This window comes from Streptomyces sp. NPDC043738 (assembly GCF_056436545.1).
In genome coordinates this window covers 9,881-67,551 of sequence record NZ_JBWKCJ010000032.1, presented here as the reverse complement: position 1 = coordinate 67,551, position 57,671 = coordinate 9,881, and the positions used below count along the sequence as shown (strand labels likewise).

The window sequence follows — 57,671 nt, the reverse complement described above, 5'->3', positions numbered from 1 at the left end:
AGGCGACGTTGACCATGGCGTTGAGCAGCGGCCAGTCGGCGATCGCGTCCGAGCCGTCCTTCATGGCCTCGGTCTCGCGGTACGGCGAGGCGACGGAGCCGCAGTCGAGGTGGTCGCGGCCGATGGCCAGCGGCGCCCGCAGCGTGCCGTCGGCGACCATCTCGTTGAACCGCTCGCCGGCCTTGTCCCGCTCGCCGTAGCCGAGCCAGCAGATCCGTGCGGGCAGGCCCTGGAAGTGGACCCGTTCCCCAGCCATCTTGATCCACCGGGCCAGTGACTCGTTCTCCGGGAACAGGTCGAGGATCGCCTTGTCGGTGGCCGCGATGTCCCGCGCGTCGCCGGACAGCGCCGCCCAGCGGAACGGCCCCTTGCCCTCGGCGAACAGCGGCCGGATGTAGGCGGGCACGAAGCCGGGGAAGGCGAAGGCGCGCTGGTATCCCGCGAGTTGGGCCTCGCCGCGGATGGAGTTGCCGTAGTCGAAGACCTCGGCACCGGCGTCCATGAAGCCGACCATCGCCTCGACGTGCTTGGCCATGGACTCGCGGGCGCGGATGGTGAAGCCGGCCGGGTCCTTGGCGGCGTAGTCGGCCATGTCGGCGAAGTCGATGCCGGTCGGCAGGTAGGACAGCGGGTCGTGGGCGCTGGTCTGGTCGGTGACGATGTCGATCGGCGCGCCCTCGGCGAGCATCTGCGGCAGCAGGTCCGCGGCGTTGCCGAGCAGTCCGATGGACAGCGGCTTGCGCTGGTCGCGGGCCTCGACGGCGAGCTGGAGCGCGTGCTGGAGGTTGTCCGCCCGCACGTCCAGGTAGCGGTGCTCGATCCGGCGCTCGATGGCGCGCGGGTCGCAGTCGATGCAGATCGCGACGCCGTCGTTCATGGTGACGGCGAGCGGCTGGGCGCCGCCCATGCCGCCGAGGCCGGCGGTGAGGGTGATCGTCCCGGCCAGCGTGTCGCCGAACTTCTTCGCCGCGACGGCGGCGAACGTCTCGTACGTGCCCTGCAGGATGCCCTGCGTCCCGATGTAGATCCAGGATCCGGCCGTCATCTGCCCGTACATGGTCAGGCCGAGGGCCTCCAGACGGCGGAACTCCTCCCAGTTGGCCCAGTCGCCCACGAGGTTGGAGTTGGCGATCAGTACGCGCGGCGCCCATTCGTGGGTCTGCATCACGCCGACCGGCCTGCCGGACTGGACGAGCATCGTCTCGTCCTGCTTGAGCGTGGTGAGGGTGCGCACCATCGCGTCGAAGGAGCGCCAGTCACGGGCGGCCTTGCCGGTGCCGCCGTAGACGACGAGCTGGTCCGGGTGTTCGGCCACCTCCGGATCGAGGTTGTTCTGCAGCATGCGCAGCGCGGCTTCCTGCTGCCATCCCCGAGCACTCAGCTCCGTACCGCGCGGCGCCCGCACGGGTCGCGGTCCCGACATGGGCCGTGCCTCCCTGACATCGAATGGATTGAGCTATTCACATAGTGGCCTTGCTGAATAGCGCTAGTCAACAGGGCGCGGCGAACCTCCCGCCGGGGGCGTCACGAACCGGCCGGCACTCCGCGGAGGCCCATCGCCCCGACGCGACCCAGGGCGGCCCGACACCGAAGTTTCGACTTGCCTGCTGGGAAAGTCTGCGATAACTTTCCTGCCAGGCAAGTAAAAGATCCAGGGCCCTGCCCGATGACTCAGGGCCTGGCAACGGGGGGACCGTCCGGCAACGGTCCGGAGCGCCTTGGGGAGGCGATGACCATGAGCACACAGGTCGATGCGGAACGGGCCTGGCAGGATCTGCAGCGCATCCGGGTACCACAGGAGCGGGTGTACGACGAGGTCGAAAGATGCGCGCAGGGCGACGCCAGATCGACGTACACCATCGCCGCGATCATGTGGATCTTCATCGCGAGCTGGGGACTCGACCTCCCCGACTGGGCCTTCTGGCTGGTGCTCGGCGCGTACGTCGCCCTGGTCAGCAGCCTCGGCGTGCTCCACAACCGCCGCAGCAGGCTGCAGCTGCACCGCTCGCGCCACAGCTGGCGCTCGCTCGCCACCTTCCTCGCGGGCGGGGCGGTGACCCTCGCGACGATCCTGCTCTCGGGCTTCGTCGTCGAGTCGCTGTCGCTGCCGCTCGGCAATGTCATCCAGGCCACCGTCTCGGCCGCCGCGTTCGTCCTGCTCGTCGGACCGGCCAACCGCTGGGCGGTCGGCGCGCTGCGCGACCACGGCGCGAGAGCCACCCATGAGGAAGTGAGCCGATGAGCACCCCGAGCGGCTTCGACGAACTGATCCACCCCTCCACCCGGCTGTCGGTGGTCGCGCTGCTCGCCGCCACGGAATGGGCCGACTTCCCCTTCATCCGCGACAGCCTCTCGCTCAGCGACTCCGCGCTCTCCAAGCAGCTGCACACGCTGGAGGAGGCCGGATATCTGGAGATCCGCAAGGAGGGCGGCGGCCGCAAACGCCGCACCAAGGTGCGGCTGACGAGCCGCGGCCGCAGCGCCTTCGAGGGCCATGTGGCCGCGCTCCGCGCGATCGTCGAGGGCGCGGGCCCCGCGACGGCACCCACACCTTCGACACCATCCGCCGCGGGCGAGGCCTCGGCCCCGCGGCGCCATCAGCACCACGTGGAGGCGGGCCGATGACGACGACCGAGCACCTGCCGGCAGGACCGGCACCGAGCGCTCCGCCGCCGACCGCCCAACCCGTCATCCAGGTGAGCGACTTGAGGATGTCGTACGGCGGCACCGACGTGCTGCACGGCGTCGATCTGGAGATCCACCGCGGCGAGATCTTCGCGCTGCTCGGCCCCAACGGCGCCGGCAAGACCACCACCGTGGAGATCCTGGAGGGCTTCCGGCAGCGCTCCGGCGGGCAGGTCGGCGTCCTGGGCACGGACCCGGCGCACGGCGACGACGCATGGCGGGGCCGGATCGGCCTCGTCCTGCAGTCCTGGCGCGATCACCGCCGCTGGCAGGTCGCCGAGCTGCTGACGCACTTCGCCTCGTACTACCCGCACCCGCGCGACCCGGCCGAACTGCTGGCCTCGGTGGGCCTCACGGAACAGGCCGGTCAGCAGGTCGAGCGGCTGTCCGGTGGCCAGCGCCGCCGGCTGGACGTGGCACTGGCCGTCGTCGGCCGTCCCGAACTCCTCTTCCTGGACGAGCCGACCACCGGCTTCGACCCGGAGGCGCGTCGCGACTTCCACGACCTGGTGGAGCGGCTCGCCCGCGACGAGGGCGTCACGATCCTGCTCACCACCCACGATCTGGCGGAGGCCGAGCGGCTGGCCGACCGGATAGCCATGCTGGTCAACGGCCGGATACGGGCCTGCGGCACCCCGCCGGAGCTGGCCCGGGGGGCCGCCGCCCAGGCCGAGGTCCGCTGGACGGCGCCCGACGGCACGGCCCGCCGCGAGCGCACCGAGGACCCGTCCCGGCTGGTGTGGGAGCTCCACCGCGACACCGGCGGACCGATCGCCGATCTGGAGGTCCGCCGCCCCACGCTGGAGGACACCTATCTGCACATGGTGCACCGCGACGATACGGCCGACGCCGGCGCCGCGGACGGGACTGCGGACGGGACCGCGGGCAGGACCGCGGGCAGGACCGCGGACGGGGAACCGCGGGCCGCATGAGCGGCTCGCGATCGACAGGGGGAGAGAAGAAGTGACAGCAGGACCGCACACGGCCGCCACCATCGAGCCGGCGGGCAGTGCCGACGGGACCGCCGGCAGGACCGCCACAGCCGGCGCCGGCCCGTCCGCCGCGAGCAACGGGCCAGGTGCCGGAACGCCCACCGGGGGAAGGCCCTCCGCTCGCCGCCGCTACTGGCGGGCCGGCCTCCTGCGCGGCGGGATCGAGCTGCGCCATCTCCTGCGCAACCCCAAGGAGATGACCGGCCATCTGGTCAACGTCGTCGTCGCGCTGGCGCTCGCCGGCTTCATCAGCGACGACGTGCCCGGTACGCGCATCCCGATGGCGCATCTGGCGCTCGCCGGCTTCGCCGCGTATCTGCTGTTCCAGATCGGGCTGGTCCAACTCCCGCAGATCCTGGTCACCGAGCGGGAGGAGGGCGCCCTGCTGCGGCTGCGCGCCACACCCGGCGGCATACCGGCCTACCTCGTCGCCAAGTCGCTGCTGGTGGTCGCCATGGCCCTCGGCACGCTGGTGGTCCTCCTGACGGCCGCCGCGCTGCTGGTGGACGGGCCGCTGCCGCACAGCGCCGGCGGCTGGCTGACGCTGCTGTGGGTCACCGCGCTGGGGCTGCTCGCCGTCGCACCGCTCGGCGCCGCCATAGGCGCCGTGCTGCCCAACCCTCGCGAGGCGCTCGCACTGATCATGCTGCCCGCGATGGGGCTGCTGGTCACCTCGGGCGCGATGTTCCCGATCACCTCGATGCCGGTGCTGGTCCAGAAGATCGCTTCGGTCTTCCCGCTCAAGTGGATGGCGCAGGGCCTGCGCTCGGCGCTCCTGCCGGACGCCGCACGCGCCGCGGAGCCGGCCGGCTCCTGGGAGCTGTCCACGGTCGCCCTCGTCCTGGCCGCCTGGGCGGTGCTGGGCTTCCTCCTCGCCGTACCGCTCCTGCGCCGTGCCGCCCGCCGCGAATCGGGCTCCCGCCTCAGCGAGCGCCACCGCAAGGCGAGCCTGAGCGGCGCCCGCCCCGCCTGACGGCGCGTCGCCCGCCGGCCGGGCACGGCGGGCGGGCACGGCGGGCGGGCACTGCGGGCGGGCACGGCGGGCGGGTACGTGGCCGTAAGTGTGGCCGCGCACCCCGCCGCAGGCTGGTATGTGATGGCATGCGGGCCCGGCCGATGATGGACTTGGGGTATGAGCTTCACTGACCGAGACCACGCCGTAGCGGCAGCCGTTGCGCGGGGCCTGGTGGGGGCGGACGAGCCCGTGGCCGGGCTCCTGGACGTGGGCGGGATTCGCCGGTCGGCGGCGGAACTCCGCGCCGCTTTCGCGGAGTTCACCGCGCCCGGCACTCCGGTCCTGCACGCGTTCGCGGTGAAGGCCGCCTCGCTCGTGCCCGTGCTGCGGCTGCTCGCGCAGGAAGGGCTCGGCTGCGAGGTGGCCAGCCCCGGTGAGCTGGCGCTGGCCCGCGCCGCGGGGGTACCGGCCGCGCGCACGGTCCTGGACTCGCCCGCCAAGACCCCCGCCGAGCTGCGCGAGGCGCTGGCCCTGGGGATCGCCGTCAACGCCGACAACCCCGAGGAACTGGCCCGTATCGACGGGCTGATGGCCGCGGCGCCGGGTACCGCCCCCATCGGCCTGCGGGTCAATCCCCAGATCGGCGGCGGCAGCATCGGGGCGATGAGCACCGCCACCGACACCTCGAAGTTCGGTGTCGCGCTGCGCGACGAGGGCGCCCGCGACTGGGTCGTCCGCGCCTTCCTCGCCCGCCCGTGGCTGACCCGGCTGCACGCCCACGTCGGCTCCCAGGGCATGCCGCTGGAGCTGATGGCGGCGGGCGTGCGGAGCCTGTACAAGCTCGCCGAGGAGATCAACGACCGGGCCGGCCGGCGCCAGGTCGACACCCTCGACATCGGTGGCGGCCTGCCGGTCAACTTCTCCTCGGACACCACCACCCCGACCTACCGCGAGTACGTCGCGCTGTTGCACTCGGCCGTCCCCGGGCTGCTGTCCGGCCGCTACGGCCTGGTCACCGAGTTCGGCCGGTCGCTGCTGGCCAAGCACGGCACGGTGCTCGCCCGTGTCGAGTACGCCAAGTCGGCGGGCGGCCGCCCCATCGCGGTCACCCACGCCGGCGCCCAGGTCGCCACCCGCACGGTCTTCGTGCCCGAGGCCTGGCCGCTCAGGGTCGCGGCGTACGACGGCGCGGGCCGCCCGAAGACGGGCGAGCCGGTCGCGCAGGACATCGCGGGGCCGTGCTGCTTCGCGGGCGACCTGGTCGCCGAGAACCGCCCGCTACCCCTGCTGGAGTCCGGCGACCACGCCGCCCTCCTGGACACCGGCGCGTACTACTTCTCCACCCACTTCGCCTACAACTCCCTGCCCCGCCCGGGGATCTACGGCTATGCGGCCGCCCCGGGCGGCACCGTACGGTTCGCGACCATCCGCGCCCCGCAGACGCTGGCGGAGCTCACGGCGGAGAGCGGCGGCGGGCACACGGAGGCGCTGCGCGACCTCGGGAGGCAGTAGGCGGCATCGGGGGAGCGAGCCACCTGGGGCCGCCCTTCCTCAGCGGCCGGCCCGCGCCGCCCCTGCCGCCCCGCCCCGTGCGCCTGCCGCCCGCGCGCCCCCGGCTCGGGCGTCGCCGGCCGCCGGCCCGGTCAGCGCGTACCCGCCGACCTCCTTGCCCGCGGCGCCGCCCCGCCGGGCGGATTCCGTCCGCACCCACAGCAGCGCGTCGTGCTCCCGCTCCCAGTGGCCCAGCCACGCCGCCTTGGCCCACAGCCCGAGCGCCGCCCCGGCCATCAGCAGACCGCCGGCCCCCGGCAGGGCGAACGACGAGCCGACCGCCACCAGGAAGGCCAGCAGCACCCACCAGCGGTGCGCCCGCCGCCAGACCCGGATGGTGACGGACCGGTCCTGCAGGATGACGGCCTTCTCCGCGCGCGACGCCCCGCGCGCCAGCGCCGCATACCGTCCGCGGCGCACCGCGAACACCCCGAACGCCGCGACCACGAACAGCCCCGCCCCCGCCAGCAGCCCGATCGTCCGCCCGGTCGGCCCCGGCACCAGCACGCCGATCCCCGCGGCCAGCAGCCCCGGCCACCACAACCAGCCGGCCGGCGCCCGCACCACCACCGCGACCCGCGCCAGCGCATACGCCCCGCGCCCCACGACAGACCTCCTCACCCAGAAGACCATCCGGCCGCCCCGCCGTGCCCGTACGCCGGCGAACGCTCCTCGCGTCGGCGCCGTGCCCGTAGCCCGGCACGCCCGGCGGCACACCGTTACCGGCGCGGGAGCGTAGCCGGGGCGGATGAGGATTTCCTGAGACGCAGCGCGGTGACCCGCGGCCCTGCGCCCGCCCCGGCCCTCACTCCACGAACAGCCCCCGCGCCGCCGCCTTCGCGTCGAACTCCTCCAGGCGGGCCTGGGCGTCCGGCAGGGCGTCGCACATCGCCTCCAGCAGGACCCGGCCCAGGAGCATGGGGGCACAGGCGGTGTCGAAGGCCAGGCCGGTGCCGACGGGGGCCGGCAGCAGCAGGTCGGTGTGGTGGGCGACCGGGGCGAAGGCGCTGTCGGCGACGGTGACGACGGTCAGACCGGCCTCGCGGGCGTAGGCGAGGGCGTCGAGGACCTCGCGGGGGTGACGGGGCAGGGCGAAGCAGAGCAGGGCGCTCGCGCCGGCGCGTACGGCGGCGTCGACGCGGTCGGTGAGCATGGTGCCGCCCTCGTCCAGCAGGCGGACGTCGGGGTGGACCTTGCGGGCGAAGTAGCTGAAGCCGGCGGCCTGGGCGGTGGCGGCACGCAGGCCGAGGACGGGCAGCGGGCGGGAGGCGGCGAACAGCCGGCCGGCCTCGATCACCGGCGACGGGTCGGCGAGCGCGGCGGCCAGCTGACGGAGGTTGTCGATCTCCGCCTCGACGGCCTGCTGGTACTCGTTGGCGGAGCCGTTGCCGCCGGGCTTGCCGGTGGGGGCGACCTCGCGCAGATGGCGGCGGAGCGCGGGATAGCCGTCGAAGCCGAGGGCGACGGCGAAGCGGGTGACCGACGGCTGGCTGACTCCGGCCAGCTCGGCCAGCTCGACGCTGGAGAGGAAGGGCGCGTCGGCGGCCCGGCGCACCATGCAGTGGGCGATCCGGCGCTGGGTGGGTGTCAGCCGGTGGCCCTCGAAGAGCTTCTGGAGGCGGGCGGCGGTGCCGGTGTCCGCGCCCTCGGCGGCGCCGGCCTCGCCGGGCCCCGCCTGCCCGGCCGGTGCCGCCCCGGCCGGTGCCCGCTCGGTCCTCGTGCCGGCCGGCCGGCTCCCGGCCACGCCGCCGGCGCCGCCGGCGTTGTCCCCGTCCCCGCTCATCGCCTCTTCTTCCCGGCCCGGTCGGGGGCCTTGTCCTGTGTCGACCGACTGTACGGAATTTCTTGCGCACACCGGGCCGCGGTACGCGTCGGGATCCGGCCGTGGTCGACCGCCGTCCCGGCGCACGGAGGCCCGGAGGGGCACTCCCCCGCGCCCGGATCGGCCCGACCCGCCCGGGGCCGCGCCCGGGTGCCTTTCACACCTGTGCCGGCGCGTCCGGCAGCCCCGTCACCACCGCCACGTCGTCCGTCAGCGGGCGGTCCTCCGTCCGGGGGTCGAGGGCGTCCGCCGCGAGAGCGTAGGCCGTGGCCAGGGGCAGTGCGGGGTCGGGTTCGGGGGAGCGCATGCGCACGGCGCGCAGGGCGGCCACCAGTTCACAGGCCAGGACCTGGCGGTCGTAGGTGCAGGCGCGCCGCGTCTGGCGGACGCCCAGGGAGGCGAAGCCGGCTCGTTCCTCGACGCCGCGGGCGGGTCGCCGATGGCGCCGGCGTGGCTGCGCAGCAGCCGGAGTCCGTGTGCGGCGAGGCGGCGGGCGGTGTCCCAGGATTCCCCGGCGCGGGCGAGGGCCTCGGGGGCGGGCGGGGCGGGGCGCGAGAGCGGCGATATCGGCGGTGCGCAGACCGGTGCCGTCGAGTGCGATACGCGTCCCGGCTCGTCGGCCGTTGTCCGGCATGCGGGAAGGCAAGGGCTCAACTCCCTCCTTACAGCGGCGCGGGCCCGGCGCGGGGACCGGCGGGGCCCTACGAGTCCGCCGCGGCCGGTGTCCGGTCCCCCGCGGGCGGGCCGGCGTAGCGCGGCGGCAGCCCGAACAGCGGGAAGAGCCGCTCGGTGTCGAGGAAGGACTGCAGGGCGGTGACCCGCCCGCCCTCCGTCTCGATGACCTGGATCGCCCAGGGCGAGCCGTCCGCGCGGTACTGGCCGAACGCCGGCCGGCCGTTCGCCTCGACCGGCACCAGGTGCGAGCCCTCGCAGCCGCACCCCGGGCCGAGCAGCCACTTCAGGATGTCCGCGCGGCCGCGCAGCCACAGCTCGTACGGCGGCATGGAGAGCGTGGAGTCCTCGTGCAGCAGGGCCGTCAGGGCGTCCATGTCGAAGCGTTCGAAGGCGTCGACGTAGCGCGTGAGCAGCGATCGCTGGGCGTCGTCCAGGGGGCGCGGCGGTGCATCGGCGGTCTCACCGGTGGCGGCGAGGGTGGCCCGGGCCCGCTGCAGCGCGCTGTTGACCGACGCGACCGAACTGCCCAGCAGCTCCGCGACCTCGGCCGCCGACCAGCTGAGCACCTCGCGCAGGATCAGCACCGCCCGCTGCCGGGGCGCCAGGCGCTGCAGCGCGGAGACGAACGCCAGCCGGATCGACTCCCGGGCGACGGCGGTATCGGCCGGGTCCCCGGCGGACGCCAGGACCCGCTGGTCCGGAACCGGACCGATCCAGGTGGCCTCGGGCAGCCCCGTCCCGATGGGGGTGTCCACGCTCGACGGGGAGGAGAGGTCCATCGGCCGGGCCCGGCGCTGACTGCCCTTGAGCAGGTCCAGGCAGACGTTGGTGGCGATCCGGTAGAGCCAGGACCGCAGCGACGACCGCCCCTCGAACCGGTCGTGGCCGCGCCAGGCCCGCACCATGGTCTCCTGCACGGCGTCCTCGGCCTCGAAGGCCGAGCCGAGCATCCGGTAGCAGTACCCGGTCAGCTCGGTACGGTGCGCCTCCAGGCGGTCCGCCAACTCCCCTTGCGGCACGACTCGTTCGCTGCGTCCACCGTCCGTCGGCGCCGCCGCCGATCCGTCCGCCGCCGTCGTGCCGCTCGCCGAGGACCGCTTCATCGAGGACCTGCCCATCCGCCCGCCGGCCGACCGCCGGCCGCCGCGCCCCGACGGTACCGGAGCGCCCGGCACCAGTCTGCTCCCCCGGCATGCCCCCCGCGAGCCGTGGGCGCTCCAGCGCTCCAGGGTGCCGCCATGGCCGATACCGCCGCCTCCACCCGCGAGACCTACGACGCCATCGCCGCCGACTACGCCCGGCGCTGGCGCGGTGCGCCGCCGCCGGTGGTGGCCGCCGCCGACCGCCTCGCGGGGCTGCTGCCGCCGGGCGCCCGGATCGCGGACGTCGGCTGCGGGCCCGGGCACCAGACGCGGCTGCTGCGCGACCGCGGCTTCCGGGTCGCCGGCTTCGACCTCTCCCGCGAGATGGTCGCCGCCGACGCGGTCCCCGGCCTCGTCCAGGCCGATATGCGCGCCCTCCCGCTCGCCGCGTCCGCCGTCGACGCGGTCTGGTGCGTGGCCGCCCTGCTGCACGTCCCGCGGCCCGAAGTCCCCGTGGCGCTGGGTGAGTTCGCCCGCGTCGTGCGGCCCGGCGGCCTGCTCGCCCTGAGTCTGGCCGAGGGCGACGACGAGGGCTGGGAGCCGGTGTCGTACGCGCCGGAGCTGCGGCGCTGGTACGTCGGGCACCGCCTCGCCCCGTTCACCGCGCTGCTGGCCGACGCGGGCTTCGAGGTGACCGGCCACACCCGTTGGAGCACCCACCGCGACTGGCTGATGCTGTACGCGCGACGGCGGTGAGGACCCGCGGCGGCCCGGCGGCGGGTCAGCCCCATCCGGCCACCGCCGTCGGCGCGGGCGCCTCCTTCTGCTTGGGACCGGAGCGCATCCCCCGCCGCACCGGCGCGACCGACGACGCGGTGTCGGTGCACGCCTACGCCGCCACTGTGGCGCCCGGGCCGGTACGACACCACCCAGGGCGGGCCGATGCGGCGGGTGCCGGTCTCGTACGCGGACGAGCCGCGGCGCCTGGACGGTCCGCCGGCCGCCGCCTGAGCGACGGCCGCCACCGCGCGTCAACCGACGTTCCGGTCCCGACTATTGACCTTCCATTCACAGCCACCGATCCTGCATGAACTCATACATGCGACAAGGCGAGGCGGCACTCATGGCAGGTGTGGTCGAACGGCGCTCGATCGACGTCGTCCCCGACGACGAACGGCACGGCAGCGCGGTCAGCCAGTTCACGCTCTGGCTGGGCGCCAATCTCCAGATCACCGCCGTCATCACCGGTGCGCTGGCCGTCGTCTTCGGGGCGAACGCCTTCTGGTCGCTGATCGGGCTGCTGCTCGGCAACCTCCTGGGCGGTGCGGTGATGGCGCTGCACTCGGCGCAGGGGCCACGGCTCGGACTGCCGCAGATGATCACCTCGCGGGCGCAGTTCGGCGTCCGCGGCGCGGTGGTGCCGCTCGCCCTGGTCATCGTGATGTACATCGGGTTCTTCGCCAGCGGCAGCGTGCTGGCCGGGCAGGCGGTCGGCGAGCTGACACACCTGGGCGAGACGCCCGGGATCGTGCTCTTCGCCGCGGTCACCGCCGTCGCCGCGGCCGTCGGCTACCGCCTCATCCACACCCTGGGCAAGATCGCCGGCCTGGTCTGCGCACTGACCTTCGTCTACCTCGGCGTCCGCCTGGCACAGCACGCCGACCTCGGCGCGCTCCTCGCCGACCACCGCTTCGAGCTGCCGGTCTTCCTGCTCGCGGTCTCCCTCTCGGCCTCCTGGCAGCTGGCGTTCGGCCCGTACGTCGCGGACTACTCGCGCTACCTGCCGCGGCACACCTCGGCGCGCGCCACGTTCTGGTGGACGCTGTCCGGCTCGGTGCTCGGCTCGCAGTGGTCGATGACGTTCGGCGCGCTGGCGGCCGCCGCGGCGCCGGCCGCGTTCGTCGGCCACGAGGTCGGCTACGTCGTCGGCCTGGGCGGCACCGGACTGGTCGCCTCGTTCCTCTTCTTCGTCATCGCCCTCGGCAAACTCACCATCAACATCCTCAACACCTACGGCGGCTTCATGTCGCTGGTCACCAGCGTCAGCGGCTTCCGCGGGCAGCGCACGCTGACGCCGCGCGGACGCTCCGCTTACATCGCCGGGATCATGGTGGCCGGCACCGCCGTCGCCCTCCTGGGCAAGGACTCCTTCCTGACGTCCTTCAAGGACTTCCTGCTCTTCCTGCTGGCCTTCTTCACCCCCTGGTCGGCGATCAACCTCGTCGACTACTACCTGATCTCCAAGGAGCGCTACGACATCCCGGCGCTCAGCGACCCCACCGGCCGCTACGGCGCCTGGAACGTCCGGGCACTCGCCGTCTACGCCCTCGGCGTGCTGGTCCAACTCCCGTTCCTGGCCACGCACTTCTACACCGGGCCCCTGGTGGCCCGGCTCGGCGGCGCCGACGTCTCCTGGCTGGTCGGACTCGCCGTACCAGCCGTCGCCTACTGGCTGGCCGCCCGCCGCGACATCGCGCGCATCCCGGACGCGGCAGCGGACCACGGGCGCAAGGCCCCGGCCGGATCGGGGGGTTAGCCCTACCGCCCCGCGCGCCCGAGGTCCGTAACCTCACCGGTATGGCGACACACGACCCCGATCTGCGCAAGGAACTCGACGCGACCCTCCAGACCCGCAAGGAGCTGGGGCCGGGGTACGAGTCGGAGCTGGTGGAGTCCTTCCTGGAGAAGCTGGACGAGAGCGTGGAGCGACGGGTGCGGCGGCAGCTCGCCGAGCGGCAGCTGCACGTGGCGCGCGGCGCCCGGCCGCCGCATGCCGCGCAGAGCCGGCACAGCGACTTCTGGGAGCGCTTCGGGGTCGCCGCCCTCTCGCTGGTGCTGGCCGTCCCGCTCTCCGCGATAGCCGTCAGCGGCGCGGAACTGCCGGGCCTGCTGGTGTGCTGGGCCGGTATCGCCGCCGTCAACGCCGTGCACAGCGTGGGCATCCGCCGGCTGCTGCGACGGCGCGACGAGCGCCGGGACGGGGAGTGGGGCTGACCCTCGCTCAGGAGCCCTCCCGCCGGCCGTTGCGGAAGGAGTGGTGGAGTGTGTACCGCTTGAAGTCCGGGCCGTCGCCGGCGGCCGCCTCATGCGCGGCGGCGTCGGTCCACTCGGTGACGACGATCGCGCGCTCGCCGTCCGCCGTCAGGTGAAGGTGCCCGGCGAGCAGGCCCGGTGCCGCCCTGACGACGCCCTCCGCCTCACCCGCCGCCGTCGCGGTGACCACGAAGACACCGGGCCGGCGCTCCGCGTCGTGCACCACGCTGCGGTCCAGGCGGGTCCGGTGGAGCCCCGGCCGCTCGATACCGGGCACCAGCGCGTCCACCCGGCCGACCACCGCGGAGCGGCGGGCGCGGGCCCACGCCAGGTGTTCCTCGTCGCTGGCCCACTGGGCGTAGTGGAGCAGACCGGTGCCGTCCGTGGAGAGGAACACGTGCTGGGCGAGGAGCGCGGAGGGCGGCTCGGCTGCCGCCCACTCGTCGATCATGGCGTCGGTGGCCGCGCGCGCACGCTCGGCGGTGCCCGTGAGCCACTCGCTGATCAGCGCCGTACCGGCGCGGGGGTGGACGAGATCCAGAAAGTGCGTCATGAGCGCCGACCCTCGTACGTCAACCGCACTTGAGGTCAAGCGGGGAAGTGTTGCGGGGACCGCCGCACCCCGGCCGGAGCCGGGGGCGGGACGACGGCGGTCCCCGCAAGGGACGCGATCCGGGTCAGGGCCGGTCGTCGCATCCGGGCGGCGATCGTGGAGGTCCGGGAGCCGCTCCGGAGGTCCGTATCGCCGTGCACATCAATGTGCCTGACGAGTGTTAAGCCCGTGCTGCCAGCACATGACGCATACGTACACCTTGCGGCGTCGGCCCGTTTCCTGACGGCAACTTGACGCCGCGACGGCCGCGCGGACCGGCGGCGGCCGCCCCGAAGAGCGACCGCACCGGCCGCCGCTACTTACCGGCCTCGCGCGCCAGGTAGGCCAGCAGGTCCTGCCGGCTCACCACGCCCTTCGGCTTGCCCTCGACCAGGACGATCGCCGCATCCGCGCTCTCGAGGACCGCCATCAGGTCGGAGACCGACTCGCCGGAGCCGACCTGCGGCAGCGGCGGGCACATGTGCTTCTCCAACGGGTCGGTCAGCGAGGCCCGTTGGGTGAACAGGGCGTCCAGCAGCTCGCGCTCGACGACGGAGCCGACGACCTCGGCGGCCATGACGTCGGGGTGCCCGGCGCCCGGCTTGACGATCGGCATCTGCGAGACGCCGTACTCGCGCAGCACCTCGATCGCCTCGCCGACGGTCTCCTCGGGGTGCATGTGCACCAGCGAGGGCAGCGCGCCCTCCTTGTGCTGGAGCACCTCGCCGACCCGGGCCGCGGTGCCGCCCTCCTCCAGGAAGCCGTAGTCGGCCATCCACTCATCGTTGAAGATCTTGGACAGATAGCCCCGGCCGCTGTCCGGCAGCAGCACGACCACCACGTCGTCCGGACCGAGCTTCGAGGCGACCTCCAGCGCGGCCACCACGGCCATCCCGCAGGAGCCGCCGACCAGCAGGCCCTCCTCCTTGGCCAGCCGCCGGGTCATCTGGAAGGCGTCCTTGTCCGAGACCGCCACGATCTCGTCGGCGACCGTACGGTCGTAGGCGGTCGGCCAGAAGTCCTCGCCGACCCCCTCGATCAGGTACGGGCGCCCGGAGCCGCCGCTGTAGACCGAGCCCTCCGGGTCGGCGCCGACGACCCTGACCCGGCCCTCGCTGGCGTCCTTCAGATAGCGGCCGGTGCCGCTGATCGTGCCGCCGGTGCCCACACCCGCCACGAAGTGGGTGATCCGCCCGTCCGTCTGCTCCCACAGCTCCGGACCGGTGGTCTCGTAGTGCGAGCGCGGGTTGTTCGGGTTGCTGTACTGGTCGGGCTTCCAGGCCCCGGGCGTCTCGCGCACCAGGCGGTCCGAGACGTTGTAGTACGAGTCCGGGTGCTCGGGGTCGACGGCCGTGGGGCAGACGACCACCTCGGCGCCGTAGGCCCGCAGCACGTTGATCTTGTCCGTGGACACCTTGTCCGGGCAGACGAAGATGCACTTGTAGCCCTTTTGCTGGGCCACGATCGCCAGGCCCACGCCGGTGTTGCCGGAGGTCGGCTCCACGATGGTGCCGCCCGGCTGCAGCTCACCCGACTGCTCGGCGGCCTCGATCATCCGCACGGCGATCCGGTCCTTGACCGATCCTCCGGGGTTGAAGTACTCGACCTTGGCCAGGACGGTGGCCTGGATGCCCTTGGTCACGCTGTTGAGCCGCACGAGCGGGGTGTTGCCGACGAGCTCAATCATCGAATCGTAAAACTGCACGGTGGTCTCCGCGGTCGGGGGCACGCTCTCCTGCGCCCGTCCCGCCAGCCTATTGCCCGGGTGGGTTGGCCGGCGGATGCGTTGCGTTCCGTACAGGAACGGGCAACACCCTGTTGTAGGAGTTCTTGACGGTTCAAGAGCGCGTCCGGCCCTGGCGCCGTGGCGCGCCCGCGCTGCACGGGGAGGTGCCCGGCCGATGCCGATGACGATGTCCAGGGCGAGGGTGGCCCGGCGGATCGCGACCGCCGCCGCATTCGGCGGGGGCGGGATCGGCCTGCTCGGCGTCGCCGCCGTCGGGGTGCTGCTGACCGAGGTGCGGCTGGCCCGCCGTACGGTCGGCGGCTCCAGCGACATCCCGCCCTGCGCCGACGGCCGCTACGGCGCCGCCTTCGGCCACCGCACCGATGCCCCGCCGCTGCGGCTCGGCTTCCTCGGCGACTCCACCGCCGCCGGCCAGGGCGTGCACCGCGCCTCCCAGACGCCCGGCGCGCTGCTCGCCTCGGGCCTGGCCGCCGTCGCCGAACTGCCCGTCGAATTCCGCAATGTGGCGCTGCCCGGCGCGCAGTCGGACGATCTGCCGCGCCAAGTGGAGCTGATGCTGGCGGACGGCACCGAGGCCCCGGACGTCTGCGTCATCATGATCGGCGCCAACGACGTCACCCACCGGATGCCGCCCGCGCAGTCCGTACGCCACCTGTCCGAGGCGGTGCGCGGGCTCCACGCGGCGGGCTGCGAGGTGGTGGTGGGCACCTGCCCTGATCTGGGCACCATCGAGCCGGTCTACCAGCCGCTGCGCTGGGTGGCCCGGCGGCTCTCCCGGCAGCTCGCGGCCGCCCAGACCATCGGTGTGATCGAGAGCGGTGGGCGGACGGTCTCGCTGGGCGATCTGCTCGGGCCCGAGTTCGAGGCGCACCCCCGGGAGCTGTTCGGGCCGGACAACTACCACCCGTCGGCGGAGGGCTACGCCACCGCCGCGATGGCGGTCCTGCCGACGCTGTGCGCCGCGCTGGGCCTGTGGCCGGAGGAGGAGCGGCCGGAGCCCGCCCGCGGCGAGGGCCTGCTGCCGGTCGAGCAGGCGGCCGCCGAGGCGGCTTCCGAGGGCGGTACGGAGGTCACCGCCTCCCGTGCGCCGTGGGCGCTGCTCAAGCACCGGCGGCGCCGCCAGCTGCCGGAACCCGAGCCCACCGACCCCTCGTCGATCACGGGCTGACGCTCCCCGCTGCGGGCGGCGGGGAGGGAGCCGTACGGGAATACCCGGGGCTCCCTCCCCGTTCCCATAAGCGCTCGCTTAGAAAAGAGGCCCGCATCACAGCGCCCACCCCGTGACCTCAGCAGTACGCACAGGTAACTTCCCTCACAGTCCAGCACTCTTCCCGCCCGTCGCCCGACCACCGCCCCTCAACGAGGCTCCCCCAGACTTCGTCCGGGGGACCCCAGCGCGCCGGGCCTTTCCTTTGGAGCCGTGTGATGCCCGAAGCCGTGATCGTCTCAGCCGCCCGCTCCCCGATCGGCCGCGCCTTCAAGGGCTCGCTCAAGGACCTGCGCCCGGACGACCTGACCGCGAAGATCATCGAGGCCGCCCTGGCCAAGGTCCCCGAGCTCGACCCCACCGACATCGACGACCTGATGCTCGGCTGCGGCCTCCCCGGTGGCGAGCAGGGCCACAACCTCGGCCGCATCGTGGCCGTCCAGATGGGGATGGACCACCTCCCGGGCTGCACCGTCACCCGTTACTGTTCCTCCTCGCTGCAGACGACCCGGATGGCGCTGCACGCCATCAAGGCCGGCGAGGGCGACGTCTTCATCTCGGCCGGCGTCGAGACGGTCTCGCGCAGCGTCAAGGGCAGCTCCGACGGCCTGCCCGACACCCACAACCCGCTCTTCGCCGACGCCGAGGCCCGCACCGCGGCGCGCGCCGAGCAGGAGGGCGCCGACTGGCACGACCCGCGCGAGGACGGCCTGATCCCGGACGCGTACATCGCGATGGGCCAGACCGCGGAGAACCTCGCCCGCCTCAAGGGCGTCACCCGCCAGGACATGGACGAGTTCGGCGTACGGTCCCAGAACCTCGCCGAGCAGGCGATCAAGAACGGCTTCTGGGAGCGGGAGATCACCCCGGTCACGCTGCCCGACGGCACGGTCGTCTCCAAGGACGACGGCCCGCGCGCCGGCGTCACCGTCGAGGGCGTCTCCGGTCTGAAGCCGGTGTTCCGCCCCGACGGCCTGGTGACCGCCGGCAACTGCTGCCCGCTCAACGACGGCGCCGCGGCGCTGGTCATCATGTCCGACACCAAGGCGCGGGAGCTGGGCCTGACCCCGCTGGCCCGGGTCGTGTCCACCGGCGTCTCCGGCCTCTCCCCCGAGATCATGGGCTACGGCCCGGTGGAAGCCAGCAAGCAGGCCCTCCAGCGCGCCGGCCTGTCGATCTCCGACATCGACCTGGTCGAGATCAACGAGGCGTTCGCCGCCCAGGTGATCCCGTCCTACCGGGACTTGGGCATCGACCTGGACCGGCTGAACGTCAACGGCGGCGCGATCGCCGTCGGCCACCCCTTCGGCATGACCGGCGCCCGCATCACCACCACCCTCATCAACTCCCTCCAGTGGCACGACAAGCAGTTCGGCCTGGAGACGATGTGCGTGGGCGGCGGCCAGGGCATGGCGATGGTGATCGAGCGGCTGAGCTGAGCTGCGGCGGAGGGTGGAGCGGCTGAGCCGACGGCTCGGCCGCCCGCCCACGGGGTGTGCGCGGACGAACGGACCAACTCCCGCCCCGCGCACACCCTTCGCTGCCGCACGGACACGGGCGGCGACGCGGCGTGAGCCGTGTCACGTGTTAACAAGATCGCGACCCAATCTCCCCCAGGATTGTGACCAACGCCCTGGGGGATCGGCGTTCTTGCAGGTCAGCATGGGGTGACCGGTGCCCATGAGGCCCACCGCCCCCAGCATTTCCGGACATAGTGCACCGGGTGCGGTCGCCGACCCCCGGCAGGCTGATGTAGGAAGTCGGAGAACATTCTGTTAACGGGAGTACGCCGGTGATCTCGCGGTCACCAGGAGTCGTCCCGTGAGCGAGCGCGTCAAGGGGGGCACCCCGGCCGAGGGCCGGGGGAAGTCCGTGTACCGAGGCGCGGCCCGTGCCGAGCGGGTCGCCGAGCGAAGTGGGGAGGACGCATGAGCGAGCGCCGCGGGCGAATCACCGAACGCTGCGCGTCTCGCGCATGCGGGACCGAGCGAAGAGAGGTTTCGGCATGAGCGTCACCACCCTCGTCCTGCTAGTGGCCGCGGCCGTCGCCGTGGCACTGGGCGCCGCCGCCCTGCGCACGGCCCGTGCGCTGCGCGGCCAGATCGCCGAGCTGCACGCCGAGCTCGTCACCGCCCGGCAGGACGCCGTCGCCTGTGCCCGGGCCGCGGATGCGGCACCGGCGGCCACCGCGACGGTCCCGGCCGCCCGTGCCACCCCGGCCGCCGAGACCCCGCTCGCGGACATACGCGCCGCCGTCGCCGACGCGCTGGCCGAGGAGCGGGAGCGCGAGCTGGCCGAGGCGCGCGCCTTCTGGGCCGCGCAGGAGGCCAGGGACGCCGCCGACGCCCCGTCGCTGCTGGGCGGTCTGTCCGGCCTCGGCGACGAGGGCCCGCTGGACGCCCGCGCCGATCAGCGCGAGCTGCCCGAGCGGCCGGAGTTCGACCGGCTCGACACCCAGCCGTTCCTGCCCCGCCAGGCGGACTTCGCCGGCATCGAGCCGCTGCTGGGTCCGGACGCCCTGGAGTCCGTGGAGGCGCTCGAAGCCCTCGACGCGCCGGAGTTGGAGCCCGTCGAGGAGGCCGAGTCCGCCGAGCTGGCCGCCGCCCGCCGGCGCCACCCCTCGCACCCCGACTTCTCGCCGCACCCGGTGATCAGCGATCACGAGCGCACCGTCGCGCGCCTGGAGGAGCTGGCCCAGCAGGGCACCCCGGTCGCCGACGTCCGCCCCGGCCCGCTGGGCACCCTGGACGTCTATGTCTTCGCCGACGGCACCACGCTCTGCCTGACCCCCGGGCAGCGCGAGGCCGCCGAGCGCGTCGCCGGCGCGCTGCACTCCGGGCGCGCGCCGGTGCTGCTGGGCGGCTCGGGGATCTCCGGCGCGTACGCACTGACCTTCTCCTGGGGCGAGAGCCGCGAGGAGAGCGTCTACATCCTCGCCGACCGCGTCATCGCCTCGCTCTGACCGGGCGCGGCGGCGCCGCCGGGGCGCCCCCGGGGCCTGCCCTCAGGGGAGACGCCGGCTCGGACCCGCCCTAGCAGCGTTCCGCCACCGCCCGGACGCATCGCACGGCCTCCGCCAGCTCCTCGGCGGGGGCCACTTTCGCGTCAGAGTGTCCGGCGTCGCCGGCCGGGCGGGCGGCCGCGGCCCGCAGCGCCTCGACCAGATCGTGTCCGGCCACCGCCAGCTGGTCGCCGGCCGCGAACATCCCGGCGTCCGGCAGCTCCCGCGGGGGCTCCCCGGGCCGCTCGATCAGCTGCGCACGGGTCGCCAACCGCCGTGCCAGCTCAAGCCCTTCGGCCGCGGCGCCGCGGCTGAGTCTGCTCTGCGGCAGCGATCTGAGGCGGTCGGCCAGGGCGTCCACGGCGGTCTGCAAAGGGGTCACGTCAAGCACGCCGTGAGCCTATGCGCCACTCCCGGGTGGTTGCCAACGGCAGAACGCTCAGGCACGGTGTGCTGAAGAACCAGCATCGACCGCGTCCGGAGGCGCCGATGTCTCAGCTCTTCTCCGAAGAGACCCACCGGAATCTGCTCTCCCGTATCCCGGACTGCACCGGCCGGGAAATCTCCGAATGGCTCCGCACCGTTGACGAAGGCCCCGCCTTCTTCCGTTTCGACGAAAAGGTCAGCTGGCTCCGTGGCGAGCACAACCTCGCGTACGGGCACGCCAAGGCGATCGTCCATGAACACGACCTCAGGCGCGCTGCGCGGAAGTTCTGACCCGATGACGGGCTTAGGCCTGTCCGGCTCGGGACACGCGACACACCACTCGCGCACGACGAAGGGCGAAGGGCCCGCAGGCGAACGCCTGCGGGCCCTTCGTGTGTCGTGCGCCGTGGCGGCCGACCGTGTCAGTCGCCCCGGAGGATCGAGATCAGCCGCAGCATCTCCATGTAGATCCACACCAGCGTCATGGTCAGGCCGAACGCCGCGAGCCAGGACTCCTCACGCGGGGCGCCGTAGGCGATGCCGTCCTCGACCTGCTTGAAGTCCAGGGCCAGGAACAGCGCGCCGAGGACCACGCCCACGATGCCGAAGACGATGCCCAGGCCGCCGCTGCGGAAGCCGAGGCCTTCGCCGCCGCCGAACACCATGAACATCAAGTTGACCAGCGACAGCAGGACGAAGCCCATCGCCGCGATCATCACGAAGCGGGTGAAGCGGGCGGTGACCCGCACGATCCGCGTCTTGTAGGCGACCAGCATGGCGACGAACACCGCCATCGTGCCCAGCACCGCCTGCATGGGGGCGCCGTTCAGCTTCGGCACGTCGTTGATGAAGCCGCTGAGCGCGCCGAGGAAGACGCCCTCCAGGGCCGCGTACGCCAGGATCAGCGCGGGCGACGGCTTGCGCTTGAACGACTGCACCAGCGCCAGCACCATCGCCACCAGGCCGGCGCCGATGGCGAAGCCGAGGTTCTCGGTCAGGAACAGCCAGCCGACGGTGGCACCGGCGACGACCGTGCCGAGCGTCATGCCCGTCCGTGCGACGACGTCGTCCATCGTCATCGGGCGGGACTGCGGCGCGTACTGCGGCGGTGCCTGGGTTACGGACTGCTGGTCCTGGGCGTAGGGGTTGCCGCCCTGCGCGTAGGGGTTCGTGCCGGCGTACGGGTTCGCGGTGGGGCCCCCGGCCTGCTGCGGTGCGTTGAAGCCCGCGTAGCCGGTGTCGCGGCTGAACCCCCGACGCGAGAAGACCGGGTTGCTGCTCCTCATCTCACTCCTCCATGGCCGCCCTGCGCGGCCTTGACGGCAAGCGTAATGGCTTGGCAAAGGCGCGTCGCTAGTTCTTGAGCAGGATCTTTCCCCGAACCGGGTGCGACACGTCCTCCAGGAGGAGGACGTCCGGGACGCCGCGAAGGTGCCCGGCAGGCGGCGGACGTGGCCGGGCCGCGGGCCGCTCCGCCGCATGCGCACACCCGCCGCCTCCGACATTCCGGGTATTCGATCTCGGGCCGCCGCTGCCGACCGGCCATTTCCCTCCGTACCGGCGCCGCATGGAATCCGATAAATGTCTGATCGCAAGGGCACCGCACCCCGTCGGGCAACGCACGTCACATGCCCGCAGGCAACCGATTCAGCGGAGCGGCCGTCTTCCCTTCCGGCCGGAACCTGCCCGGTGGATGGATCTCCTGAGATGACGCATGGTCAAGATCCGAACACCGAAGTGCCCCTTCACGCTGCACCGATGGCTTACTGTATGTAGCGGTGCGGGCGCGATCGGTTGTAATCCAAGGGTGCAAACGGGTCTATTCTGGCGGAAAACAGTTGCGAAAGAGGGTTGAGGTGCCTGTGCCTGACGTCTCAGTAGTCGTCATCGTCTACAACGACGCCGACCGGTTGCCGACCGCAGTCCAGTCCGTACTGGACCAAACGCTCCGGGACGTCGAGGTGGTGATCGTCGACGACTGCAGCACCGACCGCTCTTTCGAAGTGGCGCAACACCTCGCGGCCACCCGTCCCGGCCGCGTCAGAGCCTTCCAGCTGCCGGAGAACAGCGGCGCGGGAGGCGAGCCGCGCAACGCCGGCATCCAGCACGCCACGGGCCGCTACGTCATGTTCCTGGACAGCGACGACGTCCTGGAACCCAACGCGTGCCGGAATATGCTGGAGGCCGCCGAGGAAACCGGATCGGACATCGTCTCCGGTCTGTGCGTCCGGCTGCACAAGGACACCCGCAACCAGAAGCGGGACGAGTGGTACGCCTGGCTCTATTCCACGACCCGTACGCTCGAATCCGTAACGGAATTGCCGGACCTGTTCGTGTGGGACACCCTTTCCACGAACAAGTGCTATCGGCGCGAGTTCCTCCTCGAGAACGACCTCCGTTTCCCCAAGGGAATGTTCTACGAGGACCTGATGTTTATCGCCGACGCCTATCTCGCGGCGCGGCGCATCACCCTGATTCCCAATCAGGTCTACTTCTGGCATGTGTTCGAGCGGGCCGCCGTGAAATCGGTGACGAACCGCCGGCACGAAATGACGAACTATGCGCACCGGCTGGAAATCCACCGGCGTATCGACGCATTGCTGGCCGAACGCGGGCTGACCGAGATGCGGCTCGCCAAGGACGTGAAGTTCCTGAAGCACGACCTGGTGCTGCATCTGCGGGATCTGCCGTTCCGGGACGAGTCCTACCGCCGGGAATTCGCCGAACTCTCCCGTGAATACCTCGCGGGCATCGCCCCCGAGGCGTACGAGCGCGTACAGCCGATTCAGGCCATCTGCGCCTACCTGCTCCAGCAGGGTGACTGGGACAATCTGATCCCGGCGGTCGACACGCTCATCAACCGCGACAAGCTCTCCTCGCCGCTCGCCGAGAACGACGGCCGGATCTACTGGTGCGACGGCCACCTCGACGACGCATTCGGCCGCGAGGTGCTGGACGTCACCGACATCGGCTACCACGAGAAGTCGGTCGACAAGCTGTTCCTGCGCAATCAGCTGACCCGTTACCGCCAGTCGGGCGGGTCCGTCTCCCTGACCGGCCGGATCACCAATCCGCTCGGCGTCATCCCGCCGGGAGCCCGGCTCACGGGCGAGCTGGAGTTCAGCGCCCGGCGACGCAGTCTGCAGTCCTTCCGCTTCCCGGTGCGCGCGGTGCGCCACGACGGCGACGGCATCCACTGGGAGGCCGCGGCGGACCTCACCGCCAAGCTGCGCCCGCTGGGCATCGTCGACAGCATCTGGGACGTCCGGCTGCGCCTGGACGTGGACGGGGTGCGCACCACCACCCGGCTCACCGTTGCCGACACCGAACTGTCGGGCGGGCTGCCGATCCGCCCGCGGCTGACGCGGATGGTCGCCGACCACCTGGAGCCGCATGCCTCCGCCAAGGGGCATCTGGCGTTCCGCCTGGTCAGCGAGGGCCGCAACGCCGAGCGCGTACAGGAGCTGATCACCCGCGGGGTGCGCGGCACGCCGGGAACGCTGGCCAAGACCGGCTACCGCAAGGCCAAGGCGCTGCGCAAGAAGGTCACCTCCGGTGACGCCAAGCTCCGCGCCTACCACGAGGTCTTCAGCCGGCTGCCCGTCAAGAAGCGCACGGTGGTCTTCGAAAGCCATCTGGGCAAGCAGTACAGCGACAGCCCGCGCGCCATCTACGAGGAGATGCGCCGGCAGGGCCTGGACTTCGAGGCGATCTGGTCGTACGCCGGCTCCCCGAAGGACTTCCCCAAGGACGTCACCCTCGTACGGCGCTGGTCGCTGCCGTACCTCAAGGCGCTGGCCCAGGCCGAGTTCTGGGTGGACAACCAGAGCTACCCGCTCAAGCTCACCAAGCGCCCGGAGACCACCTACATCCAGACCTGGCACGGTTCGGCGCTGAAGAACATGGGCTTCGACCAGCCGGCGCTGAAGGCGCAGACCCGGCAGCAGCAGGCCGAGCAGCAGCTCTCCCTGGACCGCTTCGACCGCTTCCTGATCCGCTCCGAACACGATGTCCACACCCTGGCCAAGGCGTTCCGGCTCAAGGAGAAGACCCTGCTGCGCGTGGGGTACCCGCGCAATGACGCGCTGGTGCGCGCCCGGCAGCGGGAGGCGGAGCTGGGACGGCGTGAACGCGGCCCGCTGGCCGCGGAGTTGGGCATTTCCGAGGACAAGACCGTGCTCCTTTACGCACCGACCTTCCGCAAGGCGGGGGGCCGGCACGGGCGCTTCGCATTGCCCTTCGACGTGGAGCGTTTCGCCGACCAGTTCGGCGACCGCTATGTCCTGCTGGTGCGTTCGCACTACCTCAATCACGTGGTGCTGCCGCCGACCGTGCAGGGCCGGGTCATCGACGTATCGGCGCGCCATGACGTGACGCCGATCCTGGAGCTGGCCGACGGTTTGATCACGGACTATTCGTCGGTGATGTTCGATTATGCGCTGCTCGACCGGCCGCTGATGTTCTTCACCTACGACTACGACGAATACGTCCACGAGGGCCGGGGTACGTACTTCGATCTGCTGGAGCACGCGCCGGGCCCGGTGGTCCGCACCGAGGACGAATTCCACGAGACGCTCAAGTCGTTCGAGACGCAGGCGCTGGAATACGCGAAGCGCCGCCAGGAATTCGTCGCCAAGTTCGGGGAATACGACCGGGGCGACGCCGCCAAGAGCATCGTCGACCAGTTCTTTGCGCAGTGGAGCCGTTGATGACCAAGTCGTACGCAGCCGGACCGCGGGACATCTTCTTCGTCTCCAACAGCGTCAACGAGATGGGCGGCATCACCAGCTGGTCGCACCAGATGGCGCGCCTGTTCAGCGAGCGGGGCCACCGGGTGCACATCGTCGGCATCGTGCCGCCGCCCGAGGGGCGGGTCCACGAACTCGCCGACGACCTGCCGTTCCGGACCACCACGCTCTACACCGACCACCCGCCGACCGTGCGCCCCGTACGCGGCCTCAAGGACCGGCTCAACATCGCCGAGCAGCGCCGCCGGGCCGCCCGGGAGGCCGGCATGCACGAGCAGGCGGCCAAGATGAGCGCGCTGTTCCGGGCGGCCGAGCCGGGCGGAGTGGTGATCGTCACCCAGGTCTGGGCGATGGAGTGGGTCGCACTGGCCGACACCGCGGGGCTGACGGTGATCGGTATGAGCCATGAATCGTTCGAGACCTGCCGCAAGTCGTCCCGATTCGGTCGCGTCAAGCGGTTTTACGCGGACGTCGACCGGATGCTGACGCTCACCCGCGAGGACGCCGACCGCTGGATCCGGCAGCGGATGGACAATGTCGGCTTCATGCCGAACCCGCTGCCGTTCTTCCCCGACGTCCCCTCGGACCGGTCCCGCAAGTGCGTGGTCAGCATCGGCCGGCTCCACGAGGAGAAGGGCGTGGACCTGCTGCTGGAGGCCTGGGCGAAGGTCGCTCCCCAGCACCCGGACTGGACGCTGCGGATCTACGGCTCCGGCGAGGAGGCCGAGCCGCTGCGCAAGCTGGCGGCGGAGCTGGGAGTGACCGCGTCGGTCGAGTGGATGGGGCGCACCGCCGACGTCCCCGGGGCCCTGCGGGAGAGCGCGGTGTTCGCGCTGAGTTCGCGCGGTGAGGGCTTCCCGCTGGCTCCGATGGAGGCGATGGCGACCGCCGTGCCCTGTGTGGCCTTCGATGTGGCGCCCGGCGTCCACGAGATCATCACGGACGGCGAGGACGGACTCCTGGCCCCTCCGGGCAATATCACCGAATTCGCCCGGCATCTCGACACCCTGATGTCCGACAAGGAGCTTCGGGACGCGATGGGCGAAGCCGCGCGGGAGAACATCCAGCGGTTCTCCACGGAGGAGATTGTCGGCCGCTGGGAGAGCCTGTTCGCGCTTGTGGAGCGCTGAGCCGACCACACACAAAGCGATGAGGGCCGCCGGCATTCACCGGCGGCCCTCATCGTTGAATTTTCAGCCAGTCGCCCGCCTTTGGCCCGCCGCTCGCGGGAGTGCCCGGAGCCGGACTTGAACCGGCACGGCCCGTAGGCCAGCGAGGTTTAAGCTCGCCGTGTCTGCATTCCACCATCCGGGCCTGGGATCCCCCATGCCACCTCAAAGAGGGCAGCACGAGCGTAGCCCGCAGTGCACGACGCGGATCGGCCACTCATCCCGAGGTTGTCTTATTTTATTGGCAACTGAGGGCGCATCAGCGCTGGTACAGGCCTTAGGCACATGCCTGAGGCCTGCCTTTGCCAGGACCCGCCGCGGCGCAAATTCGTGCTCGAATTGACGTAAACTCGACGCCCCGTCAGCGCCGCTCTCACCCCTGCGGGTGGCCCCCTCGGACGGCCCGCGACGCCGGGCCGGCGTCAGGGTTCCGTCTCCTCCCCAGGGATGACCACACGGCCCACGGATACGCCCCAGGGCTGGCCGAGGACGGTCACAGGGGTTGACGTCCACCCCCCTTCTCCTGACCCACGATGGAAACCGTCCGCTTGATGTCCGCGGTGTGCGCCCACCGGCCGCCCGCGGAGCAGATGGCCCCTCGTCCCGACAGGAGCTCCTTCCCGTGACCACCACCCACTCCGGCGTCTCCACCGCCAGCCGCGCCACCGCGGTGGCCGCCCGCGCCACGGATCTCACCAAGGTCTACGGACAGGGCGAGACCCAGGTGGTCGCCCTGGACGCGGTCTCCGTCGACTTCCGGCAGGCCCAGTTCACCGCGATCATGGGCCCCTCCGGGTCCGGCAAGTCGACCCTGATGCACTGCATGGCCGGGCTGGACGCGATCTCCCGCGGCTCGGCCAGGATCGGCGACATCGAACTGACCGGCCTGAAGGACAAGAAGCTCACCCAGCTGCGGCGCGACAAGATCGGCTTCATCTTCCAGGCGTTCAACCTGCTGCCGACCCTGAGCGCCCTGGAGAACATCACCCTGCCCATGGACATCGCCGGCCGTAAGCCCGACCGCGCCTGGCTGGACCGCGTGGTGGAGACCGTCGGGCTGAGCGGCCGCCTCAAGCACCGCCCCAGCCAGCTCTCCGGCGGACAGCAGCAGCGCGTCGCGGTCGCCCGTGCGCTCGCGTCCCGGCCCGAGATCATCTTCGCCGACGAGCCCACCGGAAACCTCGACTCCCGCTCCGGCGCCGAGGTGCTGGGCTTCCTGCGCAACTCCGTGCGCGAACTGGGCCAGACCGTGGTGATGGTGACCCACGACCCGGTCGCCGCCTCCTACGCGGACCGCGTGATATTCCTCGCCGACGGCCGGATCGTCGACGACATGCCCGACCCGACCGCCGACATGGTGCTCGAACGCATGAAGGGCTTCGACGCCAAGGGGCGTACGAGCTGACCGGCAGCAGCCACCCGCAACCCGGACCTCTCCTCCAGGACTGACCCACCCATGTTCCGTACCGCCTTGCGCAATGTGCTTGCGCACAAGGCCCGGCTGCTGATGACCGTCCTCGCCGTGATGCTCGGCGTGGCCTTCGTCTCCGGCACCCTGGTCTTCACCTCGACCATCTCCGACGCGTTCCAGGCCAGCTCCCAAAAGGGCTACGACAACGTCGACGTCGCCATCCAGCCGAAGTCACCGGACAACGGCGGCGGCGCGCCCGGCGCGGTCCCCCGCCTCGACCACAAGCTGCTCGAGGCGGCCGGCCGGGTTCCCGGCGCCGCCTCCGTGACCGGCACCGTCTCCGGCTTCACCGCCATCGCCGACAAGCAGGGCGAGCTGATCGGCGACGGCTTCTCGACCCGCGGCGGCAACTACTTCCCCGGCGACGACGGCAAGGACGCCCGCTACCCGATGCGCAGCGGCGCCGCCCCCACGGGCGCGCACGAGTTCGCGCTGGACGCGCATACCGCCGCCAAGGCCGGCTACAAGGTCGGCGACACCGTCCGGATCTCCGTCGACGGACCGGTCCGCGAGCAGAAGCTGACCGGCGTCTTCACCACCGACGACGGCACCGTCGCAGCCGGTGGCAGCCTCGCGCTGTTCGACACCCGCACCGCCCAGCAGCTGTTCGCGACGCCGGGCACCTTCAGCGAGATCGACGTCAAGGCCGCGCCGGGCACCTCCCAGACGGCCCTGAAGGACGCGATCGACAAGGTGCTGCCCAAGGACGGCGCCGAGGCCACCACCGGCAAGCAGCTCGCCGACGAGCAGGCCAAGATGATCGCCGAGAGCATGGACGGCATGAAGACCGGCCTGCTCGTCTTCGCCGGTATCGCGCTCTTCGTCGGCGTCTTCATCATCGCCAACACCTTCACCATGCTGGTCGCCCAGCGCACCAAGGAGCTGGCGCTGCTGCGCGCGGTCGGCGCGAGCCGCCGGCAGGTGACCCGGTCGGTGCTCATCGAGGCGTTCGTCGTCGGCGCGGTCGCCGCGGTCACCGGCCTGGCCGCCGGCATCGGCATCGGCGCCGGCATGCGCGCCCTGATGAGCTCCACCGGCGCCACGGTCCCCGACGGCCCGCTGGTCGTCTCGCTCTCCACGGTCCTGATCTCGCTGCTGGTCGGCATCGTCGTCACGGTCCTGGCCGCCTGGCTGCCGGGCCGGCGCGCCGCGAAGATCCCGCCGGTCGCCGCGATGAACAGCGTGCACGCCACCGCCACCACCAAGTCGCTGGTGGTCCGCAACACCATCGGTGCCCTGTTCGCGGGCGCCGGTGCGGCCGGCGTCCTGGTGGCCACCGGCATGGACGACGGCAAGGCCGTGATGTCCGGCGGCGCGGGGCTGCTGCTGATCGGTGTGTTCATCCTGACGCCGCTGCTGTCCCGCCCGCTGATCGCGCTGGCCGCTCCCGTACTGCGCGCCTTCGGGATCTCCGGCTCGCTCGCCCGGCAGAACGCGGTCCGCAACCCGCGCCGTACGGCCGCCACGGCATCCGCGCTGATGGTCGGGCTGACGCTGATCACCGGCATGACGGTGATCGCGGGCAGCGTGCAGAAGGGCATCGACAAGATGGCCACCGAGGCGCTCAAGGCCGACTACGTCGTCTCCATGGCCAGCCGGACGCCCCTCTCCTCCGACGTGGCGAAGAAGATCGCCGCCCTGGACGAGGTCACCGCGTCCAGCCCGCTGCGCAACTCCCCGTCCCGCGTCGGCACCGACACCCAGTACCTGACCGGCGTCGACGGCAAGGACTTCGGCAAGCTCACCCGGCTCGACTTCGTCAAGGGCTCGCTGGGCGACCTGCGCGGCGACCGGACCGTGGTGGACGAGGCCACCGCCAAGGAGAAGGGCTGGCAGCCCGGCTCCCGCTTCCCGGTGACGTTCGAGGACGGCAAGAAGGGCACGCTGACGGTCTCCGGTGTCTACCAGGGCAACGAGATGATCAGGGGCATCATCCTGGACAACGCCACGCTGGCCCCGCACCAGAAGCAGATCACCGATATGCAGGTGATGGTCAAGACCAAGGACGGCGCCACCGACGCCGCCAAGGACTCGCTGGTCAAGGCGCTCGGCAAGAACCCGGCGATCTCCGTCGCGGACAAGAAGGACGTCTCCGACGGCATAGCCCAGATGTTCAACCTGATGCTGAACATGCTCTACGGGCTGCTGGCGATGGCCGTGATCGTCGCGGTGCTCGGGGTCATCAACACCCTGGCGATGTCGGTCTTCGAACGCTCACAGGAGATCGGCATGCTGCGCGCCATCGGCCTGGACCGGCGCGGCATCAAGCGCATGGTCCGCCTGGAGTCGCTGGTGATCTCCCTGTTCGGCGGAGTGCTCGGCATCGGCCTGGGCGTGTTCTTCGGCTGGGCGGCCGGCGAACTGATCGGCGGCTCGCTGCCGACGTACGAGCTGGTCCTGCCCTGGGCGCGGATCGGCGTCTTCCTCGCCCTGGCCGCACTCGTCGGCGTACTGGCCGCACTGTGGCCGGCCCGCCGGGCGGCGAGGCTCAACATGCTGGCGGCGATCAAGGCGGAGTAGTGCGGTGTCGTGGGGGGGGGGGGGGGGGGGGGGGGGGGGGGGGGGGGGGGGCCCCCCCCCCCCCCCCCCCCCCCCCCCCCCCCCCCCCCCCCCCCCACCGGCGCGTCAGCCCTTCCACACCCGCGTCCGCAACGGCACCCCGGAGGCCCCGCTCTCCGGTGTCCGGATGGCCAGGACCTGGTTGACTCCTATCCGGTTCCGCTCGAAGGACAGGGCCGACGCGGCCATGTACAGCCGCCAGACCCGGGCCCGCCCCGCGGACGTCAGGCGCACCGCCTCGTCCCAGCGCGCCTCCAGGTTGGCGACCCAGCTGCGCAGCGTCAGCGCGTAGTGCTCCCGGATCGCCTCCACGTCCCGTACCTCGAACCCGGCCTCCTCCAGCTGGCCGGCCGTCCGGCCGACCGGCGCCAGCTCCCCGTCCGGGAAGACATAGCGGTCGATGAACTCGTCGACCCGGTAGGTCTCCTCGTCCGCCAGCGGACGCCGGGCGATCTGGTGGTTCAGCAGCCGCCCGCCGGGCCTGAGCAGGTCGTACAGCGCGCTCGCGTACTCCGCGTACTGGGCCCGCCCGACGTGCTCGGCCATCCCGATCGAGGAGATCGCGTCGAACGGCTCGTCCTTGATCTCGCGGTAGTCCTGCACCCGGATCTCGATCCGGTCGGCGAGCCCGGCGTCGGCGATCCGCTTGCGGGCGAAGGTGGCCTGCTCCTCGGAGAGGGTGATGCCGACCGCCCGTACGCCGTACTCGCGGGCCGCGTGCAGCACCATCGAGCCCCAGCCGCAGCCCACGTCCAGCAGCCGCTGGCCCTCCTTGAGGCCGAGCTTGCGGCAGATCAGGTCGAGCTTGTCGCGCTGGGCGTCCTCCAGGGTGGCGTCCGGCCCCTCCCAGTAGGCGCAGGAGTAGACCATGGACGGGCCGAGCACCAGCGCGTAGAAGTCGTTTCCGACGTCGTAGTGGTGGCTGATGGCTTCCTTGTCGCGCCGCAGGGTGTGCAGCGGTCCGCGGCGGCGCCGGACCTCCTCGGCGGGCGGCGTGGGCGGCACCGGGGCGCCGGCCAGGGTGAGCAGCTCCCGGGCGGCGGCGCGGATCTCCGGCCGGGCCAGCGCGCGCAGTACGGCGGCGCGCTGCGGCTTGGGGGCGTCGTCGCGCTCCCAGATCATCCCGGCGAGCAGGTCGAGCGCCGCGTAGAGGTCCCCGTCGACGTCGATGTCGCCGGCGACCCAGGCGCGGGCCAGGCCCAGTTCGCCGGGCTTGAACAGCAGCCGGCGCAGCGCACGGCGGTTGCGGATGACGAGTACGGGTGCCCCCGGCGGGCCGGCCTCGCTACGGTCCCAGGCGCGGATGCGCACCGGGAGCGGGCTTCCCAGCACCTCCTCGGCGAGCTTGGTGAGCCGTCCAGCGGCGTCGGCCATGTCGCACACCTCCGTGTTGACGAGTCGGGCAAAGAAGTTTCACCCACCACGTAAACGCCAATGGGGCGCCCGGATAGTCCCGTTCACACGCAAGAGAACCGCAAACAGCCCGCTTTTCGCCAGAGCGGACACGCCGAAGGGCGCCCGCCCCACGGATGGCGGACGCCCTTCGGGCTGGTCGGAGTAGCCGACCGGGGTTTCAGGAAGCCTTGGCCTTCGGCTTGTCGCCGGCGCCGGCCGCGGCCGGCGCGGGGGCCGGCTTGGCCGCCTCGTAGAACTCCTCGCGGGGGTTCTCCATGGCGCCGAGCGAGACGACCTCGCGCTTGAGGAACATGGCGAGCGTCCAGTCGGCGAAGACCCGGATCTTGCGGTTGAACGTCGGCATCGCCATGCCGTGGTACGCGCGGTGCATGTACCAGGCGAGACGGCCCTTGAGCTTGATCTTCATCTTGCCCATGACGATCATCGCGACGCCCTTGTGCAGGCCCAGACCGGCAACCGCACCCTTGTTGGCGTGGCTGTACTCCTTCTGCGGGAAGCCCCGCATGCCGGAGACCACGTTGTCGCCGAGGACCTTGGCCTGCCGCAGCGCGTGCTGCGCGTTCGGCGGGCACCAGGCGTTCTCGTTGCCGCTCTTGCGGCCGACCAGGTCCGGGACCTGGGCGTTGTCGCCCGCGGCCCAGATGTAGTCGGTGCCCTGCACCTGGAGGGTGGCGGCGGTGTCGACGTGACCGCGCGGGCCGAGCGGCAGACCGAAGCGGGACAGCGCCGGGTTGGGCTTGACGCCAGCGGTCCACACGATGGTGTTGGAGTCGACCTCGAGGCCGTTGTTGAGCTTCACATGACCGTCGACGCAGGAGTCCATGCCGGTCTTGAGGTAGATCTCGACGCCGCGGCTCTCCAGGTGCTCCTTGCCGTAGGCACCGAGCTTGGGGCCGACCTCGGGGAGGATCTTGTCGGCGACGTCGACCAGCAGGAAGCGCATGTCCTCGCGCTTGACGTTGCTGTAGTACTTCGCGGCGTCGCGGGCCATGTCCTCGACCTCGCCGACGGTCTCCGCGCCCGCGAAGCCACCGCCGATGAAGACGAAGGTCAGGGCCTTGCGGCGGACCTCTTCGTCGGTCGTGGAGTCGGCCTTGTCCAGCTGCTCCAGGACGTGGTTGCGCAGGCCGATGGCCTCTTCCACGCCCTTCATGCCGATGCCGTTCTCGGCCAGGCCGGGAATGGGGAAGGTGCGGGAGACCGCGCCCATCGCGATGACCAGATAGTCGAAGGGCAGCTCGTACGCCTCGCCCACCAGCGGGGCGATCATGGCGACCTTGCGGTCCTGGTCGATGGTGGTGACCCGGCCGGTGAGGACCTCCGCCTTGGGAAGCACGCGTCGCAGCGGGACGACGACATGCCGCGGGGAGATGCTGCCGGCGGCGGCTTCGGGCAGGAAGGGCTGATAGGTCATGTACGACCGCGGGTCGACGACCGTGACGGTCGCCTCGCCGTAGCGCATCTTCTTGAGGATGCGCCGAGCTGCGTACAGGCCTACGTACCCACCGCCTACTACGAGGATCCTGGGACGCTCCGTGGTGCTCATGCATCGAGTATCCACCCCCACATGGGGGGTCGCTCGTGAGCCCCTTCACAAGCACTGAGGGGGCATCTGCTACACTCCGCCGGCTTCGTGACCGACGCCATAGTGCGCAGTGGAACCACCGTAGGGCCCGAGGCGTTGGAGACCCCCGTTGATCAGGGCATGTCGGGCCCCGGGCGACTGAACCACTCCTTCCGGGAGTGGACCGCTCACGCTCCGACACCCACGCATCCTCCGGGTCGAAGGGTCTTAGGACCTTCGAATGAGGGTCGGACGAGCAGATTGTTCGCCCAACAGGAGGCTTTTTCATGTGAAGGATTTCACGAACTTTCTTCGCGGACCCCTCCGCGGAACCCTCGAAAGCCCCCCGGAACGCGCTCGGACGGGCATCCCGCCCGCTCAAGACGCCGGTCGGCAGAGGCCGTTGCCGACCCCTGCCGCACCCGTGCGCACCCCCGCCGGCGACTCAGCCGGCGATGCTCCAGGCGATGCCGTCGAGGATGTCGTGCTCGCTGACGACGACCTCCTCGGCCCCCGTCCGCTCCATGATCGACAGCAGTACGAGCGCGCCCGCGCCGATCACATCGACCCGGCCCGGGTGCATGACGGGGATGGCCGCCCGCTCGGCGTGGGTGGCCGACAGCAGCTGCTCGGTGATCTCGCGGACCTTCGCCACCGAGATCCGCGCGTGGTGGATGGCCTCGGAGTCGTAGTGGTCCAGGCCCAGCGCGATACCGGCGACGGTGGTGACCGAACCGGCCAGGCCCACCAGCGTGGCGGCCTCGCTCAGCGGGACGGTCCGCTCCGCCCGGTCCAGCGCCGCGGCGATGTCCGCCTTCATGGCGGTGATCTGCGCCGGGGCCGGCGGGTCGCTGATCTCTCCCCCGTGCAGCAGGTGCCGCTCGGTCATCCGCACGCAGCCGACGTCGACGGAGCACGCGGCGCGGTAGGAAGTGCGCGGCGAGGCGTCCTGGGAGTCGCCGAGGACGAACTCGGTCGAGCCGCCGCCGATGTCCACCACCAGGAAGGGCTTGGCCAGGTCCGGGCGGCCCGCCAGTTCCTTGGTGGCGCCGTTGAAGGAGAACTCCGCCTCCTGGTCACCGGTGATCACCTCGGGCTCCACGCCCAGGATGTCCACGACGCCGCGGACGAAGTCCTCGCGGTTCTCCGCGTCCCGGGAAGCGGAGGTGGCCACGAAACGGACCTGCTGCGCGCCCAGGCCGGCGATCACCGCGGCGTACTCCCGGCAGGCCGCGAAGGTCCGCTCCAGCGCCTCCGGCGACAGCCGCCCCGTACGGTCCACGCCCTGGCCCAGGCGGACGATCTGCATCCGGCGGTCGAGGTCCTTCAGTTCCCCCGTCACCGGGTCCGCGTCCGCGACGAGCAGGCGGATGGAGTTCGTACCGCAGTCGATGGCGGCGACCCGCTTCACTGGGAACCTCCCTTGTCGTCCTCGGCGCAGGGGCTCACACACGGCCCCTTCTTCCACCACTCCGGCAGCATCGCGATGGCCTCGTCCCCGAGCGGGTTGACGCCGGGGCCGGCCGCCAGCGAGTGGCCGACGAGGACGTGCAGGCACTTGACCCGGTCGGGCATGCCGCCCGCGCTCGGGAAGCCCTGGAGCACCTCGATGGCGTCCCGCCGCCGGATGTAGTCCTCGTGGGCCGCGCGGTAGGCGGCGGCCAGCTCCGGGTCGGTCGCCAGCCGCTCGGACATCTCCTTCATCACGCCGTTGGCCTCCAGCGTGCCGATCGCGGAGGCCGCGCGCGGGCAGGTGAGGTAGTAGAGCGTGGGGAAGGGCGTGCCGTCCTCCAGGCGCGGCGCCGTCTCGACGACGTCCGGCTGGCCGCACGGGCAGCGGTGCGCGATGGCGCGCAGCCCGCGGGGCGGGCGGCCGAGCTGCTCCTTGAAGGCCGCGATGTCCGCGGCGGTGGGCTCGGTGGGCTCGGTCTGGGGCGGAGGGGTTTCCATGTGCGCTTTCGGTGAGGTGGGTGGTGAGGCGGCGGTGCGGACCGCCTGGTGTCGACAGTACGGGCTGCCCCGCGCCGGCGGTACGGCCCGCGGCGCACCGGCGTACGGGGCTCGGCACTACCGCTTGTCGGCCGCGTCGACGGCGCTCCACAGATTCTCGTACCAGGGGCGCCGCGCCGCCTGCGGTCCCTTCGGGGCGGCGGCGGAACCGGAGCCGTCCTGGACGAGGTAGCCGGTCTCCCCCGGCATGACGTAGTGCAGCTGCCGACGGGCCTGCTGGCGTACGTACTCCGGGTCCTGCCACCGGGCCCGCTGCTCACGCAGCCGGTCCAGCTCGGCACCGGCGTCCTGGGCCTTGCGGCGCTGTTCGGCGATGTCGGAGCGCTGGGAGATGTACTGCCTTATGGGGTACGCGAGGGCGACCACCAGGGAGCACATCACCAGCGCCAGCAGGGCGGCGCGGCCGGTGAGGCGGTTGCGTCGGGGCGGGCGGGCTCGGTAGACGCGGGCGGCGGCCTGCTCGCCGAGCGCCTTGAGTCGGGTCGCGGTCGAGAACCGGTCCGCGGGCACGTCGTCTCCCCTTCACTGACTGACGCCGGACTGCAAAAGCGGGTACGTCCCCGGCAACGGTACGGGACCGTCGCCGGGGACGTACGAGGCGTTCGGCCGTGACGTCAGCCGATCAGCCGTTACGCGGGGCGCTGCGCCGAATCAGTTCGCGGAGCGCTGTACCGATTCAGTTCGCGGAGCGCTGTGCCGATTCAGTTCGCGGAGCGCTGTACCGATTCAGTTCGCAGAGCGCTGTACCGATTCAGTTCGCGGAGCGAAACCGCGGGAAGGCGGAGCGGCCGGCGTAGACCGCGGCGTCGTCGAGGATCTCCTCGATGCGCAGCAGCTGGTTGTACTTGGCGACGCGCTCGGAGCGGGCCGGGGCACCGGTCTTGATCTGGCCGCAGTTGGTGGCGACGGCCAGGTCGGCGATGGTGACGTCCTCGGTCTCACCGGAGCGGTGCGACATCATGCACTTGAAGCCGTTGCGCTGGGCCAGCTCGACGGCGTCCAGGGTCTCGGTCAGCGAGCCGATCTGGTTGACCTTCACCAGCAGCGCGTTGGCGGAGCCCTCCTCGATGCCGCGGGCCAGGCGCTCGGGGTTGGTGACGAACAGGTCGTCGCCGACCAGCTGGACCTTGGCGCCGAGCTTGTCGGTGATGACCTTCCAGCCGGCCCAGTCGTCCTCGAACAGCGGGTCCTCGATGGAGACCAGCGGGTAGGCCGCCACCAGCTCCGCGTAGTACTCGGTCATCTCGGCGGCCGAGCGGGTCTGGCCCTCGAACTGGTACGAGCCGTCCTTGTAGAACTCGGAGGCGGCGACGTCCAGCGCGAGCGCGATGTCCTGGCCGGGGGTGTAACCGGCCTGCTTGATGGCCTCGAGGATGAGGTCGAGGGCCTCGCGGTTGGAGCCCAGGTTCGGGGCGAAGCCGCCCTCGTCGCCGAGGCCGGTGGACAGGCCGCGCTCCTTGAGGACCTTCTTGAGGGTGTGGTAGACCTCCGCGCCCCAGCGCAGCGCCTCGGAGAAGGACTCCGCGCCGATCGGCGCGATCATGAACTCCTGGATGTCCACGTTGGAGTCGGCGTGCGAGCCGCCGTTGAGGATGTTCATCATCGGCACGGGCAGCACGTGCGCGTTCGGACCGCCGAGGTAGCGGAACAGCGGCAGGTCGCTGGCCTCGGAGGCGGCGTGCGCGACGGCCAGGGAGACACCGAGGATGGCGTTGGCGCCGAGCGAGCCCTTGTTGTCGGTGGCGTCCAGGTCGAACATCGCCTGGTCGATCAGCCGCTGCTCGGTCGCGTCGTAGCCGACGAGCTCCGGGCCGATCTGCTCGATGACGGCCAGGACGGCCTTCTCGACGCCCTTGCCGAGGTAGCGGTTCGGGTCGCCGTCGCGGAGCTCGATGGCCTCGAAGGCGCCGGTCGAGGCGCCGGACGGCACGGCGGCACGGCCCGTGCTGCCGTCGTCGAGGCCGACCTCGACCTCGACCGTGGGATTACCTCGCGAGTCGAGAATTTCGCGGGCTACGACGACGTCGATGGACGGCACGTTGTCTCCTTCATGGGTGTCTGGAGTTCTGCAGCATGAGCCTAACGGCCCCTGGCTCGTCCGCTTGCCCTCGGCCCGCTCCGTGGGACGAAAAGATACTCAAAGGCGCAGTTCACGGGAGGTTTCGGCACATTGTTCGCTGAGCGGGGAAAATACTCGACGCCGCTGGTCACCGGCGCTGCGCGCCCCGGCGAACGGAGAAGCCCCGCCACGGCGCACTGGGGGGGCGTGTGCGCCGGGCGGGGCAGTCTCACGAAGCGGCGGGGACCGCCGCCGGGGTCATACGGGACCCGGTGAGCGGACGGCTCAGATGCTGAGCTGCTGACCCGGGAAGATCAGGTTCGGGTTGCCGCCGATGACCGACTTGTTGGCCGCGTAGAGCGACTTCCAGTTGGTGCCGTGGGCCTTGGCGATCTTGGCGAGGGTGTCGCCCGCCTTGACGGTGTAGTCGCCGCCGCGCTCGGACTTCTTCGGAGTAGGCTGGGCCTTCTCGGCCTTGGGGGCGGCCGGGGCCTTCTTCACCTCGGGCTTGGCCGCTTCCTGCTTGGGGGCGGACTTGGCGGAGGTGTCGAGCTCGGGGGCCGGACCACCGGAGGTCAGGCCGCCGGCACCGGCGCAGGACCAGGCGCCCGGGCCCTGGATGGCGAGGAGCTTCTCGGCGGCGGCGATCTGCTGGGCCTTGGTGGCCAGGTCGGCGCGGGCCGCGTACTGGGTGCCACCGGCGGCGGCCCAGCTGGAGTTGGAGAACTGCAGGCCACCGTAGTAGCCGTTACCGGTGTTGATCGACCAGTTGCCACCGGACTCGCACTGGGCGACCTTGTCCCAGGTGGCGACCGAGGCGGCGGAGGCGGACGTGGCGCCCATCAGCGGGACGGCGACGGCGGCACCGGCGACACCGGCGAGGGTGGCGACGCGGACGGCCTTGGAGGGACGACGGTGCTTGCCCTTGTTGATCAGCATGGTTCGTTCGTTTCCTCACCGACGCCTACGAGGTGAGCTGTCGGGTTCGGGCTGTGAGTCGCCCGGCCGGGCGCGCGTGGCGCACCTGGCTTCACCCCAAGCCGGCTGACCCGCTTTCACGGGCCTGACCGGCGCCTACCTTGGTTCCCCCGCTCCTGCCTTCGGCGCTTGCGCGTCAACTGCCTCCGACCACCGGCAGGATTCGGCGTGTGATCGAAGGGGCTCGCTTTGGCGAGCGGTCCTGACCGTAAGCAGTAATCCCCTTGGTGTTCAAACCCCACCTTCTGAACCAAGTTGACCGTTTTTGATCACGGGTTGGTCACATATCTGCAGGTGAGGCCCGGTATGACGGCGGCGGGCGGATCTGTGCGCCCGCCGCCCAACGAGAGCCTTGTCTCACTTTCCCAAAGGGGACGAAGGCGGCGAACTAGCCTTCCTTGTGCCCGAGATCGAGCCGCTGACCCGGCTGGATCAGGTTCTCGTCGGTCCCGATGACGCCCTCGTTGCGCTCGTAGAGCGCGGGCCAGCCGCCCGGCAGCCGATGGGCCGCGGCGATGGCTGACAGGCTGTCACCCGGGCGCACGGTGTAGTCGCCGCCCGCCGGGCCCGTGCGGCGCCCGTCGTCGCCGCGCGAGGCGTGCCGGCCGCCGGGCGACCGGTCGCCGCCGTCGCTCTCGTCCGGGTCCGCGTCGCCGCGGTGCTTGCCCTTGCCGGGCGTCTGCCCGGGCGTACCGCTCGGGTCCGGGCGGTCGGCGTCGCCGGAGGGGTCGGTGGGGCGGGAGGCGTCGTCGCCCTGGTCACCGGGCGTGGTGGAGTCGGACGGCTCCGGGGTCTTGGAGGTGTCGCGGCCGTCGGACTCGGACGGCGCCGGCGTCTCCTGGGACGGCTCGTCGCCCGCATCGCCGCGCGAGTCGTCGGACGAGCCGTCGCGGGACCCGTCACGGGATCCGTCCGGGGACTTCTCGCCGTCGCCCTCGCGGTCGCCGTCGTGGGCCCCGGAGTCGTCCGGGCCGTCGGGCACATCGGACGAGCCGGTCGAGGGGGACTGGTCCCAGGGGGCCGGGTCGCCGTCGTCGTCGGAGGGGTCGGGCAGCGGCGTGCTGGTGCTGCCCGGGTCGACCTTCGGCGCGCGGCCGTCCTTGGTGAGGCCGGCGTTGACGGCGCAGCTCGGCCAGGCGTCCGGGCCGCGGTCGTCGAGGATCGATTCGGCCACGGCTATCTGCTGGGCGCGGCTGGCGAGATCGGGACGCGAGGCGTAGGCCCCGCCGCCGTAGTCGTCCCACATCTCCTGGGTCAGCTGCAGCCCGCCGTAGAAGCCGTTGCCCGAGGCGGCGCTCCACACCCCGCCGCTCTCGCACTGGGCGACCCGGTCCCAGGTCGCGGTGTCGGCGGCATGTGCCCCACTGGCGGAGAGCAGCGGCAGTGCGAGGCCCGCGCCGGTCACTCCCGCCGTGACAAAGATGGCCGGTGCTTGACGGGGGCGACGGTGTCGGCCGTTCCCGGAACGCATGCGGATGCCTTTCGCGCGGCGGTTGAGTTGTTCGACGACCGTTCGATTCCCCACCCCTTCGGACGTCCGCTGATGCGGGCGCCCGTGTGAACGAATCGTGAATCCTGTCGACCGTCGGGTCGAAAGGTAGCCGGGGTCACGGGTAGTCACAAGCCGGTGTAGCGCAGATCACGCTTAGGTCACGCGACTGACGATCCGTCACCTTTGCCGGTACCCCCGGTCAGGACCGCTCGGGCGTGAACTCCACCGGGAGGGACCGCAGTCCGCGCATGATGAGCCCGCCCCGCCAGCGCAGATCATCAGGATCCGTGGCAAACCGGATGTCCGGGAGCCGGGTCAGCAGCGTGGCGAGCGCGGTCTGCCCCTCGAGCCGGGCGAGCGGTGCGCCCAGGCAGTAGTGGATGCCGTGCCCGTATCCCAGATGCTGATTGTCACGTCGGGTCAGATCGAGAACGTCCGGTTCGACAAAGCGTGACGGATCACGGTCCGCGGCGGCCAGCACCACCAGTACGGGGTCGCCCTCGGCGATCCGCTGCCCGCCGAGCATCAGCTCCCGCGTCGCGAACCGCCAGGTCGCCAGCTCCACGGGGCCGTCGTAGCGGAGCAGCTCCTCGATGCCGGTGGCCAGCAGCTCGGTGTCGCCCGCCGCCATCGACTTCTGCAGCAGTTCGCGCTGGGCGGGGTGGCGCAGCAGCGCGTAGGTGCCGTTGCCGATGAGGTTGACGGTGGTCTCGAAGCCGGCGAAGAGCAGGATGAACGCCATCGCGGCGGCCTCGTTCTCGGTGAGGTGCTCGCCGTGGTCGGAGGCCCGGATCAGACCGGATATCAGGTCCTCGTCGGCCTCCGCCGTCTCCCCCAGGGACGCGCGCTTGCGGTGGATCAGCTCGGCGAGGTAGCCGCGCATCTTCTTCACGGAACGGGCGACCCCGCCGCGCGGCCCCCCGCCGTGGCGGATCATCATGCCCGCCCAGTCGCGGAAGTCGTCCTGGTCCTCGCGCGGCACCCCGAGCAGGTCGCAGATCGCGTAGATGGGCAGCGGAAAGGCGAACTCATGGATCAGGTCGGCCTCGCCGCGCCCGGCGAAGCCGTCGATGAGGTGGTCGGCCAGCTCCTGGACGCGGGGGGCGAAGGCCGCGACCCGGCGCGGGGTGAACGCCTTCGACACCAGCCGGCGCAGCCGGGTGTGGTCGGGCGGGTCGATGTTGAGCAGATGCGTCATCAGGTTGGCGCTGCGCTCGCCCGGGATGCCGACCTTGCCCTTGCCGTGCGCGGACTCGCTGTGGTGCACCGGGTTCTTCGACAGCCGGGCATCGGCGAGCGCCTGCCGCGCCTCGGTGTAGCGGGTCACCAACCAGGCCTCCACGCCGCTGGGCAGCGCGGTCCGGTGGACCGGCGCATGCCGGCGCAGCCAGGCGTAAGCGGGGTACGGGTTCGCCGCGAACTCCCAGGTGAACAGCTCGGGGGCCGGGGCGGCGGCCGCGGCGGAGGACGCCACGGGGCAGCCCGCGGGCGCCCCGGCCCCGGCGTCGGCGGGGCCGCCCGCGCGGGCGTCGGCCGCCGCTTCGGCGGAGGCGGTGGGATCAGGAGTGGCGTCCGGCTCGTCGTGCACCTTCCGACCGTAACCGGTGGGCGCACCACCACGCGTCCACCCGCCCTACCCCGCCTGGACCCCCAGCCCCGCGAGGAACGCCACGGCCGCCGGCGACGGGCCGAGGCAGCTCCACACCACCCGCTCGGTGCGCTCCGGCGCCGGCCGCGCGCGCACGATGTGCAGCCCCGGCAGATCGGCGGCGATGGCCTCCGGGACCATGCCGATGCCCAGCCCGGCCCGCACCAGCTTCGCCAGGAACTCCACCGTGGTGACCTCGAACGCCACCTCCGAGGCCAGCCCCGCGGCCCGGAACGCCTCATCGCGCTGCCGCCGGGCCGCCGAACCCGCCGTGAAGTCCACGAAGGTCTCCCGCGCCAGCCGCGTCAGCGTCGTCCACTCCCGCCCGGCCAGCGCATGCCCCGGCGGCACCACCGCCACCAGCTCACCGCGCGCCAGCTCCCGCTCCCGTACCCCGTCGGTGCGCGCGCTGGGCGCCAGCCCGACGAAGGCGACATCCAGCGCCCCCTCCCGCACCTTCTCGATGAGCGGATCGCTCATCTCCATCTGCAGACTGATCCGCACCCGCGGATAGCGGCTGCGGAAGGCGCCCAGCTCACGGGCGAGATCGACGGCCGCGACGGTCGAGATGGCGCCCACCGCCAGCCGGCCGCGCACCTCGCCGGTCGCCGCCGCCACCTCGGCGCGAGCCCGCTCGGCCGCCTCAAGCGCCTGCCGGGCGACCGGAACGAACGCCTCGCCGGCGGCCGTCAGCCGGACGCTGCGGCTGGTGCGGTCGAAGAGCCGGGCACCGAGCTCCTTCTCCAGCCGGGCGATCTGATGGCTGAGCGCGGACTGCACCACATGGCAGCGCTCGGCGGCCCGGGTGAAACCGCCGGTCTCGGCCACCGCGACCACGTACCTCATCTGCTGCAGCTCCATGCCCACCGATCCTAGACACCATCGATCTCGATCCACGATGGATGAGATGAAAACTATGTGTTGGACTCATCAATGATGGGAGACCAGGCTGGGAACCGCCCGCCGCCACAGTGGCCGCGGGCGCATCACGGGGAGGTCATGCATGGAACCCGAACACGGACCCCAGCCGCGCCGACTGGGCCGCGGCACCCTGCTGCTGATGTCGGTCGCCACCGGCCTGTCCGTCGCCGGCAACTACTTCGCCCAGCCCCTCCTGGGCACCATCGGCCACGATCTGCACCTCTCCGCCTCCACCGCCGCGCTGGTGGTCACCGTCGCCCAGGTCGGCTACGGCCTCGGCCTGCTGCTGCTCGTCCCCCTCGGCGACCTCCTGGAGCGCCGCCGCCTCGCGGTGACGCTCTGCGCGGCCACGGCCGTGTTCCTGACCGTCACGGCCAGCGCGCCGAACGCCGCCCTGCTGCTGACCGGTACCGCCCTGACCGGCCTGACCTCGGTCGCCGCGCAGGTCGTCGTGCCCTACGCGGCGACCCTCGCGGCCCCCGCCGAGCGCGGCCGGACCGTCGGCACCGTCATGACCGGACTGCTGCTGGGCATCCTGCTGGCCCGCACCGCCGCCGGGCTGCTCTCCGAGCTGGGCGGCTGGCGCACCGTCTACTGGGTCAACGCCGCACTGATGCTGCTGATGGCCCTCCTGCTGCGGCTCCGGCTGCCCGCCCTGCGCACCACGGCCGGACTGCGCTACCCGGCGCTGCTGCGCTCGACGCTGGCGCTGTTCGCCCAGGAGCCGGTGCTCCGGTGGCGGGCCGTACTGGGCGCGCTGACCTTCGCGGGCTTCTCCGTGCTGTGGACCGCGGTGGCGTTCTTGCTGTCCGGTCCGGCGTACGGCTGGCAGGAGTCGGCGATCGGACTGCTGGGGCTGGTCGGGGCGGCCGGTTCGCTCTCCGCGTCGGCGGCCGGGCGGCTGGCGGACCGCGGCCTGGCGCACCGCGTCACCGGCGCCGCGGCGTTCCTGCTGCTGGGGTCGTGGGGCCTGCTGGCGGCCGGCGGCGGGGGCGGCGCCTGGTCGCTGGTGGCGCTGCTCGCCGGGGTGGTCGTGCTGGACCTCGCTGCCCAGGCGGTCCACGTCAGCAACCAGAACCTGGTCTACGGGGTCCGCCCCGAGGCCCGCAACCGCCTCAACTCGGCGTATATGACCAGCTACTTCGTCGGCGGGGCGGCGGGCTCGGCGCTGACCTCGGTGGTCTGGAGCGCCGGCGGCTGGGGCGGGGTGTGCGTCCTGGGGGCGGGGCTGGCGGTGGCGGCTGCGGGGGTGTGGGTCGCGGATCTGCTGCTGCGGCGCGGGCGGCCGGGCGGTACACCGGTGGAGCGCACGCACACCGCGGCCTCGGTACCGGTCACTCGCTGACCGCGTCCGGCTTCTGCGCCAGCGCATGCTCGGCGCCCAGGTGGCCCAGGTCGGCGGCCTTGCGGTACCAGGCCTGGGCCTGGTCGGTCTCTCCGGCCTTCTTGTGGAGCTCGGCGAGACGGAAGGCACCGTGGGGGTCGCCCGTCTCGTACGCCTCCCGGTACCAACGCTGAGCCTCCTTCGAACGGCCCCGCAGCTCCAGGAAGACGCCCAGGTTGCCGGCCGCGAACTCCCTTCCCCGATCGACGTCGTCCCGGAATTCCTCCTCGAGCGATCCCTCGTCCCCCGGGCTGTCGTAGGCATCGCGCAGCAATTCGGCACTCCGCTTGTCGCCCGCGTCCGCGGCGCGCCGGAGCCAGACTTCGGTGTACTCACGTGAGCCCCACAGGTACATCGTGGTGGCGTAGCCCGGCACTGCCTGCGGGTACCCCGCGTCGACGGCATGTGTGTAGCAGTCGGAGGCGCCCTCGATATCGCCGGCACCCAGCAGCAGATCGCCCAGCAGATGCGCGGCCTCCGCGCTCCCGCCCTTCCGCCCCGCCGACAGCCACTTCTTCGCCCGCTCCCGCAGCACCCTGCCCAGCAGCGTCGCCGCCTCGGCGTCCCCCGCCCCGGCGGCCTGCTCCAGATACGGCTCGGCGAGCCTGCCCTCGCCCCGCTCGGCCAGCATCCGCCCCAGCCGGCCGGCCGACCGCGACTGCCCCGCCTCCGCCGCACGCCGGAACCATTCCTCGGCCTCCTCCCGCTCACCGAGGGACTCCGCGAGGACGCCCAGGTTGTGCAGCGCGTGGCTGTCGCCCCCGTCGGCGGCCCGCCGGAAGGCCTCGCGCGCCCCCGCCGCGATCTTCGCGAAGTCCCGTGCCTCGTCCTCGCGGGCCGCTTCCAGGGCGCAGCCCCAGACCTGGCCGTCCACGGCCGGGAAGGTCTCGTGCCGGGCCGCGGTCTCGACGAGGAAGGGCGCGACCTGCCAGGTGTCGCCGGTGACCCGGACGAGCAGGCGCAGCCCGTGCCGCGGCTCGGCCGCCCAGGCGCGGGCGTCCGCCACCGACTCGCGGTCCATCCCGGTCACGTCCGCGTAGCCCTCATGCACCTTCAACAGCAGGTCCATGGGCAGCGGCCCGTCGAGCCCGCAGCGGGCCAGATCGAGGGCGGCCCGTACCAGGGCGTGCCCGCGCGGGTGCCGGTCGGCCCGGCGGGCGCGCCACCACTCCTCCCAGAGCAGCGGGCCCAGGCCGAGGTACGCCGCGACGCCTTCCGGGCCGCTCGAAGCCACCGCGGCGGTCAGCCGGAAGTCCCCCGTGCGCCCGGCGCTCTGTGCCAGCAGCGCCCGCTCGGCCGGGCTCCACTCCCGTGCCAGCTCCACCGTCTGCGCGAGGTCGAGCACCCGACCGTGGGGCTCATGGCGGTGCTCGTCGTACGCCTCGTCCCGCATGGTGGCGAGGACGACCACCCGCAGGGCGCTCAACTGCGCCAGCAGCCGCGGCTCCAGCCCGCCCTCGCCGAGGTGCCCGTCCAGGTCGTCCAGCCATACCGCGTACCGTCCGGGGCGCCCCTGCAGGAGCCCGGGCAGCCCCCGCAGATCCGCACCCCGCGCCGGCGCGTACACCCGGAAGCCGCCGAGCTGGTCGGCCAGCGCCGCCAGCGCCGTGCGGGACTTGCCGGCGAACGGCTCCCCGAGCACCAGCACCAGCCCGCCCCGCGTACGGGCCTGCGCCACCGCCGCGGTCAGCTCGCGGTCACGGTCGCGGCCGACGTAGGGCGGAAGCGGGGGCAGGCCGGTCTCCCGGTGGGTCGGCCGCACCCCCAGCGCCATGGGGTCCACGTCCCCGGCCGCGGGCCAGCTCTCGGGGTCGATGACGGTGCCCTGGTGGTAAACGGGCGCCTGCACGGTGATCGTGCCGACCGAGCCCGCCTGGATGACGCTGCCCTGGGTGCCGCCGGCGAGGGTGTTGTGCACGCCGGGGCCGGCATGGGGGCCGCTCGGGGATGCGCCGGGCGGCTCCACGGGCAACTCCGCCAGGATGGCGCGCAGTTCTCCGGCGGCCTCGGGATCAAGGTTCAACAGGGTGTACAGGCCCAGCTCCAAGCGCTGGGCGGACACCCCGCCCTCCTCGCGCCGTACCGGTGAGGGGAGGTCATACCTCGCGAACAGCTCGCGGAGGCGTGGCCGCACAGCCGCCCAGGCGTCCGTACCCACGGCCCGGGCCAGCGCTTCCGCCCCCCAGGCCGCCAGCTTCCGTAACTCCCGTTCCACCGCGCCCCCTCAAGCCCGTCCCTCCCCCAACGGTACTAATCCGCACCGCCCTCGGCCGCCACTACGGCGTCCCGGTAGGCCCGCGCCGCCGCCCGCAGCGCCGCCTCGGGGTCCACTCCCTCCTCCTCGGCCCGCACCGCCATCGCCAGCAGCTCGTAGCCGATGCCCGCACCGGCCGGCAGGGCGACGTCGAGGCCCGCCGTGCGCACCCGCGACGCCAGCTTCGCCGCCAGCGCGAGCCCGGGCTGCCCCAGCGGAACGCCCTCGGTCACCGACTCGCGCTGCTTCTCCTCGGCCTTCGTCCGCAGCCAGTGCGCCTTGACGTCCTCCGGGGTCCGCGCCGTCTCCTCCCCGAAGACATGGGGGTGGCGGTGGATCAGCTTCTCCACGATCGTGCCCGCCACATCGTCGATGGAGAACGGCTCGTCCGGGTCGTCCTGGGCGATCCGGGCGTGGAAGACGACCTGGAGGAGCACGTCCCCCAGCTCCTCGCGCAGCTCGACCCGGTCGCCCGCCTCGATGGCCTCGACCATCTCGTACGCCTCCTCCAGGCCGTACTTGGCGAGGTCCTGGTGTGTACGAATGCTGCTCCACGGACACTCGGCACGGATCTGGTCCATGACCTGGACGAGGTCGAGCAGGCGGGCCCCGGGCAGGTCGTAGGAGCCGGGCAGCAGCTCCAGGTCGGGCATGGCCTCCCGGCCCGATCCGGCCAGCCGGGCCAGGCCGTCGGTCAGCGCGCTCTCCCCCTCCGCCGAGGTCAGGACCACGGCCGTACGGCCCTCGGGCACGCAGTAGTCCACCAGCTCCCGGGCACTGGGGGCGGCGATCTCGACGTCGATGCCGGTCTCGCGCAGATAGGGCAGCTGCGGATGGCCGGCATCGGCGCACAGCACCCGCTCGGCCGTACGCAGCACCTGCCAGGCGGGCCAGGACAGCAGCCCGGGGGCGACCCGGTGGCTGGTGGTGAGCAGGACCAGGCGTCCGGTGCCGGCGGCCTGGGAGCGGTCGTCGGCGCCGGAGTCGGCGGCAGAGGCGTCAGCGTTCACGCATCGAACGTAACGCACGCCACCGACACCGCCCGGCGCCGGTCGGCGCTCCCCGCCCGGCGACGGCGGGGAGCGCGGCGGGACGCGGGTCCCGCGCGCGGCGACGCTCAGGCCTGCTGCCGCACCGGCTCCGTCGTGATCCACGGGTCCTTGGTCTCCCCCAGGATGACCTGCTGGTCGTCCCACTTCCCGTACCGCGGATTGACGTCGATGCCCAGCGAGCGGGACGTCGCGGACAGCGCCTGGGCCAGCTTCCGCTGCCCCTCCGGCGTGCCCCGGTCCGCGCCCAGATGCTTGGCGACACCGTCCAGCAGCAACTGGTTGCGCACCATTCCCTCGGCCTCCTGCGGCGCGATGCCCTGCTGGAGCCACATCGCCTTCAGCCGCTCCGCGCCACCGGCCTGCTTCTCGGCCTTGTCCCGCCACTTCTGGATGTCGCCGCGGGTGACCGTCACCTTGGCGTCCTCGGCGCTGCGCGCCAGCACCTCGTCGAAGATCATGCCGTTGAGGGTGGCCAGGCTCAGCCGCCCGGTGTTCATGATCAGCTGGGCGCCCTGCGGGGACTTCGCCTGCGCGGCCCGTACGTTCTTCACCTTCGCCTGCAGCTGCGCGACGGTGATCCGCTTCCCGTCCACGATGGCCGCGGCACCGGGGTGCGCCTCGCTCCCGCAGGCGGCGAGCAGCGGGGCCGCCACCAGCAGGGCGGCGGTGGCGGATACGGAGAGCGCTGTCCTACGGCGGAACACATGGCCTCCCGGCAGATCGTGCGACGGAGTCTCGACCTTGAGTGATCGATGCTAAGGAGTCGTCGTGGCCCAGGCCACTGCTTCGGCCAACGATCTGGGGGGAGGTCGGTTTCTCGGTCCCGCTCAGTTCACAGAGGTAGCTCCCCGCGCTTGACGGCGGAGACGAACGCCGACCAGCTCTTCGCCGGGAAGAGCAGTGCCGGGCCGGTGGGGCGCTTGCTGTCGCGTACGGGCACGCGGGCCTGGCCGGGGGCGACCTCAAGGCATTCACCCTGATCGCCGCCGCTGTAGCTGGACTTGTACCACCCGGTGAGGGAAGACGAGTCGGAGACCGTGTGCTCACTGCTGGCCATGCGCGTGTTCCTCTGCTGCCGCCCTGACGAGGGCAAGTGACTCCTGTTGCGACAACGCGTCGCTCAGGGCGAGAGCGTAGGCCGTCTGGCTGGCGCTCACCAGAGCCGGATCGTCCATCAGATTCCCGGTCAGGAAGCCTTCGACGTACGCCACTGGGGCGGAGTCCTCGAAGCTCATGAGCGTGAGCAGGCTCTGCATGAGCGCATGTGCCCCCACGCCGTACGGAAGGACATGCAGGCGCAGCCGCCCCGTCTCGGCCATATCCGCGATCCTGCGCAACTGCTCGGTCATGACTTGCGGGCCACCGACGCAGCGCCGGAGGACGGCCTCGTCGAGCAGCGTCCAGACGACTGGGGACATCGGTCCGTCGAGGATTCGCCGGCGCTTTGTTCGGATGACGACGAACTCGTCAAGGTCCTTGGCCGTGTAGTTCGGCCAGTAGGCGCGGAAAAGAGCGCTCGCGTAATCGTCGGTCTGGAGCACACCGGGTACCAACGACAGTGCGAACTGCTGGATCAGCGTCGCCTGCTGCTCCAGATCTGCCACTGCTGCGAAGTGGTCGGTGTACTTCGACTCCAGATCCTCCAGCCACCGCGCGAAGAACCCGTCCGTGCCCAACGCCCGGTCGATCCGCGCCGCATCATCCGGCTTGGGCAACCGGCGCCCGGCCTCGAAGTGGGAAATCAACGTGGGCGAGCACACCACGAGCTCGCTCAGCGCTTCCTGCGTCATGCCGGCGGCTACACGGCGGAGCCTCATCTCCTCCCCGTACTTCTCCCTGGGGGTACGTGGCCTGCGATCGATCTCCATGGGCTAACTCCCCGAGTTGAAAGGTGCGTTGTCAGGCTCGCCCTACTAGCAGCGTAGCCAGAACGCCCTCGACTCTGTGAGGGAAGCGCCACACAGCGTGACGAAACGCAGGACCCTCGCGACCGGCGTGCACCGGCCCGAGGGCGTGGCCACCAACCCCCTGGAGGTTGACGACATGACCGAGCCTATCCAAAGGCTCATCGCACTGTTGTTGCGATGGCTGCTGCCCTCGTCGGGCCGACACCGCTCCACCGCCCCGCCCGCATCAGCACAGACCGGAGGGGCACCGACATCGGCGCCCCTCACCTCCTCCAGCCGCCCGGTGCTGCTGTCGGCGCGCGACCACGGCGCACCCCTGGTCCGCCCTTACGTTCTGACTGCCGAGGAGTGGCAGGAACGGCGGGAGCGGCGCTTGCAGCGCGGACGACGGCGGGCGCTGTGGCTGGCCGTGCACGGGTACGACGTCGGGCCGCGCTGGATTCACGGTGTGGAGGTGGCGGGCTGATGCCCCGTATCTGCCGCCCCGTTCACCTGGGGGAACCGGCCCCGGACCCCTTACCGGTTGGCGGGTGCGATGTGTGCGGGGCCCTGGCCGAGCAGCGCGCGAAGGCCTACGCCGTCGGAGACAGGTCGAAGGTGACCGACTGCAACGTCGAGATCGGCCGCCATCCGCACCCGAAGGCGCGGCGCTGATGGCAACCGAAGCGCGCCTCCCGGGTCGGCCCGCCGGGCCGTAGCCAGACAACGCGACGGGCGACAGGTCGGAGGTCCCGCACCTGTCGCCCGTCGAGTCTGTTGCTCCGTCAGCCGAGTGTCATCGACCGCGTCAGTCGAGGACCTTCCACACGATCGGCTTCACGTCCTCGCCGGTTCCGCCGATGCCCCACCGCACGTACAGCGGCTTGTCCTTGGGCACCATGTACACCTTGCAGGCGTTCTCGGTCATGCCCTTCTTGAACTGACCGGGCTTGTGGCCCGGGTCGACGTTCGGGCACTTCTCGAAGTCGTCGAGCATCGTCAGCCGCCCGACCTCCTGGTCCGGGGAGACCAGCGCGTCGCGCTTGGCGTCCCAGGTGGTGATCCAGGGCTCGGCGCCGCCCTTCGAGGTGTACGACATGACGAGGTAGTAGGGCACCAGGTTCTTGGTGTCGGTGTCCTTGAGGTCGAAGCCCTTGAAGTCGTCCCAGGAGCCCTTTTCGACCTTCGTGGGCTTGATCTCCAGCTGGGTGGCGCCGTCGTCATCCTTGTAGGTCGCGTCGGCGGGCTCGTTCATGGCGAGCGTCTTCCCGAAACCCTCGGCCGCCGGGGCACCGTCCTTGCTGCCGGTGTCGCCGGCGCCGCCACTCGCACCTGCCGAGCTGCCCATGCCCTGTTGAGTGCTGGGCGCCGAAGGCTTGGCGGGCGGCACGGGCGCGCCCGCCGGGTCGTTGCAAGCGGTGAGCGCGAGCGCCAGGACGGCGGCCGAGGCGGCAGCCCGAGCCGTGAACTTCGTACGCATGATGTGTCGTCCCCCGTGATGTGGAATCGCCCGCTCCAGCGAGCGCCGACGACTATAACTCGCTGGTCAACCCAGTGATGTGGGTGGGGGTTCGGTCGACCGGACGGATCCCCGCTCAGCCCTGCACCTGGCTCAGCCAGTACAGCGTCCGGCGGAGTTCCTCCGGGAAGGCGTGGTGGGGGCCGTGGAGGCGTTCGGCGTCGTAGAGGAGGCGGGAGAGGGTCTCCTGGGCGGCGCCGCGTTCGCCCTGGGCCAGCAGCAGGTGGCCTATGGAGCGGCGGATTTCGAGGGGGCGGATGGGGTCGTCGGCGTAGTGCTCGAAGTACGGCAGGAGGGCGCGGTACTCCTCCAGGGCCTGGGCGACCTCGCCGAGTTGTTCGAGGCACAGGGCGGCCTCGTAGTGGAACTGGAGGGCCTGGCGGGTCGCGCCCGCCCCGGATTCCTGACCGAACTCCTCGGCGAGGATGCGGAGTTCGGGCAGGGCGCGGCGGTACTGGCCGTCGTCCATGAGGGTGGCGGCGTACTGCTTGCGCAGGGTGCGGACGACCGGGGAGTGCGCGCCGTGGCGTTCGGCGGCGGCGGGCAGGATGCCGCCGAGGATGTCCACGGCGCGGGTGATCCGGCCCTGGTCGAGCAGGCTCTTGACCTCGTCGACGGCGGATGCGACGTCCGGCCCCGGCGAGGGGGAGGAAGGGGAGGAAGCAGAGGAGGGGGCGGGGCTGGGGAAGGGAGTTGCGGCGGAGGTCCAGGCGCCGGGGTGGGGGGCGGAGGACAGGGCGACGGAGGTGCGGGGGTCGGGGGCCGGGCGGGCGGGGCCGGTGCCGCCGGTGGCCACGGGGGCGCCGGGCTCGGGGGCCGGGACCAGCGGCGTGGACAGCGCCGTCGGCGTCGGTGCCGGGGCGGGGCCTCCCGAGGAGCGTACGGGCCAGGGGGCGTGGGGCTGGCGGAAGGGACGGGTGGGGTCCATCGGGGCGAGGGGGGTGGAGGGGGCCTGGGCGGCGTGCGGGCCCGTGGCGGCGGCGGGCAGCAGGGGGGCCAGTGCCCGGTAGACCTCCTGGGCGTCCGCGGGGCGGGCCTGGGGGTCCTTGCGCAGGAGGTGCAGGACGAGGGCTTCGAGGGCCTCGGGGACGTCGGGGCGGAGCTTGCGTACCGGGACGGGCTCCTCGTGGAGGTGGCGGTGCAGGACGCCGAGGGCCGTGGAGCCGGCGAAGGGGACCTCGCCGCTGAGGAGTTCGTGGAGCAGGATCCCCAGGGCGTAGAGGTCGGTGTGCGGGCCCACGGCGCCACCCATCGCCTGCTCGGGCGCCATGTACGCGGGGCTGCCGATGGGCGAGCCGGTGTGGGTGAGGCGGGTGGTGTCGGTGTCCAGCGCGGAGGCGATGCCGAGGTCGAGGATGACCAGCGAACCGTCCGGCCGGATCATGACGTTGCGGGGCTTGAGGTCGCGGTGGACGATCGGGACGGCGTGGACGGAGGCGAGTACGGCGCACAGCTGCGCGGCGACCGAGACCGCCCAGGGCCACGGATAGGGGTCGTGCTCGGCGAGGTGGTCGGACAGGTCGGCGCCCTCGACGTACTGCATGACCAGGTAGAGGTCCTCGTCGTCGCTGCCGGCGTCGTGGACGGTGACCAGGCCGGGGTGGTCGACCTGCGCGGTGACCCGGCACTCGCGGACGAAGCGGCGGCGCATCTCCTCGCCGTCCGGGGTCCCCGCCACCCGGTCGGGGCGCAGCAGCTTCACACCGACCCGGCGGTCCAGGCGGCGGTCGTAGCCGATCCAGACCTGTCCCATACCGCCCTGCCCGAGCAGCGCGGAGAGTTCGTAACGCTCGCCGATGACCCGGCCGTTCACCGCCCCTCCTCCTTGCGGAGGTAGTCGCTGAGTTCGTCCAGCTCGGCCCGGACGCGGTCGATGCGCTGCGGCTGCGGGCGCTCCTGGGGCGCGGGGTAGGGGTGGGCGGGCGCCGGTGCGGGGCGGGCCGGCGGCGCGGGCATCCGGGTCTCGGTCATGGCGTACGGGTTGACCGGGGCCGCGCCGTGCGGGCCGTAGGGCTGGGTCTCCTGGGCGTACAGCGCAAGCGGCGCGGGCGGTTGCGGCGGGCCGTAGGAGGGTGCGGCCGGCGGCATGCCGAAGTGGCCGGCCGCCGGGCCGTGGGCGGTGGCCTGTGCGGCGCGGATGTCCACGACCAGGTAGTAGGCCACCGCCGCGGCGATCTGGATCAGCAGCAGCCCCACTCCGAGGTTGGTGCGCCAGTCCGTCGTGTCGTAGCCGGTGATCAGCGCGCAGGCGCCGACGATCGCCACCAGGTCGCCGGCGAACAGCCACCAGCCCAGCCGGCCGCGCTGCACGATCGCGGCCCGCAACAGCGGCGCCCAGGCCAGCAGTCCCAGGCTGAGCACCGCGGCGGCCACGAGGGCCACCCGCACTGCGATGACCGTCCCCCGCGCCGGGGGACGGTGCGGCGAGTAGGCGGGGACAGGGCCGTGCATTGCTGCTCCTGACGGATCGGACATGGCGGACGAGGCGGTCTCCGTAGCGGCCCGTGGGGTCGGCGCCACCCCCTCGCGCGGGCGGGCACGGCGCGCATACGTGCTTGCGAGCGTATATACGACGACGCGCGCGCGTGCGGGGTTCGCGGAATGGCCCGGCCGACGGCCCGCCCCGGGGGGCGCCGCCGCGCCGTTTGCCCCGTATGCCTCTCCGCTTGCCCCGCGTGCCTGTCCGTTCGGCTCAGTCCGGGCCCACCGACCCGTCCGTCAGCCCGTCGTACAGCCCCTGCACCAGCTGCTCGCCCAGCCGCGACGCCAGCCGCAGCGCCTCCTCGAAGGTCGCCAGGTCGCTGAACCGCCGGCCGTAGCGGCGCTGTTCGGCGAGCGGCAGACGGGGCAGCTGCAGGCGGCGGACGTCGAGCCGGGTGGCGGTGGAGGCGTAGCTGCTGGCCTGACGGTTGTTGGCGGTGCCGCGCAGGAAGCCGGCGAGGAACCAGGGGTCGACGGCGGCCGGGTCGGGCCGCAGCAGGGTGAGATTGCGGCCCAGGGCGGCCCCGGCGGTGGCGTCGTCGACGACCCGGGCGACGGCGCCGCCGCCGAGGACGGGGACGACGACGTCGCCCGCGCGGACCAGGACCGGCTCCTCGGCGGGCCCGGAGGCGGACGCTTCGGGGAGGGTGCCGGAGGGGGCGCCGCCGGCGATGACGTCGTGGTCGGTGAGCACCGCGGGCGCTCCCTCGGCGGGGGCGGTGCCGGCGCCGCCCGAACGCAGCACCAGGGCGCCGGAGCGGGCGAGTTCGCCGACGGTGGTCAGCGGCCAGCGCGCGGTGCCGGTGAGGTCGGGGAGGGTGTCGCCGGGCTTGGGGCGCGGGGTGAGCTCGGTGGTACGGGCGAGGGTGGCGGTCAGCCGGTCGCGCACCCGGGCGAGTTCGGCGGGGCCGCCGGCCGCGGCGGGCGGCGGGAGGTGCCGGGCCGGGGCGAGGTCGACGTCGTCGTCGAGGAGGTCGATGGCGGCCAGCGACCGCCGCACACCGGGCACTTCGTCGATGTCGCCGTCGCGGTCGAAGGCCTGCCAGGCGTCGACGGCGGTGGCGTGGACGGTCTGCCAGTCGGGCTTGTCGCGGCCGGCGGCCTGGCCGGCGGACAGGTCGGCGGTGTCGACGACGAGCAGCCGCGGGGTGGGCGGCGCGCCGCTGCCGGGCTTGCGCAGCACCCACAGGTGCAGCGGGACGCCGTTGGGCGGGGCGGCGCCGGCGGGCAGCGCGATGACGGCGCGCAGCGCGCCGCGGCGCAGCAGGTCGGCGCGGATCCGGCGGCCGGAGCGGCGGGAGGCGACGGCGGGCGGCATGAGCAGGACGGCGGTGCCGCCCTCGCGCAGCCGGGCCAGTGCGTGCTGGACCCAGGCCAGTTCGGACTCCGTGCGGGCCGGGAAGCCGTACTCCCAGCGGGGGTCGTAGGCGAGTTCGTCATGGCCCCAGTTGCGTTCGTTGAACGGCGGGTGGACCAGGACGGCGTCGGCGGCGAGCTGCGGGAAGGCGTCGGCGCGCAGGGTGTCGGCGGCGCGCACGCGGACCTGGGCGCCGGGCACGTCCAGGGCGAGGCGGAGCGCGCTGAGCGCGGCCAGGTCGGGGTCGGCCTCCTGGCCGTGGAGGGTGGCGGGGGCGCCGGCGGGGTCCGCGGCGCCCTCCTGGGCGGCGGTCAGCAGCGCGCCGGCGCCGCAGGCCGGGTCGAGGACGGTGTCCAACGGGCCTGCCAGGGCGGCGAGTTCGGCCATCAGCGCGGCCGGGCCCGGCGGGGTCAGGGTGTACTGCCGGGGGTTGGCGTCCAGGTGGCGGCCGAGCAGGAAGTCGTAGGCCCGGTCCGCGCCGTCGGCGGCGGCGAGCTCGCCGGTGGCCCGTACGAGCGCGGCCGAGGGGGCGAGCGCCTCGCGGGTCAGCCCGCGTACGGGGTTCTCGGCGCCGAGCCGGGCGGCCAGGACGGAGTCGAGCATCGCGGGCAGGACACCGGTCAGTTCGGCGTCGTCGGTGGCGGCGCGCAGCTGCCGCCAGGCCGAGGGGCGGTCGCGGACCAGCAGCAGTACGGCGCCGGCCTGCCGCAGCGCGACCGCGGCCCCCGCCGGGTGTCCGACCAGCTGCTGCCAGACCCGCTCCCGCAGCGGCACCTCGGCGAGCTTGCCCTGGTCGCGCAGCCACTGCTCGATGTCGCGGAGGGCGAAGGCGGGGCTGGTCTCGGTGCCGCCGACGGGCTTGGGGAAGTCCGCGTGCCGCCGCCGCCAGTTGCTGACCGCGGCGCGGCCGACGCCGGCGAGCCGGGCGATGCCGGCGGCGGTCACCTCGGTCGGACGGCCTCCCTCGGCGGCGTCCGTCGCCGTGGTGTCCGTCGCGTTGTCCGGTGCTGCGTAGTCCGGCACCTGGCTGACTCCCATCCGCGTGACCCCCGACCTCCCGTGACCCCCGACTCTGTGTCGGCAAGCATACCCATCATCGAACAACCTCCCCCTTCACAGCGTGAACAAACCATTCACAGTCCTTCATGTTGACTCGGTTCACAGCCTCTGCTCTTATTGACCCATCGCTTCAGCGGAATTCGCATCGAGTGCCCGGAAGGGGCCCCTACGCATGTCTCAGCAGATGCACTACCAGCCCACCCCCCAGGGACCGTCCGGCCACGCCCACCAGGCGCCCCGCAACGGGCTCGGCGTCGCCGCCCTGATCCTCGGCATCATCGGCGCGCTCAGTGGCATCCCGATGATCCTGTTCTGGCTGGCCGGTCCGCTCGGCCTGCTGGCCCTGATCTTCGGCCTGGTGGGCATGAGCCGGGTCAAGAAGGGCCAGGCCACCAACAAGGGCGTGGCGATCACCGGCACGATCCTGGGCGCCCTGTCGATCGTCCTCGCGGTCGTCGGAGTCATCGTCACCGTGCTGGCGGTCAACAAGGCCGTCGACGAGGTGAACAAGGAGTTCGACAAGCAGTCGGGCAGCAGCAGCAACATCAAGGACCTCGGCGCCGGGCAGGCCGCGAAGTACAACAACGGCCTGGAGGTCACCGTCTCGAAGCCGACCCCGTTCACCGTCGACAAGAACACCCTGATCAGCGGCCACACCGAGGGCAACAAGGCGTACAAGGTCACCGTCACGCTCAAGAACACCGGCGACAAGGCGGCCACCAACCCGCTCATGACGACCGACGCGGAGGCCGACGGCAAGAAGGCCGAGGAGGTCGCCGACGACAAGCACGGCATCCTCCACCACGACTGGGAGAAGACGCTCGACCCCAACGAGTCCGACAGCGTGGAGATGGTCTTCGACGCACCGCCGGCCGCCAAGGAACTCTCCATCAAGATCACCCCGGACCTGCTGCTCGACCCCGCGAACTGGAAGCTGGCCCTCTGAGCCGCCCGGCTCCCCCGCGCCCTCCCCTTCCTCGCCGACGGCCCGGCACCGCGACCCCGCGGTGCCGGGCCGTCGGCCGTCCGCCGCCGGGAACGGGCGGCGCCGCAGCGCCGTCTCACCCACTGCCGGGCCGGCACCGTGCACCCACCGCCGGGCCGCCCGCATCGCCGGTTCGAGTATCTTTCCGGCAGTTGACAGTGAGTGAGGACCCTCATGGACACGGCCGCAGCAACGGCCGGGGGCGGACCCGGACCGATCCTGGGGGAGGGCGGCGCGACCGTGCCGCCGCCCCGGACCGCCGGCCCGGCCGCGACCACCGCGACCGCCCCCATACCCCCGGGCGGCCGCGGCCCCCTGCGCCGCGCCGCCCAACGCCTTCGCACCCGCACCGCCCCGTTGCGCGCCCCCCGATGGGACCCCTACTGGACGGCCGGGTTCTTCTTCCTCTGCTTCGCCCTGCTGTCGGTGTCCCGCTTCCGCGGCATGTCCAGCTCCTCCTGGGACCTGGGCATCTTCGAACAGGCCATACGGGGCTACGCCCACTTCCAGGCCCCGATCGTCGACCTCAAGGGCCCCGGCACCAACATCCTCGGCGACCACTTCAGTCCCGTCCTGGTCGTCCTCGCCCCCTTCTACCGGCTCTTCCCCTCCCCCCTGACCCTGCTGATCGCCCAGGCCGCCCTGTTCGCGCTCTCCGCGCTCCCGGTCACCCGCGCCGCCGCCCGCTACCTGGGCCGCCTCCCGGGACTGGCCGTCGGCCTGGCGTACGGCACGTCCTGGGGCGTGCAGAAGGCCGTCGACTTCGACTTCCACGAGATCGCCTTCGCGCTCCCGCTGATCGCCTTCGCCCTCGAAGCGGTGCTGCGCGGACGCTGGACCGCCGCGGTGTGCTGGGCCGCGCCCCTGGTGCTGGTCAAGGAGGACCTGGGCGTCACCGCCGCCACCATCGGCGCGCTCGCCCTGCTGCGCACCCGCCGCGCCAGCCCGCTGCCCATCGCACTGGTCGCCTTCGGCCTCACCGCCACCGCCCTGACCCTCGGCCTGCTGATCCCGGCCTTCAACGGCTCCGGCTCCTACGACTACTGGAGCAAGTTCGGCGCCGACGGCCAGGGCGCCACCATCCCCCTGGGCACCGCCCTGCGCACCACGCTGTGGGTCCTGCTGCCCACCACCGGCCTGCTCGCCCTGCGCTCCCCGCTCCTGCTGGTCGCGCTGCCCACCCTCGGCTGGCGCTTCCTGTCCCACGAGCCGCACTACTGGGGCATCGACTGGCACTACAACGCCGTCCTGATGCCGGTGGTCTTCCTCGCCCTGGTCGACGCCCTGCCGCGGGCCCGGGTCTCCGCCCGCCCCTGGCTGCGCTCCTACGCCCACCACCTGCCGGCCGCGGTACTGGCCGCCGCCCTCGCGCTGTCCACCACGCTCCCCCTGGCCCGCCTCACCGAGCCCGCCACCTACCGCGTACCGGCGTCCGTCACCGCCGCCGAACGACTGCTGGAGCGGATACCCGACAACGCGACGGTCGAGTCCGACATCCGTCCGCTGAGCCGCCTGACGCAGCGCACCCGGGTCTTCTGGACCGGCGACACGGACGGGCTGGCGCCCGACTATGTGGCCCTGCAGCTCCGCGACGACCGCACGCCGCGGCAGGCGCTCGCCGACGCGATGGCGCGCCACGCGAAGTCGACGTACGTCATCGTCGGGGGCGCGGGGGACATCGTGGTCCTGCACCGAACCTCTGCGAAGTAGCGCGTGGCTTGGGCCTCCCACGTTGCCGGCTGGCCCGCCGTGTCTGTTCTGTGAGTTTTTCCCCGCCTTCGGCGGGAGCGGAGGGGGTTGTGGGCCGGGGGCGCTGGTGTGTGGTGGTGCCGGGGCCGGTCCTGCGGGGGGTTCTGGTTTGTGTTTTTTTTTTTTTTTTCTCCCCCCCCCC

General features: G+C 72.2%; 48 protein-coding genes, 1 tRNA gene and 1 riboswitch (1 of these 50 cut by a window edge). Of the genes, 20 read left to right on the top strand and 29 right to left on the bottom strand.

Annotation, left to right across the window (positions count from 1 at the left end):
* Positions 1-1,423: the 5' portion of a urocanate hydratase gene (hutU, locus tag AC0680_RS31605; protein ID WP_478635558.1), read on the bottom strand. The gene continues 248 nt to the left of window position 1, outside the view; the window shows 1,423 of its 1,671 coding nt (coding positions 1-1,423); the start codon lies at positions 1,421-1,423; the stop codon falls past the left edge of the window.
* A gap of 312 nt (positions 1,424-1,735) precedes the next feature.
* On the opposite strand from hutU, the gene AC0680_RS31600 reads away from it, so the two are divergent.
* The 5 genes from AC0680_RS31600 to AC0680_RS31580 all read left to right on the top strand — a co-directional run bounded on the left by AC0680_RS31600 (position 1,736) and on the right by AC0680_RS31580 (position 6,144).
* The gene (locus tag AC0680_RS31600; RefSeq protein ID WP_478635557.1) at positions 1,736-2,242 is read left to right on the top strand and encodes a hypothetical protein; all 507 of its coding nucleotides are present in this window, start codon (positions 1,736-1,738) and stop codon (positions 2,240-2,242) included.
* Positions 2,239-2,625 carry a transcriptional regulator gene (locus AC0680_RS31595; protein WP_478635554.1) on the top strand — a complete coding sequence of 129 codons (387 nt, stop codon included), beginning with the start codon at positions 2,239-2,241 and terminating at the stop codon, positions 2,623-2,625. Before AC0680_RS31600 ends, AC0680_RS31595 begins: the two co-directional genes overlap by 4 nt.
* Complete coding sequence (locus AC0680_RS31590) at positions 2,622-3,617, top strand: ABC transporter ATP-binding protein (protein ID WP_478635551.1); 996 nt, start codon at positions 2,622-2,624, stop codon at positions 3,615-3,617. Before AC0680_RS31595 ends, AC0680_RS31590 begins: the two co-directional genes overlap by 4 nt.
* Before the next feature lie 208 nt (positions 3,618-3,825).
* The gene (locus AC0680_RS31585) at positions 3,826-4,650 is read left to right on the top strand and encodes an ABC transporter permease (RefSeq protein WP_478635644.1); all 825 of its coding nucleotides are present in this window, start codon (positions 3,826-3,828) and stop codon (positions 4,648-4,650) included.
* Between the two features lie 159 nt (positions 4,651-4,809).
* On the top strand, positions 4,810-6,144 hold the full coding sequence (locus AC0680_RS31580) for a type III PLP-dependent enzyme domain-containing protein (RefSeq protein WP_478635548.1): 1,335 nt from the start codon (positions 4,810-4,812) through the stop codon (positions 6,142-6,144).
* A 39-nt stretch (positions 6,145-6,183) separates the two neighbouring features.
* Here AC0680_RS31580 and AC0680_RS31575 read toward each other — a convergent pair whose 3' ends face one another.
* From AC0680_RS31575 to AC0680_RS31560, 4 genes are all read right to left on the bottom strand, one after another.
* Positions 6,184-6,789, bottom strand: a complete 606-nt coding sequence (locus tag AC0680_RS31575) for a hypothetical protein (RefSeq protein ID WP_478635545.1) — start codon at positions 6,787-6,789, stop codon at positions 6,184-6,186.
* Between the two features lie 199 nt (positions 6,790-6,988).
* Positions 6,989-7,966: a MurR/RpiR family transcriptional regulator gene (locus AC0680_RS31570; RefSeq protein WP_478635542.1), complete on the bottom strand. Its 978-nt coding sequence runs from the start codon at positions 7,964-7,966 to the stop codon at positions 6,989-6,991.
* Positions 7,967-8,162: 196 nt separating this feature from the next.
* Positions 8,163-8,651: a hypothetical protein gene (locus tag AC0680_RS31565; RefSeq protein WP_478635539.1), complete on the bottom strand. Its 489-nt coding sequence runs from the start codon at positions 8,649-8,651 to the stop codon at positions 8,163-8,165.
* Positions 8,652-8,706: 55 nt separating this feature from the next.
* Positions 8,707-9,783, bottom strand: coding sequence for a sigma-70 family RNA polymerase sigma factor (locus AC0680_RS31560; protein WP_478635537.1), 1,077 nt, complete (start codon positions 9,781-9,783; stop codon positions 8,707-8,709).
* Between the two features lie 135 nt (positions 9,784-9,918).
* Between AC0680_RS31560 and AC0680_RS31555 the strand changes: the two genes are divergently transcribed.
* The 3 genes from AC0680_RS31555 to AC0680_RS31545 all read left to right on the top strand — a co-directional run bounded on the left by AC0680_RS31555 (position 9,919) and on the right by AC0680_RS31545 (position 12,756).
* The gene (locus AC0680_RS31555) at positions 9,919-10,518 is read left to right on the top strand and encodes a class I SAM-dependent methyltransferase (protein WP_478635534.1); all 600 of its coding nucleotides are present in this window, start codon (positions 9,919-9,921) and stop codon (positions 10,516-10,518) included.
* Positions 10,519-10,885: 367 nt separating this feature from the next.
* On the top strand, positions 10,886-12,298 hold the full coding sequence (locus AC0680_RS31550) for a purine-cytosine permease family protein (RefSeq protein ID WP_478635531.1): 1,413 nt from the start codon (positions 10,886-10,888) through the stop codon (positions 12,296-12,298).
* Between the two features lie 41 nt (positions 12,299-12,339).
* Positions 12,340-12,756: a hypothetical protein gene (locus AC0680_RS31545; protein WP_478635529.1), complete on the top strand. Its 417-nt coding sequence runs from the start codon at positions 12,340-12,342 to the stop codon at positions 12,754-12,756.
* A gap of 7 nt (positions 12,757-12,763) precedes the next feature.
* Here AC0680_RS31545 and AC0680_RS31540 read toward each other — a convergent pair whose 3' ends face one another.
* Together AC0680_RS31540 and AC0680_RS31535 are read right to left on the bottom strand one after the other, a co-directional pair.
* A complete protein-coding gene (locus AC0680_RS31540) occupies positions 12,764-13,348 on the bottom strand; it encodes an antibiotic biosynthesis monooxygenase (RefSeq protein WP_478635528.1) in 585 nt (194 codons plus the stop codon).
* Positions 13,349-13,703: 355 nt separating this feature from the next.
* Positions 13,704-15,092 carry a cystathionine beta-synthase gene (locus tag AC0680_RS31535; protein WP_478635525.1) on the bottom strand — a complete coding sequence of 463 codons (1,389 nt, stop codon included), beginning with the start codon at positions 15,090-15,092 and terminating at the stop codon, positions 13,704-13,706.
* A 196-nt stretch (positions 15,093-15,288) separates the two neighbouring features.
* Here AC0680_RS31535 and AC0680_RS31530 point away from each other — a divergent pair, with 196 nt between their 5' ends.
* The 3 genes from AC0680_RS31530 (at position 15,289) to AC0680_RS31520 (ending at position 19,303) form a co-directional block, all read left to right on the top strand.
* On the top strand, positions 15,289-16,302 hold the full coding sequence (locus tag AC0680_RS31530; protein ID WP_478635523.1) for an SGNH/GDSL hydrolase family protein: 1,014 nt from the start codon (positions 15,289-15,291) through the stop codon (positions 16,300-16,302).
* A 257-nt stretch (positions 16,303-16,559) separates the two neighbouring features.
* Complete coding sequence (locus AC0680_RS31525; RefSeq protein ID WP_478635520.1) at positions 16,560-17,780, top strand: acetyl-CoA C-acetyltransferase; 1,221 nt, start codon at positions 16,560-16,562, stop codon at positions 17,778-17,780.
* A gap of 566 nt (positions 17,781-18,346) precedes the next feature.
* Positions 18,347-19,303: a hypothetical protein gene (locus AC0680_RS31520; protein ID WP_478635518.1), complete on the top strand. Its 957-nt coding sequence runs from the start codon at positions 18,347-18,349 to the stop codon at positions 19,301-19,303.
* A gap of 70 nt (positions 19,304-19,373) precedes the next feature.
* On the opposite strand, the gene AC0680_RS31515 is transcribed toward AC0680_RS31520, so the two are convergent.
* On the bottom strand, positions 19,374-19,733 hold the full coding sequence (locus tag AC0680_RS31515; RefSeq protein ID WP_478635516.1) for a hypothetical protein: 360 nt from the start codon (positions 19,731-19,733) through the stop codon (positions 19,374-19,376).
* Positions 19,734-19,831: 98 nt separating this feature from the next.
* On the opposite strand from AC0680_RS31515, the gene AC0680_RS31510 reads away from it, so the two are divergent.
* Positions 19,832-20,059 (top strand): DUF4287 domain-containing protein, encoded by a 228-nt coding sequence (locus AC0680_RS31510; RefSeq protein WP_384433449.1) that lies wholly within the window; start codon positions 19,832-19,834, stop codon positions 20,057-20,059.
* 131 nt (positions 20,060-20,190) lie between these two features.
* On the opposite strand, the gene AC0680_RS31505 is transcribed toward AC0680_RS31510, so the two are convergent.
* Positions 20,191-21,054 (bottom strand): Bax inhibitor-1/YccA family protein, encoded by an 864-nt coding sequence (locus tag AC0680_RS31505; protein ID WP_478635513.1) that lies wholly within the window; start codon positions 21,052-21,054, stop codon positions 20,191-20,193.
* A 576-nt stretch (positions 21,055-21,630) separates the two neighbouring features.
* Between AC0680_RS31505 and AC0680_RS31500 the strand changes: the two genes are divergently transcribed.
* Positions 21,631-24,477, top strand: a complete 2,847-nt coding sequence (locus AC0680_RS31500) for a bifunctional glycosyltransferase/CDP-glycerol:glycerophosphate glycerophosphotransferase (RefSeq protein WP_478635641.1) — start codon at positions 21,631-21,633, stop codon at positions 24,475-24,477.
* Complete coding sequence (locus tag AC0680_RS31495) at positions 24,477-25,646, top strand: glycosyltransferase (RefSeq protein ID WP_478635512.1); 1,170 nt, start codon at positions 24,477-24,479, stop codon at positions 25,644-25,646. Before AC0680_RS31500 ends, AC0680_RS31495 begins: the two co-directional genes overlap by 1 nt.
* A gap of 102 nt (positions 25,647-25,748) precedes the next feature.
* On the opposite strand, the gene AC0680_RS31490 is transcribed toward AC0680_RS31495, so the two are convergent.
* Positions 25,749-25,830, bottom strand: a tRNA-Leu gene (locus tag AC0680_RS31490).
* Positions 25,831-26,307: 477 nt separating this feature from the next.
* On the opposite strand from AC0680_RS31490, the gene AC0680_RS31485 reads away from it, so the two are divergent.
* Positions 26,308-27,090, top strand: coding sequence for an ABC transporter ATP-binding protein (locus tag AC0680_RS31485; RefSeq protein ID WP_478635510.1), 783 nt, complete (start codon positions 26,308-26,310; stop codon positions 27,088-27,090).
* Positions 27,091-27,141: 51 nt separating this feature from the next.
* Positions 27,142-29,676: an ABC transporter permease gene (locus AC0680_RS31480; protein WP_478635507.1), complete on the top strand. Its 2,535-nt coding sequence runs from the start codon at positions 27,142-27,144 to the stop codon at positions 29,674-29,676.
* Between the two features lie 105 nt (positions 29,677-29,781).
* Here AC0680_RS31480 and AC0680_RS31475 read toward each other — a convergent pair whose 3' ends face one another.
* The 10 genes from AC0680_RS31475 to AC0680_RS31430 all read right to left on the bottom strand — a co-directional run bounded on the left by AC0680_RS31475 (position 29,782) and on the right by AC0680_RS31430 (position 41,743).
* Positions 29,782-31,089 (bottom strand): class I SAM-dependent methyltransferase, encoded by a 1,308-nt coding sequence (locus AC0680_RS31475; protein ID WP_478635504.1) that lies wholly within the window; start codon positions 31,087-31,089, stop codon positions 29,782-29,784.
* A gap of 199 nt (positions 31,090-31,288) precedes the next feature.
* Positions 31,289-32,677, bottom strand: coding sequence for an NAD(P)/FAD-dependent oxidoreductase (locus AC0680_RS31470; RefSeq protein ID WP_478635501.1), 1,389 nt, complete (start codon positions 32,675-32,677; stop codon positions 31,289-31,291).
* A gap of 463 nt (positions 32,678-33,140) precedes the next feature.
* Positions 33,141-34,106: a Ppx/GppA phosphatase family protein gene (locus tag AC0680_RS31465; RefSeq protein WP_478635499.1), complete on the bottom strand. Its 966-nt coding sequence runs from the start codon at positions 34,104-34,106 to the stop codon at positions 33,141-33,143.
* Positions 34,103-34,645 (bottom strand): DUF501 domain-containing protein, encoded by a 543-nt coding sequence (locus tag AC0680_RS31460; protein WP_478635496.1) that lies wholly within the window; start codon positions 34,643-34,645, stop codon positions 34,103-34,105. The genes AC0680_RS31465 and AC0680_RS31460 overlap by 4 nt, the downstream gene beginning before the upstream one ends.
* 117 nt (positions 34,646-34,762) lie before the next feature.
* Positions 34,763-35,215 carry an FtsB family cell division protein gene (locus tag AC0680_RS31455; RefSeq protein ID WP_384433385.1) on the bottom strand — a complete coding sequence of 151 codons (453 nt, stop codon included), beginning with the start codon at positions 35,213-35,215 and terminating at the stop codon, positions 34,763-34,765.
* A gap of 241 nt (positions 35,216-35,456) precedes the next feature.
* Entirely contained in the window at positions 35,457-36,743 is a 1,287-nt protein-coding gene (gene eno / locus AC0680_RS31450; protein WP_478635492.1) for a phosphopyruvate hydratase, read from the bottom strand.
* A gap of 306 nt (positions 36,744-37,049) precedes the next feature.
* Complete coding sequence (locus AC0680_RS31445; protein WP_478635489.1) at positions 37,050-37,703, bottom strand: LysM peptidoglycan-binding domain-containing protein; 654 nt, start codon at positions 37,701-37,703, stop codon at positions 37,050-37,052.
* A gap of 7 nt (positions 37,704-37,710) precedes the next feature.
* Positions 37,711-37,880, bottom strand: a riboswitch (cyclic di-AMP (ydaO/yuaA leader).
* 250 nt (positions 37,881-38,130) lie between these two features.
* Entirely contained in the window at positions 38,131-39,147 is a 1,017-nt protein-coding gene (locus AC0680_RS31440) for a LysM peptidoglycan-binding domain-containing protein (protein ID WP_478635487.1), read from the bottom strand.
* 286 nt (positions 39,148-39,433) lie between these two features.
* Positions 39,434-40,708, bottom strand: a complete 1,275-nt coding sequence (locus tag AC0680_RS31435; RefSeq protein WP_478635638.1) for a cytochrome P450 family protein — start codon at positions 40,706-40,708, stop codon at positions 39,434-39,436.
* Between the two features lie 159 nt (positions 40,709-40,867).
* Positions 40,868-41,743 carry a LysR family transcriptional regulator gene (locus AC0680_RS31430; RefSeq protein WP_478635485.1) on the bottom strand — a complete coding sequence of 292 codons (876 nt, stop codon included), beginning with the start codon at positions 41,741-41,743 and terminating at the stop codon, positions 40,868-40,870.
* Between the two features lie 142 nt (positions 41,744-41,885).
* Between AC0680_RS31430 and AC0680_RS31425 the strand changes: the two genes are divergently transcribed.
* Entirely contained in the window at positions 41,886-43,148 is a 1,263-nt protein-coding gene (locus AC0680_RS31425; RefSeq protein WP_478635483.1) for an MFS transporter, read from the top strand.
* Here AC0680_RS31425 and AC0680_RS31420 read toward each other — a convergent pair.
* From AC0680_RS31420 to AC0680_RS31400, 5 genes are all read right to left on the bottom strand, one after another.
* Positions 43,138-45,402 carry a tetratricopeptide repeat protein gene (locus AC0680_RS31420; RefSeq protein WP_478635480.1) on the bottom strand — a complete coding sequence of 755 codons (2,265 nt, stop codon included), beginning with the start codon at positions 45,400-45,402 and terminating at the stop codon, positions 43,138-43,140. The genes AC0680_RS31425 and AC0680_RS31420 overlap by 11 nt on opposite strands.
* Positions 45,403-45,437: 35 nt before the next feature.
* Positions 45,438-46,451 (bottom strand): nucleoside triphosphate pyrophosphohydrolase, encoded by a 1,014-nt coding sequence (locus AC0680_RS31415; RefSeq protein WP_478635477.1) that lies wholly within the window; start codon positions 46,449-46,451, stop codon positions 45,438-45,440.
* 107 nt (positions 46,452-46,558) lie between these two features.
* A complete protein-coding gene (locus tag AC0680_RS31410; protein WP_478635474.1) occupies positions 46,559-47,197 on the bottom strand; it encodes a SurA N-terminal domain-containing protein in 639 nt (212 codons plus the stop codon).
* 128 nt (positions 47,198-47,325) lie between these two features.
* Complete coding sequence (locus tag AC0680_RS31405; RefSeq protein ID WP_478635473.1) at positions 47,326-47,550, bottom strand: DUF397 domain-containing protein; 225 nt, start codon at positions 47,548-47,550, stop codon at positions 47,326-47,328.
* A complete protein-coding gene (locus AC0680_RS31400) occupies positions 47,537-48,361 on the bottom strand; it encodes a helix-turn-helix domain-containing protein (RefSeq protein ID WP_478635471.1) in 825 nt (274 codons plus the stop codon). Before AC0680_RS31400 ends, AC0680_RS31405 begins: the two co-directional genes overlap by 14 nt.
* 175 nt (positions 48,362-48,536) lie before the next feature.
* On the opposite strand from AC0680_RS31400, the gene AC0680_RS31395 reads away from it, so the two are divergent.
* Entirely contained in the window at positions 48,537-48,866 is a 330-nt protein-coding gene (locus tag AC0680_RS31395; protein WP_478635468.1) for a hypothetical protein, read from the top strand.
* A 321-nt stretch (positions 48,867-49,187) separates the two neighbouring features.
* Here the strand turns inward: AC0680_RS31395 and AC0680_RS31390 are convergent, their stop codons facing one another.
* From AC0680_RS31390 to AC0680_RS31375, 4 genes are all read right to left on the bottom strand, one after another.
* Positions 49,188-49,859, bottom strand: coding sequence for a hypothetical protein (locus AC0680_RS31390; RefSeq protein ID WP_478635465.1), 672 nt, complete (start codon positions 49,857-49,859; stop codon positions 49,188-49,190).
* Positions 49,860-49,974: 115 nt separating this feature from the next.
* On the bottom strand, positions 49,975-51,711 hold the full coding sequence (locus AC0680_RS31385; protein ID WP_478635462.1) for a protein kinase domain-containing protein: 1,737 nt from the start codon (positions 51,709-51,711) through the stop codon (positions 49,975-49,977).
* Positions 51,708-52,349, bottom strand: coding sequence for a hypothetical protein (locus AC0680_RS31380; RefSeq protein WP_478635460.1), 642 nt, complete (start codon positions 52,347-52,349; stop codon positions 51,708-51,710). The genes AC0680_RS31385 and AC0680_RS31380 overlap by 4 nt, the downstream gene beginning before the upstream one ends.
* Before the next feature lie 241 nt (positions 52,350-52,590).
* A complete protein-coding gene (locus AC0680_RS31375; protein WP_478635458.1) occupies positions 52,591-54,759 on the bottom strand; it encodes an N-6 DNA methylase in 2,169 nt (722 codons plus the stop codon).
* 208 nt (positions 54,760-54,967) lie between these two features.
* Between AC0680_RS31375 and AC0680_RS31370 the strand changes: the two genes are divergently transcribed.
* Positions 54,968-55,741 carry a DUF4190 domain-containing protein gene (locus tag AC0680_RS31370; protein ID WP_478635455.1) on the top strand — a complete coding sequence of 258 codons (774 nt, stop codon included), beginning with the start codon at positions 54,968-54,970 and terminating at the stop codon, positions 55,739-55,741.
* Between the two features lie 213 nt (positions 55,742-55,954).
* Positions 55,955-57,490, top strand: a complete 1,536-nt coding sequence (locus tag AC0680_RS31365; RefSeq protein WP_478635452.1) for a DUF2079 domain-containing protein — start codon at positions 55,955-55,957, stop codon at positions 57,488-57,490.
* Positions 57,491-57,671: the final 181 nt, after the last annotated feature.

Bases quoted from the DNA above. Each gene is read 5' to 3' on its own strand.
- AC0680_RS31550 (WP_478635531.1), top strand. From the start codon at position 10,886: ATGGCAGGTGTGGTCGAACGGCGCTCGATCGACGTCGTCCCCGACGAC.
- AC0680_RS31525 (WP_478635520.1), top strand. From the start codon at position 16,560: ATGCCCGAAGCCGTGATCGTCTCAGCCGCCCGCTCCCCGATCGGCCGC.
- AC0680_RS31510 (WP_384433449.1), top strand. From the start codon at position 19,832: ATGTCTCAGCTCTTCTCCGAAGAGACCCACCGGAATCTGCTCTCCCGT.
- AC0680_RS31405 (WP_478635473.1), bottom strand. From the start codon at position 47,550: ATGGCCAGCAGTGAGCACACGGTCTCCGACTCGTCTTCCCTCACCGGG.
- AC0680_RS31400 (WP_478635471.1), bottom strand. From the start codon at position 48,361: ATGGAGATCGATCGCAGGCCACGTACCCCCAGGGAGAAGTACGGGGAG.
- AC0680_RS31555 (WP_478635534.1), top strand. From the start codon at position 9,919: ATGGCCGATACCGCCGCCTCCACCCGCGAGACCTACGACGCCATCGCC.
- AC0680_RS31505 (WP_478635513.1), bottom strand. From the start codon at position 21,054: ATGAGGAGCAGCAACCCGGTCTTCTCGCGTCGGGGGTTCAGCCGCGAC.
- AC0680_RS31560 (WP_478635537.1), bottom strand. From the start codon at position 9,783: ATGAAGCGGTCCTCGGCGAGCGGCACGACGGCGGCGGACGGATCGGCG.
- AC0680_RS31595 (WP_478635554.1), top strand. From the start codon at position 2,239: ATGAGCACCCCGAGCGGCTTCGACGAACTGATCCACCCCTCCACCCGG.
- AC0680_RS31520 (WP_478635518.1), top strand. From the start codon at position 18,347: ATGAGCGTCACCACCCTCGTCCTGCTAGTGGCCGCGGCCGTCGCCGTG.
- AC0680_RS31540 (WP_478635528.1), bottom strand. From the start codon at position 13,348: ATGACGCACTTTCTGGATCTCGTCCACCCCCGCGCCGGTACGGCGCTG.
- AC0680_RS31425 (WP_478635483.1), top strand. From the start codon at position 41,886: ATGGAACCCGAACACGGACCCCAGCCGCGCCGACTGGGCCGCGGCACC.
- AC0680_RS31530 (WP_478635523.1), top strand. From the start codon at position 15,289: ATGCCGATGACGATGTCCAGGGCGAGGGTGGCCCGGCGGATCGCGACC.
- AC0680_RS31590 (WP_478635551.1), top strand. From the start codon at position 2,622: ATGACGACGACCGAGCACCTGCCGGCAGGACCGGCACCGAGCGCTCCG.
- AC0680_RS31460 (WP_478635496.1), bottom strand. From the start codon at position 34,645: ATGGAAACCCCTCCGCCCCAGACCGAGCCCACCGAGCCCACCGCCGCG.
- AC0680_RS31380 (WP_478635460.1), bottom strand. From the start codon at position 52,349: ATGCACGGCCCTGTCCCCGCCTACTCGCCGCACCGTCCCCCGGCGCGG.
- AC0680_RS31370 (WP_478635455.1), top strand. From the start codon at position 54,968: ATGTCTCAGCAGATGCACTACCAGCCCACCCCCCAGGGACCGTCCGGC.
- AC0680_RS31480 (WP_478635507.1), top strand. From the start codon at position 27,142: ATGTTCCGTACCGCCTTGCGCAATGTGCTTGCGCACAAGGCCCGGCTG.
- AC0680_RS31430 (WP_478635485.1), bottom strand. From the start codon at position 41,743: ATGGAGCTGCAGCAGATGAGGTACGTGGTCGCGGTGGCCGAGACCGGC.
- AC0680_RS31390 (WP_478635465.1), bottom strand. From the start codon at position 49,859: ATGCGTACGAAGTTCACGGCTCGGGCTGCCGCCTCGGCCGCCGTCCTG.
- AC0680_RS31365 (WP_478635452.1), top strand. From the start codon at position 55,955: ATGGACACGGCCGCAGCAACGGCCGGGGGCGGACCCGGACCGATCCTG.
- AC0680_RS31445 (WP_478635489.1), bottom strand. From the start codon at position 37,703: ATGCTGATCAACAAGGGCAAGCACCGTCGTCCCTCCAAGGCCGTCCGC.
- AC0680_RS31580 (WP_478635548.1), top strand. From the start codon at position 4,810: ATGAGCTTCACTGACCGAGACCACGCCGTAGCGGCAGCCGTTGCGCGG.
- AC0680_RS31600 (WP_478635557.1), top strand. From the start codon at position 1,736: ATGAGCACACAGGTCGATGCGGAACGGGCCTGGCAGGATCTGCAGCGC.
- AC0680_RS31395 (WP_478635468.1), top strand. From the start codon at position 48,537: ATGACCGAGCCTATCCAAAGGCTCATCGCACTGTTGTTGCGATGGCTG.
- AC0680_RS31470 (WP_478635501.1), bottom strand. From the start codon at position 32,677: ATGAGCACCACGGAGCGTCCCAGGATCCTCGTAGTAGGCGGTGGGTAC.
- AC0680_RS31475 (WP_478635504.1), bottom strand. From the start codon at position 31,089: ATGGCCGACGCCGCTGGACGGCTCACCAAGCTCGCCGAGGAGGTGCTG.
- AC0680_RS31495 (WP_478635512.1), top strand. From the start codon at position 24,477: ATGACCAAGTCGTACGCAGCCGGACCGCGGGACATCTTCTTCGTCTCC.
- AC0680_RS31545 (WP_478635529.1), top strand. From the start codon at position 12,340: ATGGCGACACACGACCCCGATCTGCGCAAGGAACTCGACGCGACCCTC.
- AC0680_RS31570 (WP_478635542.1), bottom strand. From the start codon at position 7,966: ATGAGCGGGGACGGGGACAACGCCGGCGGCGCCGGCGGCGTGGCCGGG.